The organism is Clostridium thermarum (assembly GCF_006351925.1).
Taxonomy (GTDB): domain Bacteria; phylum Bacillota; class Clostridia; order Clostridiales; family Clostridiaceae; genus Clostridium_AU; species Clostridium_AU thermarum.
Genome location: NZ_CP040924.1, coordinates 3,429,386 through 3,472,500, shown reverse-complemented (window position 1 = coordinate 3,472,500; position 43,115 = coordinate 3,429,386). Strand labels below are relative to the sequence as shown.

The following is a 43,115-nucleotide window of genomic DNA, read 5'->3' as shown; positions in this document are numbered from 1 at the left end:
AAGCTACGGGTTGACGCTTGCGCGTCAGCGGTAGAGGAGCATCCTGTACGGGCTGAAGTCATACCGAAAGGAGTGGTGGACTGTACAGGAGAGAGAATGCTGGAATAAGTAGCGAGAAAAGAGTGAGAATCTCTTTGGTCGAAAACCTAAGGTTTCCTGGGGAAGGCTCGTCCTCCCAGGGTTAGTCGGGACCTAAGCCGAGGCCGAGAGGCGTAGGCGATGGACAATCGGTTGATATTCCGATACCACTATGACGCGTTATTACCGATGGGGTGACGCAGGAGGATAGGATGTGCCCACTATTGGATGTGGGTCTAAGCATCTAGGCAGAACAGATAGGCAAATCCGTCTGTTCAATGCTGAGGTGTGATGGGGAGCGAAATTTAGTAGCGAAGTATCTGATTCCACGCTGCCAAGAAAAGCCTCTAGGGAGTGAAGTAGTGCCCGTACCGCAAACCGACACAGGTAGGTGAGGAGAGAATCCTAAGACCAGCGGAAGAATTGCAGTTAAGGAACTCGGCAAATTGACCCCGTAACTTCGGGAGAAGGGGTGCCTACGCGAGTAGGCCGCAGAGAATAGGCCCAAGCAACTGTTTAGCAAAAACACAGGTCTCTGCTAAAGCGTAAGCTGATGTATAGGGGCTGACGCCTGCCCGGTGCTGGAAGGTTAAGGGGATTGCTTAGCGCAAGCGAAGGCATGAACTTAAGCCCCAGTAAACGGCGGCCGTAACTATAACGGTCCTAAGGTAGCGAAATTCCTTGTCGGGTAAGTTCCGACCCGCACGAATGGCGTAATGATTTGGGCACTGTCTCAACTGCAAATCCGGCGAAATTGTAGTGCAAGTGAAGATGCTTGCTACCCGCGATTGGACGGAAAGACCCCGTAGAGCTTTACTGTAGCTTAGCATTGAGTTTCGGTATTATCTGTACAGGATAGGTGGGAGACTTGGAAGCAAGGGCGTCAGCCTTTGTGGAGTCGACCTTGGGATACCACCCTGATGATACTGAGATTCTAACCGGACACCATGAAGCTGGTGACGGGACATTGTTAGGTGGGCAGTTTGACTGGGGCGGTCGCCTCCTAAAAAGTAACGGAGGCGCTCAAAGGTTCCCTCAGAACGGTTGGAAATCGTTCGTAGAGTGTAAAGGCAGAAGGGAGCCTGACTGCGACACCCACAAGTGGAGCAGGGACGAAAGTCGGACTTAGTGATCCGGTGGTACCTCGTGGGAGGGCCATCGCTCAACGGATAAAAGCTACCTCGGGGATAACAGGCTGATCTCCCCCAAGAGTCCACATCGACGGGGAGGTTTGGCACCTCGATGTCGGCTCGTCGCATCCTGGGGCTGAAGTAGGTCCCAAGGGTTGGGCTGTTCGCCCATTAAAGCGGCACGCGAGCTGGGTTCAGAACGTCGTGAGACAGTTCGGTCCCTATCCGTCGCGGGCGTAGGAAATTTGAGAGGAGCTGTCCTTAGTACGAGAGGACCGGGATGGACTGACCTCTGGTGTACCAGTTGTTCTGCCAGGAGCACCGCTGGGTAGCTATGTCGGGACGGGATAAACGCTGAAAGCATCTAAGCGTGAAGCCCACCTCAAGATAAGATTTCCCATGACGTAAGTCAGTAAGACCCCTTGAAGAACACAAGGTTGATAGGCTAGAGGTGTAAGCACAGTAATGTGTGCAGCTGACTAGTACTAATAGGTCGAGGACTTGACCTAAAACACATTCTTATGTGCAATTTTCAGAGAACAAACTTCTCTGATATCTGGTGATGATAGCGTGAGGGTTACACCCGTTCCCATTCCGAACACGATGGTTAAGACTCACAGCGCCGATGGTACTGCTCGGGAGACTGAGTGGAAGAGTAGGACGTTGCCAGGTTAGCCGAAAGGCTTAATTACATATGTATGGCTAGATAGCTCAGTCGGTAGAGCAGAGGACTGAAAATCCTCGTGTCCCTGGTTCGATTCCTGGTCTAGCCACCAAAAAAGCTTGAGTATTGAACTCAAGCTTTTTCTTTATAGGGAACGAAGATATTCTATAATATGTTCTACATGACCATCAACTTTTACTTTTCTATAAGCCCTCCTCAATACTCCCTCAGTATCTATTATAAAGGTACTTCTCTCTATTCCTATGTGTTTCTTTCCATACAGGGTCTTTTCCTTAAGTACCCCATATAAATTACATACTTCTTCATTATCATCACTGAGTAAAATAAACGGGAGACATTGCTTAGTAATAAACTTTTCGTGAGAGCTTAAAGAATCACGGCTTACGCCTAATACTACAGTATTTAACTCTTTAAATTTCTCAATATTATCTCTAAAATCCTGGGCTTCTAAGGTACAGCCAGGTGTATTGTCCTTGGGATAAAAATATAAAACTATATTTGACCCTCTATAATCTGATAAGGAGTGACTTTTATTATCTGATCCCATGAGAGAAAAATCTGGAGCCATCTGTCCTTCTATTACTTCTATATTGTTCATTAGATCACCTCAATTTATATAAGTATATGAAGCTATTATATAATAACAGTTATTACGAAGCAAGACGTGTAAAGAATAGGGTACAATAGAAGGAAATTGCGTTGATACGTAATTATCTTTTATTATACAACATTCCTTTAATAAATCTCATTATCTTAAATCTATATGATTTCCTTCTTCTTTAATATTATAGAGTTTAATATTGCCAGAGCAACAATATAAATTATAACGATAATTATAGGAAAAGTCATATTGGACACTGTGAAGTTTCCGGCGCTAACCAGTAAATTGTAAGGGATAAAGTCTTCTATTGCTTCTATCTTAGAGGGAAGAACAGAAAAGTATTGTATTGCAGCCACAACTATCCCGGCTAAGATACCTTTTTTAAATATTAGAGAGAAGAACATAGTGAGCATAAAATTGTATATGAAGAATAGGGATATAAGTAAAGCTGAGAATAAAACACCGGAGATAGGAGGAGATATACCCTTATCAAACATTAGCCCAACATAGTAGTAATTTAAAAATAAGCCAAGGCAAACTGCAGCGAGTATTAATAGTGAGTAGTGTAATACCTTAGCAAGTACTATATATTTTGCATCTGCCCCTTTGGAGAAAGGCAAGACAAATTTCTCGCTTCTTAACTCTTCACTTAGGATATTGCAAAAGGTGAATACCATAACAAGTATACCGGTTTGGAAAAAGTCACTTATTACACCTTGCATCACAGAAGTCTTATCAGAGGGGAGGGCGCTTAACAATCCTTCCATACCGCTCATGCCACTGCTTTCCAATATTTTTGGCATAAGCTTCAGCACTATTGGGTTGGATAGGGCAAGGAAAGCAAAAGCCAGAAATACGATAAGATATCTAAATTGTCTCTTGGATTCTAAAATTTCTTTTTTAAAGTAAGCTTTAAATGTTGCCATTATTGTTCACCAACCTTATGAAAATATCTTCTAAATCACTTTTTCTTAAATTATAGCTAATACAGGTATTGTCATATTCCGATAGAATTTGAAACAGGTCTTTCTTTGAATGGTCTAAGCTGGTCACATAAATACTGGCCTTCCGTTCTGCTATTTTAACCCTTTGTATCCAAGGGATGTTGCACAAAATTTCCTTCAGATTACTGCATTCATTTTCAAACTCTATATCAAACACCGGTTGAATATATTGATTCTTTAGGTGGTTAAGGTTATCTGATATTAGAATTTCACCCTTATGAATAATACTTACCTCATCGCATACTCTTTCTACGTCACTCAATATATGAGTAGATAAAAATACTGTTAGGCCTCTCTTTTTTAGGTTACTTATCAGATGTAAGATCTCAGCCCTTCCCTCAGGGTCCAGGGCTGAGGTAGGTTCATCCAAGATTAGCAGTTCTGGGTCATTAAATAAAGATACAGCTAGTCCAAAACGCTGCTTCATACCTCCGGAATAACCACCGATCTTTCTGTGGGCTGCATCTTTTAATCCCATGGTCTCAATTAATTCTGCACTTTTACTCTTAATCTTTGTGGCGGACATACCGCTTAGTTCTCCAATGAAATTTAAGTATTCATAAGCAGTCATATAGCCATAAAATACGGGACTTTGAGGAAGGTAGCCAACCTTCTTTAACAGATGTCTCTTGTTTTTATCAAATTTCTCACCGTCTAAATAAATTTCCCCACCGTCATAGTTTATTAGACCGGTTAATATATTCATGGTTGTAGTCTTTCCAGCACCATTTTGTCCAAGGAAACCATAGACTTTACCTTTTTCAACCTCGAAACTTATATTTTTTAATACATTGAGTTCCCCGTAATTTTTAACTAGATTCTTCACCTTAAGCATATTAATACCTCTTTCTACCGATAAATAAATAGATTATTGGACCAAAGAAATTGAAAGTACAAACAATCAGTATCCAAGCCCATTTGGGAAGATAGTTTACCTCATCTTTTATGATACTTCTGATACACACAAGGACAAGTATCAGCTGCAGTATTATTAGTGGAGCAAGAAACTTTAATAGGTCTGTACCTATGCTAATATCCATATGAGAAACCTCCTATTTAAACTTAATATTTAATTCTATGATTTATATTAATTTAACGATCAGTTAAACAAAAAGTTCATTAAAAAGCATGGAATTTCTATGATTATATACTTTATAACAGATTTATTTCCTTTTATTCCTATCTAATATTATTCTTGTAACTATGAGATATATTATTAAACTTTGAGGAACATTTATAAGGCCAAATAATCCCCAAAGCCAATAATACTTTTCGCGCCGTTTTCTTGCATCTTGAAATATCCAAGAGGCTTGTATGAGCAAAAGTGGGATTACTATTATCAGGACTGTTAATAAAGTTGTCGTAGATACTTCCTTCATTACATATCCTCCTTTACTGTCTTAAAATATGAAAAAGGAATTAAAATAAAGGGGAGAAAAATTGTAATGGCCAACTGCACATAAATAAAAATATCTTTGTTGATGTAAATAAGGGCAAAGAATATAATATTGATAATTAAGAAGGCGGAAAAAATAAATAATAAAAATTCTTTTTTTTGTTTTCTTTTGACTGTTACTTTCTCACCCTCTTGGATTATTCCCATGATATCTATGTTATTATCAAAGTTCAAAATATTAATTGCATCCATATTGTCGAGAGTGGAATAAAGCATGGCATTTTCATGATTAATCTCAGGTTTTGAACTGCTTTCTTTATGGGTATAATATTCATCTATATATCTTTCAAGGTCTTTATCCTTCATTATTCTTCATCCTCCTTCTCAAATTCTGACAGTATATATTTTATACCATTGTGAAGCCTGGATCTGACAGTTCCAACGGGGCATTTCAATACTTCAGCAATTTCTTCATATTTGTATCCATAATAATGTTTTAATATAAAAACAGCTCTTTTTTCATAGGGTAATTCAGATAATATTTTCATTATTCTTTTATACTCCAGTTTTTCTAAAACTAGATTTTCGGGATTGGAATTGTCCCACTGATAATTTTCCTCTAAGGTCTCAAAATGCTTGTTTTTTCTCAAGTAATCCCTGAAGGTATTAGTAGCAATGGTTATCAGCCATGTTGAGAATTTACCTATAGGCTTATATTTGCTTATGTTCACTACGGCCTTGAGTAAAGTCTCCTGAATGATATCCTGTGCCAGGTGAGCATCACAGGTTAGTTTTAGTACGTAACCTGATAGCATGGGATAATTGATTTTTAACAATTCATTCATTGCCCACTTATCACCTTTTTTAGATTGGTCAATTAATGCAAGCTCATCCAAAAAAATCTCCATCCTTATATCGAAGTGCTGTAGGTTATTGATTATAATATAGCATATCCGGATTCACATCTATATAAATTTCTACGGATATAAGGCTATCATTTTTTAAACGCTAAATCCATCAAAAAGTTCAACAAAAGGAGAAAGTAAGAAAATATTTTTTATTCATGGAAAGCTTTACACCTATGTTTGACAGCAAAATAGTGTAATGTTAAAATAAAGTAGTTACTTAATATTATTATGTAAGGAGAATATTTTCATGGATAACGGTAAAATACTTGCGGTAGTTGAGGGCGTTGAGATTACAGAGAGGGATTTATATAATACCTTTGTGAGAATGCCTAAGGAAAGGCAACAAGCCTTTAGTACGGAAGAAGGTAAAAAGCAGCTGCTTGATCAAATTGTTACTTTTGAATTAGTAAATAAAGATGCATTAAAAAATGGTTTGGATAAGGATCCTGTATTTGTTATGCAGTTGGAGAATATAAAAAGAGAGTTGCTTACTCAGTATGCTATACACAAGGTATTATCCCAGACTGTGGTTACTGATGAAGAGGCTGGTAAATTCTATAAGGATAATATGAGTCTGTTTTTACAGCAAGATGGGGTGAGTGCCAGACACATATTGGTTTCGGAATTAGATCAGGCTAATGAGATATTGAGCAAATTGAAAAATGGTATGGATTTTGCTGAAGCAGCAGCTACATACTCAACATGCCCATCAAAGGAAAGAGGCGGTGAATTAGGCTTCTTTACCAAGGGAAGAATGGTACCAGAATTTGAAGAAGCTGCCTTTGGATTAGAGGTTGGAGAGATTAGTGAACCTGTAAAGACACAGTTTGGTTATCATATAATTCAAGTAATGGAGAAAAAGCCAGCATGCCTAAAGAGCTTAGAGGAAGCCAAGCCTGAAATTATTGAGAGATTGAAAAATCAAAAGCAAAATCAAATATATGGAGCATATGTTGAAAGCTTAAAGAAGAAGTATACTGTAGAATATAAATAATAAAAAAACACGGGCAACCGTGTTTTTTATACAGCTAAGTCAAGTTCATTATAGTCTTTAATAGTCTTATCAGCAATACTTAAAATTTCACTCCATTGATGCTGAGCGGCCTTGTCAAAAACCCCCACAACCTTCATGCCAGCAGCCTTGGCTCCCAATACTGCAGGAAGTATGTCTTCAAAAACAATACATTGATGGGGATCTACCTTTAATCTTTCAGCGGTAAGAAGGTATACGTCAGGAAAATCCTTGCCCCTGCTGACTTCGTTTGTTGTTGTTATCACATCGAAAAATTCGTATATGCCATTATTTTTTAAGGCTATTTCCAGCAAGGTGTTAGAATTGCTGGTGGCCAATCCAATTTTGATTTTTTTAGCCTTTAATAGTGCTAGAAATTCTCTTGCACCGGCTTTAAGCTTTACACTGGTACGGTATTCGTCCAGGGCCATATTATGCCAAGTCTCCATTATCTCTTCGATGGATTCCTCTATGTTAAATCTGTTTTTGAAATATATTGCAGTTTCTTCGAAACTGAGATGTGCTATATCATCCCGGATACCTTCCGGTATTTCATGCCCCTTAAGCTGCAGGTAATCTATATCTATCTTTTCCCACACCCACATAGAGTCCACTAGAGTTCCATCTAAATCGAAGATTGCTGCTTTAATATCCTGTAGCATTTAATCACCTCATAAGTATTATAGCACAAAAAAAGTGATATAGGACAAATATCACTTTTTCAGTCTGGGAGAAAATATTATTGTAATTAAAGCACATATACCCATCAAATAGGGATAATATAAATAGCGCATGATGGATAGAGAACTCAAGCCTGCAAGACTGGCAGCTGATAGAAGTTGGGCTCCGTATGGGATTATGCCTTGAAATACACAGGAGAACATATCCAAAATGCTTGCACTTCTTTTTGGTTCAACCCCATACTGGTCTGCAATGTCCTTGGCTATGGGGCCTACAGTAACAATTGCTATGGTATTATTAGCTGTGCAAATATCTACAAGACTAACAAGGGCAGCAATACCCAGCTCCGCACCGGTCTTTGATTTTACACCCCTTGTAACTAAGTTTAGTATAAAGTCTATGCCGCCATTGTATTTCATAAGCTCAACCATACCGCCAATGATTAAAGAGATAATGATTAATTCAGACATTCCACTTATGCCCTTGGCAGCTGCCTGCATTAGACCCACAATATCAAAGGCGCCATATGCCATTCCAATGATCCCTGAAAATACACTGCCCCCAATTAATACGTACAATACATTTACACCGAATAGAGCTGCTATAAGAACAGATATATAGGGAACAACCTTTATTAAATCGTAGCTATAGCTTATATCCATTGCTGAACCTTTGCCTATAGAAATAACACCAAATATTATGGCACTTATAATAGCTGCCGGGAGCACTATAAAGAAGTTCATTCGGAACTTGTCCTTCATTTCGCAACCTTGTGTTTTGGTTGCAGCTATAGTGGTGTCAGATATCATTGATAAGTTATCTCCAAACATTGAGCCACCTACTACGGCGCCTACGATTAAGGCCATGGGTATACCTGTCTTTTGAGAAATCCCTACCGCTATAGGTACCAGTGTTGCGATAGTTCCCATAGAAGTTCCGATAGACAGAGATATGAAACAGGCTATTATGAATATACCGGATACAAGAATATTACTGGGGATATAGGTTAGACCAAGGTTCACAGTGGCCTCAACAGCTCCCATAGCCTTGGCTATTTCAGCAAAGGCACCGGCAAGTATAAATATAAGACACATCAATATAATATTACCTTCACCGGCGCCCTTACAAAAGATATCTAGCTTTTGGTTAATAGAGAGCTTTCTGTTCATAAACAATGCAACAATGGCCGCAATTAGGAAGGGTACAATAACCGGTACAGCATAGAAGTCCCCTGATATAACAGATAAAGCTACAAATATAATAATGAAAACTAATAGAGGAAGTAAAGCGGATAATTTTCCTTTGTTTGTTGTATTCAAGAGCAGTCCCCCTAACAAAAATTCTACATAATTGTATCAAGTAACAGTTAGTATGTCAATGAAGTAAAATATATCGATAATAGGGAGATACAATATAGACAATTTAGAAGACCCTTTCAAACAACTCCATATTTCTTCCTTTCTTTATATCATCTACGGAAGTAATTCCAATTTTCTTTAAAACGTCTTTCATTACATCACTATCTATGGCAACTTTTATTTCTGAATTATCGCACAGGGAATTTAGCCTATCTCTGCCAAGTTCCATGGAAATAATTCGCTTTGGGCCACCTACACAGCCTCCAACACATCCCATACCTTCTATAAAGTTTGCATCAATTTCTCCACGCTGGAGCTTTGATAGAAGTTCTTTGCAATTTGGTACACCATGGGCCTGAACTGTCCTCACTTCTTTATGCTTATCAGGGAACATTCTTTTAATAGCTTCACTTACAGCAGTTGATACACCAGCAGTTCTACCATACAAACGCCCTCCTCTGGAAGCATATTCTACAGTGTAAGTCTCCGGCAGCTCAGCAGGATTTATCTCAAGAGCTTCAAAAATAGTTTTAAGCTCTTCAAAGGTCAGCACATAATCTATGTCACCTAGCAGGTCTTTTTCCTTTGCTTCAGCTTTTTTAGCTATGCAGGGGCCAATAAATACTACTTTTACTTCTGGATTAAGTTTTTTTAGTACTCTACCAGCAGCGATCATTGGAGATACAGAAGGGGATACGTGTTTAACCATTTCATTGTATACTCTTCTAATCATTGCTACCCACATTGGACAGCAGCAAGAAGTGATAAGAAAGTCATCTTTGTGGTGTACATGATGGTCAAATTCAACGGCTTCTTTAAGAGTCAGCATATCTGCAAAGAAGGCTACTTCAACCATATCTGTAAACCCAATTCTTTTAAAGGCGGTTCTAAGCTGGTTTAAAGTTACATTTTCACCAAATTGACCGTATATTGCCGGAGCTACAGCTGCTATCACCGGAACCTTTTCTTTGAGAAGATGAGCAAAAGGAATAAACTCAGTCCTATCCATGATATGACCGTTTTCACAGGCTTCTACGCACACACCGCAGTCCTCGCATCTTTCAGGATCTATGTAGGTTTTACCTGTATTGGGGTCTATCATAACAGCGTCAAAAGGACAGGTACGTTGACAATTGGTGAGACCGGATTCATCTTTACAATGACCATCACAGCTTACCGTCCTATCCACTACTTTGTGCTCTAATTTATAGGCTGAGATTGCCTTTTTAAGGTTCTCTATGTAATTCTCATCATAGTCTAAATCAACACCACATAAATTAGATATTGTCTTAAAGAGTTGAGACTTATTAATCTTTTCTTTCTCCATCAATGCCTTAATACTTTCCTCAAAGTTATCCTCATAGTAAGCCTTTATTATTTTCTTAAACAGCTCTCTATGTTTATCATGCACAGTAATCACTCCTAAAAGTATTTTTATGTAGTATCTCATTAACCTGCATGGGCAAATCTCAAAGATAATACATATATAAGTATATCCATCTAGCTAACTTTAATTAGGCATAAGATAAATTTATTTTCATAATTTTACTCAAACTTTATGCATAAAAAATGCTCTAATTGAAGAAACTATATTGAATATATTTTTACTAAGAAAGTGTGTGGTGATAAAAGATGATTTACGTTATAATCTCAGTTATTTTATTAGGAGTAATTATTACCTTGTCACTCTGCAAGGCGGCAGGCAGGGCAGATCAATGGGAAGAAGAAATGAACTATGAAGAGGGAAATAAGGTTTAATGAGATTAGAATGATAATATAGATTTGAAGGCAATAAAAAAGACCCTTACGGTCCAGAAGTCGGGGTGACAGGACTTGAACCTGCGACCTCTGCGTCCCGAACGCAGCGCGCTACCATCTGCGCTACACCCCGATAAACAATATTATATATAATCAGATTATAAAATTCAATTAATTTTTTGAAATTATAAGCTAATTTTAAGGGATACACCGATGGTGTGTCCTTTTGTTTTTTAAAAATAAAATTGATTAAAAAATTCTTTTTAATTGTTGTATGTCATATACATAAAGTAGCAATAAGATAGGGGGAATTATTGCAGAAGCTAAAGGCTCTTATTACCAATTAAGACCTTTACTATTCTAATGAAGGAGTTGAAATATGTCACGGGAGATAATGATTGATTCTGTAACACAGTTTAGTGGATTATTAAAGGTTGAAGTTATTATTGACAGAAATAGGATTACAGAGGCAAAATGCATGGAGAACACAATCCTAGATCTTGGGATTATTCTTAAGGGCAAGAACCCTTTAGAAGTGGTAGAATTTTCACAGAAAATCTATGGAGTTTGTCCCACTGCCCACAGCTATGTCTCAACAATGGCTGTTGAAAGCGCCTTAGAAATTATTTGTGATCATAATAGTGATGTTATAAGAAGTTTTATTCACGGTTGTGAATTTCTTCAAAGTCATATAAGGCATTTTTACACCTTTGTACTGCCGGATTATATAAAAGGGCCATCAATACTGTCCAATCTTAATGAAGAATTCATTGAATACAGGCTACCCCATTTTGTGAATGAGAGGCTCTCGGGGCATTATGTACAAGGACTCAGATACAGCTGTATGGCACATCAAATGCTTGAAATGTTTAACAATAAAGGGCCTGGAAGTTATGGGATATATTTGGGAGGTAATACAGTTAATTTCGATGTATCTCAATATGTAGAGATTAATTCCTTGTTAAGAAACATAACGGATTTCATTAGAGAGGTTATGCTGGAGGATATGGAAATTATAGCTATGTATTATGATGATTACTTCTCAAAGGGGGATACCGGGGACAACTATTTAAGCTATGGTATAAATGATGCATATTGTAATGGAGAAATTTATTACGTGAAGCCCTCCGTAAAGATAAGAGGCAAGTTTGAAGAATTGGATGAAGAAAAAATCCAAATCTATTCCGGAAGATATGATGGATGTTCCATGGAGGTAGGACCCATGGCCAGAATGAAGCTGGCTGGTGAATATGATGGCGGTAACTCTGTTATGGATAGATTAAAGGCCAGAGTTTTAGAGTGCTATAGGATAGCTGTTACTATGCAAAAACTTATGCCAATGATGGAATTTACACCGAAGCATAAGCAAAGTTACGAAACGCCGAGTAAGGCCTGTGGAAAGGCTTTGAGGGATACTGCAAGTGGTGCTTTAGGGCATTGGATATCTATAGAAAACAAGAAAATAAGAGGTTATGAAATAATGACACCCAATTCATGGAATTTAAGTTCAGGGGATTCTGTAGGAGAAAAAGGAGTTTTAGAAAAGGCACTATTAGGAACAAATATAGAAAATGAACAAATACCAGTGGAAATTGGAAGGATTATAAGAAGCTTTGACCCCTGCATGCCTTGCACTGCACAAGTTACTACTTCAAAAGGTAGCTTTGAATATCAGATTATATGACAAAAAAGCTAATAGCTATAGGAAATAGTTCTATGCAGGATGACGGGGTAGCTTTAGAGGTGGGAGAAAGAATCAGAAGAGTGCTGCTTGAAAAAGAAGTTGAAGTAATAATGGCTGAAACCGATATTGATTCTTGTACTGAAAGAATACAGCCCGGGGATGAAGTGTATATCATGGACTCTACCTATTATGGTATCGCACCGGGCAGTATAACCTTTAGTGAACTTAATGGAAAAAAGGACAGAAAATATATTGCTTATTCCATGCATGGATTTAATCTGATAGATATATTAATGACTTATGGTAAGAAGATTCGTGTGTTTTTAATTGGTATAGAAATTGAAAGTATCGAAATGGAGAGGGGTCTTAGTAAGACTCTATTAAAAAAAATTGATGGTATTTGCAATCATATTATAAAATTAATATTATAAAAATTTTGATGCCTGTTTTAAGTTTGAAAACAAAGGGGCTGTCTTAAATTGACAAAGCCAGTTAAGAAACAGCCTCTTTTTTAATATATTAAGGTTTGATTTTTTCATCTCCGGCACCTTTTACAGGTACAGTTGAAGCAACGAAGCCTACTAATACAGATACTAATGCCGGTGCTACTATATTTATATAGGCCACATAATTTGTTTTATACAGTATTAAAGCTGTTCCACCGGTAATTACAACGGAACCGATAAATATGTAGACAACAAACTTTGCAAAAGAACTCATGAATTTTTCGTATATTCTGTGTCTTGTAGGACCACTGATAACAGCTTTAAACACAAAGAAGAAAATTAGAATAAGAACTGCATTAACAGCAGCAGATATTAAGAAATTTACCATACCAACACCTCCATAAGATATCAATTGTTTTAAATTTTATTCTAAGCTTAGTATTACCAACTTTTTATAATTAATAATGAGTAATTAGTTATTATTGAGAAAATTTAGTAAGGATGAATTTCTACTATTTATAAAATTAAATAGAAAAAGGCTGTTGCGTTATTTTCTGCAACAGCCTTTTATTTCTATTTTGCTAGTTTGTATATGTTGATTATATCTTCACGGCCAAGTTTTACAAAGTTACCGAGTGTCCATTTACCATAGTTAGTACACTTATCAGCCATTTCTTCGAATCTATCTTCTGTAATATTTGCATCTCTTAAGGTTACAGGTAGGCCAATACTTCTGAAGAATTTTGTAATTCTGCGGATTCCCTCTAAAACTACTTCTTCCGGTGAAGTATATGATAAATCAACGTCCCAAACCCTTACAGCAAATTGAACAAAACGGTTTATATCATGCTTGTAAACATACTTCATCCAAGCAGGGAATATGATTGAAAGTCCTGCGCCGTGAGCAATATCATAAATTGCGCTTAATTCATGCTCGATACCGTGGGAAGCCCAGTCACCAATTCTTCCTGGTTCCAACATATTATTATGTGCCACTGTACCGGCCCACATAACTTCAGCCCTTGCAGTGTAATCCTCAGGATTTGCTATGGCTTTAGGAGCATAATTTATAATGGTTCTTAAAGTGGCCTCACAAAGTCTATCAGTAAGATCTACATTTTTAACATTTGTAAAATATCTCTCCATAATATGAGCCATCATGTCAGCTACACCACAAGCTGTTTGATAGGCAGGTAAAGTATATGTAAGTTCAGGATTTAAAATAGAGAATACCGGATATATGTGGTGTGTAGTTAATCCCTTTTTGAACCAGCCTTCTTCGTTAGTGATAACAGAACTGTTGCTGGATTCACTGCCTGCTGCAGGTATTGTCAATACAGTACCAACAGGAAGGGCGGTTTTTACTTGAGCCTTACCAATGTAAAAGTCCCACACGTTGCCTTCGTAGGGAACGCCAACAGCAATTGCCTTAGCAGTATCTATAACACTGCCGCCGCCAACAGCCAAAATAAAGTTAATATTATTTTCACGGCACAGCTTTATTCCTTCCTGAACAAGACTAAGTCTGGGATTCGGCTGCACACCTGAGAGCTCAACATATTCTATGTTGTTTTCCTTTAGTGAAGAAATCACTCTATCATATAAGCCTGTCTTTTTTATACTGCCTCCTCCATAGCACAGCAGTATACGGTCAGTGTAGTTTTTAACTTCCGCACCTACACTACTTTCAGTTCCCTTACCAAAGATTATTTTTGTAGGATTATGAAATACAAAGTTTTCCACAAAATCACCCCTAATTATATATTTAACCTATATACCTATATTATATATATAATTTTATGGATAAAGAATGTATTATTCTATAATTTATCTTGTTGATATGCAGCAAAGAGATAAGATTATCTATATAATGAGTAATTAGTAATGTGTAATGAGTAATTAAGGAAAGCTTTTCTTAGTGTAGGGAAGAAAAGCCATTTTAATTTATATAAAATAAAAGAGATTCGGCCATGGACCGAATCTCAACCATAATTACTAATTATTACTTACTAATTACTAATTTGTCTAAGCACCTTCGTTCAGGAACTTGTATTGAGACATATAGAGATTATAGTAACTGCCTTTTAGCTTCATAAGTTCCTCATGAGTACCGGATTCTTTGATCCTTCCATCGTCCACAACCATAATTCTGTCACAGTCTCTTATGGTGGATAGTCTATGAGCGATTACAAAGGAGGTTCTGCCGTAAAGCAGCTTTTGGATACCCTTTTGCACTAATCTCTCTGTAGCTGTGTCTATGTTTGAAGTTGCTTCGTCTAAGATCAATATTCTTGGGTTAGCCAGCAGTGCTCTGGCGAAGGAGATCAACTGTCTCTGTCCAACAGATAATCTGGAACCTCTTTCGTTTACGTCGGTTTCATAGCCCTTAGGAAGTTTCATAATGAATTCGTGAGCATTAACTGCTTTAGCTGCAGCAATAACTTCTTCATCGGTGGCATCCAGTTTTCCGTATCTTATATTTTCCTTAATAGTAGTAGAGAATAAGAAGGTATCCTGAAGCATAATACCCATCTGACTCCTTAAGGATTCGAGTTCAACGGAACGTACATCGGTACCGTCTATTAGCACTTCACCGGAAGTTACATCGTAGAATCTGCTTATAAGGTTAACTATTGTAGTCTTACCGGCTCCGGTAGCACCTACAAGAGCCACTGTTTCTCCTGCCGGTATTTTAAAGCTTACATCATCTAGAACCTTAACCCCTTCTTCGTAACAGAAGGTTACATTCTTGAATTCTACATTACCCTTAATCTTTGGCATTTTTACATCTGTGGCAGAATCTGTTATATCCGGCTGTATATCCATGATATCAAAGATTCTTTCTGCAGCAGCAAAGTTAGTAATAAGAGTGTTATAGAAATTACTGATATTCATAATTGGTCTCCAGAACATACCAATGTAAGAGGAGAAGGCAATTACGGTTCCTACGGTTATGTTGCCATCATTTAGTCCAAGCAGATAAACACTATACCAGTAAACTATTAAGGATCCGATACCCCAGGATATTTCTACCAGCGGCCAGAACAAATCGTTAAGCTTCACTGCATGCATAAAGGATTCCATCATGGACCTTGACAAGGAGTTAAAGGTTTTTGAAGAGTGCTCTTCAGAAGCGAAACCTTGTACAATTTTTATACCGGAGAAATCCTCATGGGTAAAGGCATTTATATTAGAACGTTTTTTCCTAAACTCCTGCCATCTCTTTCGGCTTCTGGTTTCAATAAGGAACATTGCAACTGACAAAAGAGGAAGTATTGCTACTGATAAAAGCGCCAGTTTATAGTTCATAGTAAACATCATTATTCCAACGCAAATCAGGCTTAATAGCTCAGGAATAAAGCTTGTTACGCTGTTGTTAAATAAGTCCTGCAGAGCACTTACATCCCCAATAACTCTAGCTAGGATCTTTCCAACAGGCCTGTTATCAAAGAAAGAAAAGGACAACTTTTGTATATGGCTGTAAAGTTCATGACGGATGTTTACTAAAATATTGTTAGTAACTGAGGCCATAACCTTTATTCTCACTCTGGAAGCTATGAGAGCCAGATAGTTTAATACCAACATAACTCCGCCGATAATCAACAGCCCACGTAAGTCACTATTTTGTATATTTTCATCAATGGCTATCTTTAAAAGGTAAGGATTAACAATACCAGTAAGCATAACAAAGATCAGAAGGGCTACAACCAAGGTAACCTGTTTTGTATAAGGCCTCAAGTATTTTGAAAGCCTCATGATAATTTCTCTTTTAGAGTGCTTCTGTACGTCTTCATCTTGTTTTACTGTATTTCTGGCCATTATACCACCTCACTTTCTACATCTTCAAAATCTTTAAATTGATCACAATAAATTTCATAGTACTTTCCACGAAGAGCTAACAGTTCTTGATGAGTACCTTTTTCGAGGATTCTACCATTTTCCATATACAGTATGATGTCAGCATTTTTAACTGCTGAAATTCTGTGGGCAATGATAAAGGTAGTGGCTTCTTTATGAAGGGAGTTTAGATTCTTAAGAAGCTGGTACTCTGTTTCCATATCCAAAGCAGAAGTAGCATCGTCTAAAATCATGATGCTGGACTTTCGTACTAAGGCTCTTGCTATGGCAAGTCTTTGCTTCTGACCACCGGATAAGCCTATACCTCTTTCGCCAATGAGAGTGTCGAAGCCGTCTTCTAAGTCATTTATAAATTCCATGGCACAAGCCATTTCACAGGCCTTTATTATCTGTTCCATGGAGGCATTCCTGTTACCCATCCTTATATTTTCTGCTATTGTGTCAGAGAAAAGGAAGGTATCTTGAGGAACTATAGACATATGCTCTCTCAATGTTTTAAGGTCAAGGTCCTTTACGTCTGTGCTGTCAATGGTTAGAGAGCCTTCAGACACATCGTAATATCTTCCAATAAGATTTATGATAGAGGTCTTACCGGAACCGGTAGTTCCCATGATAGCTACAGTACTGCCGGCTTTAATATCAAGGTTGATATTGTCTAATACTTCTTGATTATTGTACTTAAAGCTTACGTTATCAAATGTAATATGACCCTTAATTTCTTCAGGAATAACTGGGTTTTCGCTGTTTTTTATATCAGATTTTGTATCTAATATTGCAAATATCTTCTTGGCTGAAGCACTGTTTTGTGCCAGCATATTTGTGAGCCAACCCAGATTTCTCATAGGCCATATAAGCATCCATATATAGCCGTTAAAGGCTACCAGTGTACCAATGGTGAGACCATCATTTCCCCATATTATTAGAGCTCCTCCAAGAACGACCATTATAACCAGGGATAGGTTTGTTAGAAATTCTATCTGTGGAAAGTACTTACCCACCACAGAGGATTGCTCCATATTAAGCTTATAGTTTTCTTTGTTTAGGTTTAAGAACTTTAGAATTTCATGCTTTTCTCTGGCAAAGGCCTTAACAAGTCTTACACCGGCTATGTTTTCCTGAGCGGCAGTATTAAGCTCTGCCCCCTGATCGCTTAACTTTTCGTAAGTTTCACCAATTTTCTTCTCAAATTTAATTGCTATATAAGCTATTGGAATCATAATTACTAAACAAGCAACTGCCAGCTTCCAACTGTAGTAAAAGAGTATTGATGTAGCTAAAACAAAGTAAATAATATTCTCAACGAATAGTCGAAGGCCAAAGGAGATAGTTCTCCAAATATTTTCTACATCTTCGTTGATTCTGGACATCAGCTCTCCGGTATTCATATTGTCGAAGTAACTGAAGGGAAGACTTTGAATATGATCAAAGAGATCCTGCTTTATATCGATATTGACCTTTGCTGAAAGTGCATCAAAGAGATATTCTTTTACATATCCCAAGATTGCTCTAGCCAGCGTTATTCCGAGTAGGGCAAGCATCACTGATGCTAACAGTTGAGTTTGTCCATCTGTTATGATTTGATCTACAATGACTTTGGAAAGATAAGGATTGAACATGTCAAGTAGTATGCTTACCAACATGGCCAAACTTGGTACGATTATGAGTGCTTTGTACCTCAGCACGTAGTTAAAGAGTCTTTTCATAAATTATTCCCCCCTCTTGTTGATGATACTCTGCTGTCCTATTATTTTCATATATGTATTTGACAGCAGATGGTGTTGAATTAAGAATAGCTTAAATGAAAAAAGCCATGGGTATCCCATGGCAGTATAAGCTCCAGGCAAAAGAAGTCCCTGAAGGATATAAAAAGGCCATGGGTGATAGCCCATGGCCGCAATTTAACAAATCACAGCGTACTCTATAAATAATACCTTTAATGGCTATTTTTTCTAGAGATAGGGCTACCGATATTTCTTGCAAAAGCAAAACTACAGGAATTAAACGCTCTTAAGTTGCCGTTCATTGCAAGTCCAAATTTTACTGTTAACATCGTTCCTACCTCCTTTTTTATTATTATAATACCATTACAGGATACTACTTTTGCCTTAATATGTCAATAGATTTTCTAAAAAGTTATTATTTTTTTATTATACTATTATATTTATAATTGAAGAAACTCTTCACCTACCTTTACTATATCTCCGGCGCCAAGGGTCAGGATAAGGTCCCCCTCACGGGCATTTGCTTCTAAGTAAGCTGCAATATCTTTAAAGCTATGAATATTTGTACATTTTACGGACTTTTCTCTTAGCCTGTCACCAAGTTTATCAGAACTTATAATTCCTGTATCTTTTTCCCTGGCTGCATATATATCGGCCAGAATAACCTCGTCAGCATCATAAAAGCTTTCCACAAAGTCATCTAGCAAGGCAAGAGTTCTGGAATAAGTATGTGGTTGAAATACACACAGAATTCTCTTATGAGGATAGTTTTTTGCTGTACTTAGAGTAGCCTTTATTTCTGTAGGATGATGAGCGTAATCATCGATAACGGTGACACCGTTTTTTACACCCTTCAGCTCAAACCTCTTATGGGTACCTCCATAGGAGAGAAGCCCTTGAATTATATGCTGCTTATCTATATTCAAGGCCAAAGCTGAACCTATAGCTGCCAAGGAATTTAATACATTATGCTTTCCTGGTACGCTGAGAGTTATACGGAAGAGAAATTTCCTCTCATGAATAACATCAAAGGATGGGCAGCCTTTATGGTTAAAGCTTATGTTATGAGCCTGAAGTGTTCCTTTATTGAAGCCATAGCTGACAGTATTACAGCTACATTTATCCATGAGCTCCTTTACTCGCTCATCCTCAGTATTTCCGATGAAATAGCCCTCTTTAGGTATAAGCTTTGTAAATTGTTCAAAGGTATCCTTTATATGATCAATATCTCTGTAATAATCAAGGTGATCAGCATCAATATTTAGTATTATCCCCATATACGGATAGAACTTTAGAAAGGACCCTTTATATTCACAAGCCTCAGTAATAAAATATTCGCTTTTCCCAGTGCGGACATTCCCATCAATTAAATCTAGTTCTCCGCCTACTAATATAGTAGGGTCAACCTGTGCTTCCAATAAAATATGAGATATCATAGATGTGGTGGTGGTTTTACCATGGGTTCCGGTGACAGCAATATTATATCTATGACCTTTCATAATAGCGCCTAAAAACTCCGCCCTGTCCATTATTGGAATATTAAGTTCCGATGCTTTAAGGATTTCCGGATTTTCCATGGAAACTGCTGCGGTATATACTACAAGGTCAGAGGAAAGGACATTGTCAGCATGATGACCTATGTAAATCTCAGCACCTTTATCCTTAAGTTTTTTTATTATATTAGAACTCTTCATATCTGATCCGGAAACTTTATAGCCTCTTTCTAGTAAAATTTGGGCAAGAGCGCTCATGCTTATACCGCCAATGCCGATGAAATGAACCCTTTTATTAATATCTCCGTCTAAGTCGAAAGTCAAAAATATCACTCCTTAAAAATAATAAAAGTTTTATGAAAAATATGGGAAATATATTCCTTAATATTATATACAATTTTTTAATAAAAAAAACATCACTTCAGCAAAATATGGATTTTAATGGTAATACATATATACTTATTATATTCCGCCTATGAAAATATTGTCCCAAAACTATATAAACTTGATAAGTTTGTGCCCATTATTCATAATGTTCGATATGAACATGTAGTATTGTTGAATATGGTTGCAGCAATCAAATATTTTAAAGCCTTTCTATTGATATTGTTCAGAAATTAGAATAAAATATGAATAATAATATTGTAAAAAACAATATAATTCGTGATTGGTGTGGTGATAACGTGGATAAGTTTAGCAGAAATAATAGAATTTCAGCTATAACAAAGATACTTGTAGAAAATCCTAATAAGGTTATTAATTTAAATACTTTTACTGAAATGCTGAATGCTGCAAAGTCAACTATCAGTGAAGACATTGTTATGATAAAACAATCTTTCAGTGCTTTAAATATTGGAAGCGTAGAAACAATAGCCGGTGCTGCCGGAGGAGTAAAATATGTGGTCGGAGTAGGAGAAGAAGAGTGTAAAAAGTTTGCTGCAGAGTTGTGCGAGGCCATGGCAGATAGCAGTAGAATCATACCGGGAAATTTTATCTATATGACAGATATTATGTATAATCCTCAGGTCATACAAAAAGCTGGAGCAATATTGGCATATCAATTTAAAGATCTTCCACTTGATTACGTAGTCACTGTTGAAACAAAAGGTATTCCCTTAGCCTATGAGGTAGCTAAAAATCTTGCGGTACAATTAGTGATTGTCAGAAGGGATAATAAGGTTACTGAGGGGCCTACTGTTACCATAAATTACGTAACCGGAAGCAGCGGAAGAATTCAAAACATGTCTTTGGCAAAGCGGTCAATTAAAAAGGGAAGCAACTGTATATTTATTGATGACTTTATGAAGGCGGGAGGAACCGCTTTAGGTATACTAGAGCTTTTAAAAGAATTCGAAAGCCAGCTTGTGGGGATTGGTGTGCTTGTTGACAATGTTGATACTCCCAAGAAACTTGTACGAGATTACATGTCCATAATAGATTACTGCGGTATAAATAATGAAGGAAAAGCAATATTTTCACCGTCAAAGTTTTACAAATAAAAAAATATTCAAAAAATTTGATATTTTTTTATTAAAAAAAAGAGGAAATTTCAAATCCATAGAGAACTAATATAGACATAAAGCATCACGGAGGTGGATTTTAAATGCAGATAACTGATGTTAGAATTAGAAAAATTGCAGCCGATGGAAAGATGAAGGCTATCGTTTCTGTTACCTTTGACAATGAATTTGTAGTTCATGATATAAAGGTTATAGAAGGACAAAATGGCTTATTCATAGCTATGCCCAGCAGAAAGACTCCGGATGGAGAGTTTAAGGACATAGCACATCCTATCAATACAGATACAAGAGAAAAAATCCAAAATGCAATTTTGGAAGAGTATGCTAAGGTTAAAAATGAAGAACCTGAAGCTGCAGAAAGTGTTGAGGAATAAAAAGGAGTTGTATACTCCTTTTTATTTTTTCAAATTTTCTAAAAACAGTATAAAGGTTGAAAAAGGGAATACTATAAAATATAATATATGAGGATAGTAAGGGGCTTTATGTATAAAGCTGTACAAAAGTGCCGTGGAGAGGTGTTAATATGTATAAATGTGCTGTGATACTTGCAGCAGGGGAAGGTAAAAGGATGAAATCTGAACTTCCGAAAGTGCTTCATAAAGTATGCGGTAAGGAAATGGTTAATCACGTTATCGATACTATGAGGGCTGCAGGTTTAGAGGAAGTCAATGTGATTGTTGGTAAAGGTGCTGATAAGGTTAAGGAAATGACAAGTTCCCGACAGGTTTCCTACAGTTTTCAGGACAAACAATTAGGAACAGGACATGCCGTTATTTGTGCTAAAGATTTTCTGCAGGGGAAAAAGGGGGCTGTGGCCATTTTTACAGGTGATGCTCCACTTATCAAGGTAGAAACAGTACAAAGCTTGATAAAGCACCATGAAGAGGGCGGCTATAGTGCGGTTATATTGACATCAATCATGGAAAATCCTCAAGGTTACGGAAGAATTATCAGGGATGCAGAAGGCGTAGAAAAAATAGTTGAACATAAGGACTGCACTGAGGAACAATTATTGGTTAAGGAAGTTAATGCAGGAATGTATGTTTTTGATATAGAGAGTTTGCTGGAGAGTTTAAATAAGCTTACCAATGACAATGCTCAAGGGGAATACTACCTTACAGATGTCATAGCTATCCTAAAAAGTGAAGGTAAGAGAGTAGGCGCTCTAACCACTGATTTTGAAGAGACTTTAGGCGTTAATTCCAGAGTTGAATTAGCCGTTGCTGAACAGGTTATGCGTGAGAGAATAAATAAAAAACATATGATAAACGGAGTTACTATAATTGATCCGAAAACAACATATATTGATAGTGAAGTTGAGATAGAAAGTGATACCCTTATATATCCCGGAAATGTACTTCAAGGAAAAACAATAATAAAGAGTGGATGTGTAATATATCCTAATAACAGAATACAGGATAGTATTATAGAAAAAGGGGTAACAGTTCAAAGCTCTGTTATACTTGAAAGCTCCATCGGAGAAAATACCACTGTAGGGCCCTATGCATATATAAGGCCTGAAAGTGTTATAGGCAATAATGCCAGAATTGGAGATTTCGTAGAGATTAAGAAATCTACCATTGGTGATAATACTAAAGTGTCCCATCTTACATATATAGGAGATGCTGAGGTCGGAAGAGACTGTAATTTTGGTTGTGGTACAGTGGTAGTAAATTATGATGGAAAGAAAAAACATAAAACTATAATTGGCAACAATGCTTTTATTGGCTGTAACACAAATCTTGTTTCTCCGGTAGAAGTTAAGGATAATTCATATATTGCTGCAGGTTCCACTATAACCAGGGAAGTACCCAGTGGAAGCCTTGCCATTGCCAGAGCAAAGCAGGTAAATATAGAAGGTTGGGTTAATAGGAGAAACTCAAATAAATAGATTAACAAAGGGAGGCTTACTAAATGATAACCCATGGTAAGAACATAAAAATCTTTACAGGGAACTCACATCCACAATTGGCTAAAGACATAGCAGATGCATTAGGAGTAGACCTGGGGAAATCCAAAGTAGGAAAATTCAGTGATGGAGAGATATCTGTTGACATCAATGAAACAGTTAGAGGTGCTGACGTCTTTGTAGTTCAGCCTACCAATGCTCCGGTTAATGATAATCTTATGGAACTTCTAATAATGATGGATGCTTTTAAAAGAGCTTCTGCTGGAAGAATAACTGCTGTTATACCATACTATGGATATGCACGACAGGATAGAAAGACTAAGGCAAGAGATCCGATTACCGCTAAGTTAGTTGCTGATCTTATAGCAACTGCCGGTGCAGACAGAGTATTAACAATGGATTTACATGCGGCACAGATTCAAGGTTACTTCAACATACCACTGGATAATTTAATGGGGGCACCATTACTTTCAAATTACTTTGTGGGAAAAGGCTTCAAGGACAACGATGATGTTGTTGTTATATCACCTGACTTAGGCAGTGTAACAAGAGCTAGAAAATTTGCAGATAAACTTAACGCTCCTATTGCTATTATTGACAAGAGAAGGCCAAGGGCTAACGTGTGTGAAATAATGAACATAATTGGAGAGGTTAAGGGAAAGACTTGCATATTGGTTGATGATATGATAGACACTGCAGGAACTATAACTAATGCTGCAAATGCTCTTTCAGAATTGGGAGCTACAGAAGTTTATGCCTGCTGTTCCCATGGTGTACTTTCCGGACCTGCAATAGATAGAATAAGAGATTCTGCTATAAAAGAATTGGTTATGCTTAATACAATAAATGTGACAGAAGATAGAATGATAGATAAAATAAGGACTCTTTCTGTAGCACCTATATTTGCTGAGGCGATTAAGAGGGTTTATGAAGATCTGCCAATCAGTAAGCTTTTTGAAGATTAATTTACGAACAACCTGGGGCCATAAGTCTCAGGCTGTTTTTTTTTATTTAATAATGAGTAATAAGTGAAAAATATTGATTGATTAAGTTAATAATTTGTAACATTTTTAATATAGTATACTAAATAGGTATGTAAATGTGTTAAATTATATATATGTAGAAGTTAAACGGATTCTTGAATTGTTGCAAAATTTTGATAATAAAAATATAATGTTGTTTGAGACTTAGTTTTTAGAACTTATATTTAAGGAGTGTAAGATATGGATGGGAAAATTGCTAGAGTACTTGTGGTAGATGATGATATTAATATAGCAGAGGTAATTAAAATGTATCTCGAAAACTCCGGTTACTCTACTTTTGTAAGTCATGACGGGAAAAGTGCCCAAGAAGCTTACATAGAATATAAACCGGACCTGGTACTTCTAGATATTATGCTTCCCCATATAGATGGCATAGATGTTCTGAAATGGATTAGAAAAGAACATGAGACTCCCGTTATAATGCTTACCGCTAAGGGGGATACCTTTGATAAAGTTTTAGGATTGGAACTTGGGGCAGACGATTATATCGTCAAGCCTTTTGAACCCAAGGAGTTATTAGCAAGAGTTAAGGCCGTGCTAAGAAGATATAATACAGATAACACAAGTAAGGAGACTTTAGCATTTCAGGAGCTAACTATAGATGTAAACTCCTATAATGTAGTTTATAGGGGGGAGGAGATCAAGATGCCTCCTAAGGAATTTGAATTGCTATATTTCTTGGCCAGTAACAAGAATAGGGTATTTACAAGGGAACAATTACTTTGTGAAGTATGGGGGTACGATTATCCCGGTGACTCCAGAACAGTAGACGTACACGTAAAAAGGCTTAGAGAGAAATTACAAGGAGGCCCTAACTGGCAAATTGAAACAGTTTGGGGTGTTGGATATAAATTCGAGGTGAAGTAAATGCGAAAGAAGGGTCTTGTTTATAAGACGGTATTAGTTTATACCCTGATATCTGCGGTGTGTGTCACCTCAATATGTGTATTGCTTTCTCTGCGGATAGAAAAACATTACTTTGACCAAAAGAGGATTCAAATGAACAATCAGGGAAAAGTGCTGTCAGAAAGAGCTATCAAACACATAAATTTTGATGATGAAGTTCCCCGTGATAGGATAAAAGAAGATATGGCCTTGTTAGCAAGTAACGTGGATGCAGATATTTTTCTGATAAACAAAACCGGCTTTGTTTTAATAGTTTCTGATGATAAATATAGTTATCTGGAATTTAAAAACTTTATGGAAAAGGAACTTACAGAATTAAGACAGGGAAAAACTATAGAAACTACCGGTAGATATCAAAACCTATTTAATGAAGAAATGTATATCTATATGATACCTATTTTTGAAAATGAAGAATTCCTTGGAGCCATAGCTACTTTTACTCCAATTGCCCAAATCTATGAACCCATTAAGAGAGAAAATGTATTTATGTGGTCTATAGCTTTGGGGATGATAGGAGTTGCCGCTGTATGTATATACGCATTGACAAAGAAAATGATAATTCATCCTCTGGCAGAGATAAACAGAGCGGCTCAGAAAATATCCAAGGGTGAAGTTGAGAGAAGGGTACAGTTTAAGTCTAATGATGAAATAGGAGACTTGGCGGAATCCTTTAATACAATGGCCGATTCTCTTGAAAAGGTAGAAAAGAATAGGAGGGACTTTATCTCTAATGTATCTCATGAGTTAAGGACTCCAATTACCTCTATAAAGGGCTTCATAGGAGGAATATTGGATGGAGTTATTCCAAAAGACAAAGAAAACTACTACCTTACCATAACCTATGAAGAAATTCAAAGACTAACAAGACTAGTAAACGATTTACTGGATCTCTCCGTATTAGATTCCGGAAAATTTAAGCTGAATATTAGCGAACTGGATATCAATGAAATAATAAGATTATGTGTAATAAAATCTGAGGCGAAGATTAATTCAAAACAATTGAATGTTGATGTAACACTTCAAGATGAACATCTCTATGTGTTAGGCGATAGGGATAGAGTGATTCAAGTAGTGACAAATCTTTTAGACAATGCTGTAAAATACGTCAATGATGGCGGAAACATCAAAATCGTAACTCGAACTAAGTCTGATAAGGTTCTAGTTTCTCTGTACAATGATGGACCTAAAATATCGGAAGAGGATATAAGGCACATTTGGGAAAGATTTTATAAGTCGGATAAGTCACGTACTTCAAAAGTTAGTACAGGCTTAGGGTTGCCAATTGTGAGAAATATACTTACGCAATTAGGTGAGGACATATGGGTAGAGAATGGAGAAAAAGAAGGCGTAACCTTTTACTTTACCTTGAAAAAAGTATAGTTTATTATTGTTGGGAGGTGCTGCATGAATAGAAAATATACCGAGCACAGAGAAGGTTATATTGATGTTGAAGAAGAGGATAATTTAAGGATGAGCAACTGCAGTGGTGCTATCAAATTTAGAAATAATAAGAGAAAATCCAAGTTAAAAGCCGTACTAAAAGGTATTACCTTTGTTTTTATTGCATCGGTGTCCGGTGGTGTTACTGCTGCCATTATTGTGGATACTAAGGCTGAACCATCGGTTGTAGGACCAACCTATAATTCTCCCGGCAGTATATATCTTGCGGATCCATATCCGGTAAGCAGCGTAATACCTAAGAACAGCGTAAATAATGTGGCAGAAACAGTGACTCCGGCAGTAGTAGGCATAAGCCATAACGCCGATGACTTTTCAGGTAATACTACCAGTAAGTTTTCCGGTTCCGGTGTGGTATTTGACTCCAATGGATATATTGTTACCAATTATCATGTTATACAAGGTGCGGAAAAGATAATGGTTAAACTGCCATTTAACACTGCAACGCCTTACGAAGCCCAAGTGGTTGGTGTGGATAAAACTTGGGATATCGCAGTAATAAAGATAGATGCTAAGGGCTTACCTGCCGCAAGATTTGGCCAATCATCAAAGGTAAGACAGGGGGATATGGCCATAGCTATAGGGAACCCCTTAGGTGAGGAATATGGAGGAACAGTTACTACCGGGGTAGTAAGTGCAACAGGCAGAAAGCTTAAGGTTAAAAATGATGAAACGGGGCAGGAAATGATTTATAAGGTGTTTCAAACCGACGCTCCTATATATCCTGGCAGCAGTGGAGGACCACTTTGTAACGAAGCAGGAGAAGTTATTGGGTTAGTAAGTTTAAATGCCAGCCAATCCTTTGTGAATGGTATGGGCTTTGCTATATCAATAGATGAGGTCAAAAAGGTAATTCAAGCCATACAGGAGAATAGGGAAATAGAGAGACCAAGCTTTGGCATAGAAGGCGGTACTGCTGAAAATGTTGGAGAAAAGGGCGTAAATGGTGTATATGTGACAAATGTACTTGATGGTTCCGGTGCAGATGCAGCAGGAATAAAGTACATGGATATAATATTAGAAGTAAATGGGAAGAAGATCAATACCAAAGAAGATTTCGAAGACCTAGAAGAGAATTTCCAAATTGGAACTATTGTAAAATGTAAGGTATGGAGAGATGGTACTACCTTCGAGGTTGATGTTACAATTACGAAATTGCAATAATTTTCTACAGTATGTGGCCCTAATGGTTGTCACATACTTTGTTTTGCTTTCAGTAATTTTTAGACTAAAGAAAAGAAATCTTTAAATCAAGGACTTGAAGCCGCATTTGCTTTTAAAAAGCTATTATTTGAGGTAAAATAGTATTACTGTGTTTTAAACAGGTACTTGGAGATTTTTTATACGTTAGGGAGGAAAAAAGGTGTATCTAATAGTTGGACTAGGCAATCCTGGAACTCAATATGAAAATACAAGACATAATGTAGGATTTGAAGTTATTGATTTAATGGGTGCTAAGTATAAAATAAGTATAAGCAGGATAAAATTTAAAGGTGTATACGGCGAAGGAAACATAAAGGGTGAGAAGGTCATACTACTTAAACCGCAAACTTATATGAATGCAAGTGGTGAAAGTGTAGGACAGATTAGCAAGTTTTATAAAATTCCAAATGAAAAGATCATAATAATCTATGATGATATGAGTTTGGATATTGGCAGAATAAGAATTAGGGCCAAGGGTAGTGCTGGTGGACACAATGGAATAAAAAATATCATAGCCCATCTCTCCTCTGAGGAATTTCCTAGAATAAAAATTGGTGTAGGTCATCCGAAAGGAGATTGGGTTAATCATGTTCTCGGGAAATTTAGTATTGAGGAACAGGAAAAATTGCAAAAGACCTATGAGGCGGTGTTGTCCACTGTGGAAACAATTATTGAGGATGGAATTGATGCTGCTATGAATAAATTTAACAGCTTTAGAGTATAAAGTATGATTTTAGGATGGTGTAATTTAGTATGAGACTTAAAGGACTTATGGCTCCATTAAAGGAAAGTGCCATTTTTAAAGAGTTTATTTCTGATTTGGCCTTAGAAAAGTATCCAGCGGGTGTATATGGTATATCTGAATCTGCGAGGACATATGTTATCCATGGAGTACATGAGGAATTAAACAGGAATGTTTTTGTAATAACTCACAGTGATGTTGAATGCAGGGCCATTTATGAAGATTTGAGTTTATTTACTCCAAATGTATATTATTTTCCATCAAAAGAAGTGGTTTTTTATAACGTTTATTCATTATCGGGAGACCTAAGATGGGAGAGGCTGAAGGTTATAAAGGAGATGTTATCGCCGGGAAAGAAAATTATTGTTACATCTATCGATGCTCTGGCGCCGGTATATACCCCGGTTGAATTGTATAAAAAGCATACCTTCAGTATAAGCGTGGGTGATACTGTAAGTCTTCAGGATATTGCATATAAGTTAGTTCAATGTGGTTATGAAAGAATGGATATGGTAGATGGGAAAGGACAGTTCTCTATTAGGGGCGGTATTATGGATGTGTTTCCCACCATTTCGTCTGTACCGTACAGAATAGAGCTTTTTGGCGATGAAGTGGATTCTATCCGCAGCTTAAATACAGAGTCACAAAGAAGCATAGATAAGGTGGAAAGTATTGAAATCTTTCCAGCAAAGGAGGTAATCCTTGAGAAGCATAATATTGAATTAGGTTATGCAAGTATTGAAAAGGATTTAGAGGACAGGCTAAGCAAATTTGATAAGAAAAAAGATAAGGATGCCTATGAAAAAATTAATTCCATAACTAGAGCTAACCTAGAGAACCTAAAGGAGAATTACAGTTTTGAGACCATTGACAGCTTTATCCCCTACTTCTATGAAAAGTGCTCTGATTTCTTCGATTATATTGGGGATTCTCTAATTTTCATAGATGATTTTCAGAGATGTAAAGGAAAGCTAGATAGTATTTATTATGAGTTTGAAGAGACCTATACTTCCTTCTTACAGAGGGGGGATGTACTGCCGCAGCAGGGAAAGCTGCTTCTTGAGAAGGAAAGGGTATTAAATAAGCTTCAATACGGTAAGGTTATTGAACTTGCTTCCATAGGCAGAAGCCAGGATGCAATGCAAAAACAAACCACAGTTTCTTTCTCCCAAATTACCTTACATAATTACCATGGTCAGTTGGACTTACTTATTGAAGACATCAAAGAAAAGAAGGCCCGAGGCTTTAAAACGGTTATACTGTCAGGAACTAGGCCAAGAGGAGAAAGATTGGTAGGAACCTTAAGGGAGAGAGGTATTGAGAGTGTTTATAGGGACATAGTGGGCGAAATAAGTGACAGCGAGGTTGTTATAACCTTTGGAAATCAGTTAAAGGGATATGAATATCCGGAACTAAAAATCTGTGTGATATCGGACAAGGAAGTTTTCGGGGAATCAAAGAGGAAGACAAATAAGAAGATTCCTAAGAAAGGTATAAGTAAGATTAAGAGTTTTACAGAGCTAAAACCCGGTGACTATGTAGTTCATGTAAATCATGGAATCGGTGTGTACAAGGGAATAAAGGGACTAGAAGTAGAAGGGCTAAAAAGAGATTTTCTGGAAATTACCTATGATGGTGACGATAAGCTTTATGTACCGGTAGAGCAATTGGACCTGGTACAGAAGTATATTGGAAGCGAGGGAAAGGCACCTAGGATAAACAAACTTGGCAGCAATGAATGGGCAAAAGCAAAGGCAAAGGTTAAAAAGTCCATAAATGAAATAGCACAGGACTTGGTAAAACTCTATGCTGCAAGGTCCATGGTAAAGGGATATAGATACAGCAAGGATACCGTATGGCAAAAACAATTTGAAGATGAATTCCCCTTTGAGGAAACTCCGGATCAGATCACATCTCTTCAGGAAATAAAGGCAGATATGGAATCTGACAAGCCAATGGACAGACTACTTTGTGGAGATGTAGGTTATGGTAAGACAGAGGTTGCCATTAGAGCTGCCTTTAAGGCGGTTATGGATGGCAAGCAAGTAGCCTTTTTAGTTCCTACAACAATATTGGCAGAGCAACATTATAATAACATGAAGAAGAGATTTTCTGATTTTCCTGTTCGGGTAGACATGATAAGCAGGTTTAGAACCCCGGCACAAGTCAAAGAAACGCTAAAGGCAGTAAAAGAAGGCAATGTAGATATTTTAATAGGAACCCATAGAATACTTCAAAAGGACGTTCAGTTTAAGGACCTTGGCATGTTAATAGTAGACGAGGAACAGCGTTTTGGGGTATCACATAAGGAAAAAATGAAGAATCTGAAAAAGAATATAGATGTACTTACTCTTACGGCTACACCTATTCCAAGGACCCTGCATATGTCGCTTTCAGGGGTTAGAGATATCAGTGTAATTGAAACTCCTCCGGAGGAAAGATACCCTATCCAAACTTATGTAGTAGAGTATAATGATCAATTAATACGGGATGCTATACTTAGAGAGATAGGCAGAGGGGGACAGGTATTTTTTGTCTACAATCGAGTTGAAGATATTAATCAGATGGCGGGGTATCTGAAAAACTTAGTTCCTGAAGCCAGAGTTGCCGTAGCTCATGGACAAATGACAGAGCGAGAACTGGAAAAGGTAATGATGGAGTTTATGAATCATGATTCCGACATCTTGGTTGCTACAACAATCATAGAGACTGGTATCGACATTCAAAACGTAAATACCATGATAATCTATGAGGCAGATAGAATGGGATTATCACAATTGTATCAGCTTAGAGGACGAGTTGGCCGTTCTAACAGGATAGCTTATGCATATTTTACTTATAAAAAAGACAAGATACTATCCGAAGTAGCAGAGAAAAGGCTTAAGGCTATAAAAGATTTCACAGAACTTGGCTCAGGCTTCAAAATAGCTATGCGAGACCTGGAGATAAGAGGAGCAGGAAATATGATGGGGTCTGCTCAACATGGCCATATGGCTGTAGTTGGTTATGATCTGTATTGCAGAATGTTAGAAGATACCATAAAACTTATAAAGGGAGAAATAGAACAAGAGCCTGTGGAAACTACTGTTGAAATTAAGATTGATGCCTATATTCCATCAAGTTATATTAAGAACGAAACTCAGAAAATAGAAGTGTACAAGAAAATTGCTGCTATTGATAGCTTTGATGATTTTATGGAAGTAAAGGAAGAGCTGGAGGACAGATTTTCTGATATACCTCAATCCGTTTATAATCTCATGAATATTGCCTATATAAGAAGTCTAGGAAAGAGATTATCCATTGTGGAAATAAAAGAAAGAGGAAATGAAGTTTACTTCTATTTTGAAAATAAAGATAAACTGAATGATAAGATTATAAAGGCTCTAATGCTGAAGTATAGTAAAAAAGTAGTATTCAAGCTTGGAGATAAGCCCGCTATTGCCTACAAGATACAGGAGGCTAAGAAGGAGGATATGGTAGCAGCTTTTAAAGAGCTGCTGCAATATATGCTGAGCGTTACAGAGGATGAGAAAATTAGTAATTGAAATAATTTCAAAAAATGTTTATAATGAAAAAAGACTATAAAGAGTGGGGGAATACACGTGAATAAGGTTAAAAAGGTACTTAGCATAGCCGTTATTGGTATATTTACACTATCTTCTGCAGGATGTATCGTAAAGACTCAGGCAGGTAAGGATAACACTGTTGTTGCCAAGATTGGTAGTGAAAAAATTAAAGTAATTGATGTAAGAAATAAAATGAAGGCTACTGAGGAAATGATAAAGGAACAGTATGGTAGCCTTACAAAAAGTGAAGCCCAAGATCAGCTCAAGTATTATTATGAAAATATGCTCAACGATTTGGCAGAGCAAAAGCTTCTCTACATTAAGGCCAAGGAGAGAAATTTAGTTCCAGATTTGAATAATATAGATGCAGAGGTTCAAAAGGAAATTGACTTAGTTAGGGAAACACAGTTTGATAATGATGAGAAAAAACTTGAAAAAGCTCTTGAAGAAGCTGGTATGACAATGGAAGACCTAAAGCATAATTATAGAGAAAGTATACTTGGAGACCCAGAGTCCATTGCAGCATATAGGGTACAGCATGATGTTGTCAAAGACGAAACAGTATCTGATGAAGAAATAAAAACATATTATGACAATAATATAGCTTATTATACTACCAATCCCGGTGCCAATATGTATCATATAATAGTAAAAACAGAAGAAGAGGCTAAGGCCATAAAGGAAAAGCTTGATAAGGGCGAGAAATTTGAAGACCTTGCTAAAAACAATACAGATTCTACAAAGGATTACGGTGGTTCCTTAGGTTATGTTGAGTATGATAATGCTAACTACGATCCTGCCTTTATGGAGGCAGCAAAGAAGCTGGAGGAGGGTCAAATTTCCGATCCTGTAAAAAGCTCCTTCGGATGGCACATTATTAAAGTAACAGGAGTAGTTAAGGAAAAGCAGGTTAAAGCTCTAGATGAAGTAAAAGACAGCATAAAAACATCACTTTTATCAAGTAAGCAGCAAACTAAGTTTAATGAATTAGTTGAGGAATGGAAGAAAGAAATAGGTTTTAAAGTGTACACTGATAAGTTGCTCAAGAATATATTCTAGTATGAAAAGCGCAGTTTTACTGCGCTTTTTTATTTCATGTATATTGTTGCTAGTTTTGTCTTTTAAGTCTTTATAATTCAAATAATAACCTCTATTAGTGTATAAAATTTCATATTGAGAAAGATAATATTAATGCAAGTAGAATATATAAAATTTAAATAAAGGAGGGTAATAAATGAAGGCCACAGGTATAGTTAGAAGAATAGACGACCTTGGTAGAGTTGTAATACCAAAAGAGATTAGAAGGACATTAAGAATACGGGAAGGAGATCCTTTAGAGATTTTCACTGATAGAGAAGGCGGAGTAATATTAAAGAAATACTCTCCTATTGGTGAGTTAAGTGACTTCTCAAAGGAATATGCTGAATCATTACAGCAGGCAATTGGACATATTGTTCTAATTTCAGATAAAGATGCAATAATATCTGTAAGTGGTGCACCAAAGAAGGAGTACTTAGAAAAGAGAATCAGTGATGAACTTGAAAAGGTTATGGAAGAAAGAAAGACCATAATACTGGGTGAAGAAAATGGTAAGACCATACCATTATATAAAGATGAAGATGCAGAAGGAAAATATTCAACCGCAGTTATTTCACCTATAATTGCAGAAGGAGATGCAATTGGAGCTGTAATCATATTATCCAAACAAAATGGGGAAAAGTTTGGAGAGTTAGAAATGAAGCTTGCTGAAACTGCATCCGCCTTCTTAGGAAAGCAAATGGAACAATAAAAACATATAAAATGGCTATTGTTCAACTTTGCTTCCTTTGAATTATAGCCATTGAAAACTTATCTTATACACATATGATAAATATTTTTTAAAATTGTAATATTGTCTAGGGTATACAAATAAGAATAATTAGAAAAAGATAATTTTTAGAACTATAAGTAAATTTATAGTTCTAAATTTTTATCCCTATAGGATTCAGCTTTAATTATAACTTATACATTTTCCATAGGCGTTGAAAATTCCACATATGGAGTATGTATAAGTTAAGTTTACGTAATAGAGCCTATAAAATGTGGGACAATTTCATGGGTTAGATGGAGGGGTTTTATGAGAAAGCAATCTCTTATAAAAGGAACAATTATTCTTGGAGCAGCCGGGGTATTCGCCAGGTTTCTTGGACTATTTTTTAGGTGGCCGCTTATTATGCTAATCGGGGATGAAGGAATAGGCTACTATCAGATGTCTTATCCACTATACATGTTTTTTATTGGACTTGCTACAGGGGTTCCAGTAGCTATATCAAAGATGGTGTCGGAGAGAAATGCTCTCCACGATGAAGGAACAATGATTCTTATAGTAAGGAAAGCCCTTTTGACTATGCTCATACTAGGTGGCGGCTTTTCTATAATATTTTTAGCCTTCCCCAAAATCCTAATAAACTTTTTTAAGTGGGATAAAAAAGCTCTTTATTCCTTGATGGGCATTGGGGCGGCTCCGCTTTTTATATCACTGATGAGTGTATTTCGGGGTTTTTTCCAAGGTATGCAAAATATGACCCATACAGCTGTTTCACAGATAATTGAGCAGGTAGGAAGAGTAGTCTTTGGAGTAGGATTAGCAATCTTACTGTTGCCAAAAGGGATAGAGTATGCTGCAGGAGGAGCTGCTTTTGGAGCTGCCGCAGGAGGTATTGTAGGCTTCATATATCTTTATATAAAGTACATAAAGGTTCGTAGACGATTTAATGTAAAAAAGTTAACAAAGGATGACAAGATTCTCACTGAACTTTTACATATTGCTGTTCCTGTTTCCCTTGGTGCCGCAGTTGGTACTATCATGAGTTTGTTGGATTCAATTATCGTTCCTCAACAACTCCTTAAGGCAGGATACACCTTTAAGCAGGCTGCGGTCTTATATGGACAGTTAACAGGCAAGGCTATGGTTTTGATAAATGTGCCTTTAACCATATCTATAGCTTTATGTGCGTCACTGGTTCCTATCATTGCTGAGGCACACGTACTTAAGAGAAGGATGGAAGTGATAAATAAGGTTGAAATGGCCATGAAGGTATCTATGGTTATTTCTCTGCCATCAACTTTTGGACTCCTATTTTTAGCAGCACCAATATTAAACTTACTTTTCCCGGGACACGCAGAGGGTTATGACATACTACGCTATGCTTCCTTGAGCATACCTTTTATAATTATAACACAAACCACTACGGCAATCTTGCAGGGATCGGGTTACTATTTCAAACCAATAAAAAATCTTTTAATCGGATGTTTGGGAAAGATAATTATTACAATATTGCTGGTTCCTCTTGCCCTAATAAATATATATGGAGCAATCATAGGTAGCATTACTGCTTATGTGATTACTACGGTACTTAATTTAATTGCACTTTCAAAAAAACTAGGAGTAAGTATCAATTACTATCAAACTACTGTTAAGCCGGCCTATGCGGCAATATTAATGATAATAGGTGTTGTTTTTATTTACCAGTATGTATATAATAGTACAATGAGCAATGAGATAGCTTGCTTAGTATCCATATCCTTAGGTACTCTGATTTACGCAGGCATAATTTTCTTGCTGGGGGTATTTAACTTCAATTATTTTAAAAGTAAATTTATCCGTGGATAAGTTTGCCATGTAAAGGAGAGAATCAAATGATTAAGATAGTAGGTCTAGGCCCTGGAGCTCCGGAGGCGCTGACTATGGGAACCATTGAAGCCCTCAAAAGTGTGAAGAACATCTATTTGAGAACAGAAAGGCATCCCACTGTTGATTATATAAGAACATTAGGGATAAAATTTGAAACTTACGATAGTGCTTACGACAGCTATGACAGCTTTGACGAAGTATACAGATCAATCGCAGAAGACTTAATTGATAAATATAAGCAATTTGGAGAAATTATCTATGCTGTACCCGGACATCCGCTGGTGGCTGAAAAGTCAGTTATGCTTTTAATAGAGCAATGTAAAAACAATAATATCCAGTACGAAATAGTGTCCGCGGTAAGCTTTATTGATGTGGTAATGGAAAGGCTTGAGATAGACCCAATAGAGGGCTTAAAAATAGTTGATGCCTTCGATTGCAAGGAGCATATCTTTGATAAAAGAATTGGTACAATAATAACTCAGGTCTACGATAATTATATTGCTTCTGAAGTAAAATTGGCTCTTTCTGAGTACTATAAAGACGATACTGAGATTTATTATATAAGGGCAGCAGGCATAAAGGGTATGGAGTCTATAAGAAAAATGCCTTTATATGAGATGGACAGACAAGAGGATATAGACTATCTAACATCTGTATACATACCAAGGGTTTTAAACAATAATAAAGACTTTTATGATCTCATCAGCATCATGGAGAAGTTAAGAGGGGAGGATGGATGCCCCTGGGATAAAGAGCAGACTCATGAATCCTTAAAGAAGTATCTGGTGGAGGAATGCTATGAAGTTCTGGAAGCAATAGATGAGCAAGATGATATTAAGATCACAGAAGAACTTGGAGATGTACTCCTACAGATTGTATTTCATGCAGTAATAGGGAAAGAGAGAGGGTATTTTAATATAAATGATGTAATAGAAGGCATATGTGAAAAGATGATATTAAGGCACCCTCATATATTCGGAGATACTTCAGTGAAGAGTTCAGAGGAAGTATTGGCCAACTGGGATGAAATTAAGAAAAAAGAAAAGGGCATGGAGACCTTAACTGATGAGATGCGGCACATAGCTAAAGGCTTGCCTGCACTAATAAGAGCGGAAAAGATTCAGGAGAAGGCGAAAAAGGCAGGATTTGACTGGGACAGGGTAGAAGAAGCATTAAATAAGGTTTTTGAAGAATTAGATGAAGTTAAAGAGGTATATAATGGTACAGATAAGGCAAGAATACTAGAGGAAATCGGTGACCTACTCTTTGCTGTGGTCAACGTAAGTCGCTTTTTACAAGTTAATCCTGAGGAAGCTCTCAATAAAACCAGTGATAAATTTATCAATCGGTTTAGCTTTATTGAAAAAGCTGCAAGGGAAAAAGGCCTTGATTTAAAGGAAATGACCCTTGAACAAATGGATGAAATATGGAATATAGCTAAAACTTTAAAAAAATTATAATTTTCAGCAGGAATTTAGGTAAAAGCGAAGAATATATTACATAAAGTTAATACATAAAATTACTTCCGTTAAATTCAGAACAGCAGATAGTAGCAAAAAATATCTATTTATAGCATATTTTTTAATTAAAGGTATAGACTATCAAGTTAAATAGATATATAATATGGTTTAGATTTATGGAAGTAAGAGTATTACTGATTCCAGCAAGTATGCACAAATTGTGTAACTTGATAATCTATACTGTAATATTAAGGAGGAAATTAAAGTGAACAAGGCAGATTTAATTTCAAGTATGGCTGAAAAAAGCAAGTTAACTAAGAAAGATGCAGAAGCAGCTTTAAAAGCATTTATAGAAAGTGTTGAAGAAGCACTTGCTAAGGGTGAAAAGGTTCAATTAGTTGGATTTGGAACTTTCGAGACAAGAGAAAGAGCAGCAAGAGAAGGAAGAAATCCAAGAACTAAAGAACCAATTTCAATTCCAGCAACTGTTGTTCCTGTATTTAAGGCAGGAAAAGAGTTCAAAGACAAGGTTACAAAGTAATTTAAAGCCCGGCATTGTCCGGGCTTTTTACGTTAATTGCTCATTATTTATTATTCATTACTTATTGTAAGAAAGGGGTTTTATTATGAGATTAGATAAGTATTTAAAGGTATCAAGAATTATTAAGAGAAGAACTGTTGCTAAAGAAGCCTGTGAGGGGGGAAGAGTTTCTATTAACGGTAAGGTGGCTAAGGCCGGTACTGAGGTTAAAGAGGGGGATATAATAGAAATTCAATTTGCAGTCAAGTCGCTGAAAGCTAGAATTACTTCTATCGCAGAACATGTAAGGAAAGAAGAGGCAAAAGGCATGTATGAAATTCTGGAAGGAGTAGAAGACACAGAGGAGTAGGTAAATTTCAGATTTCAAAATTGATTATCTATTTGTAATAACTTCTAGCGCTACCTCATATATTATCATTAGGTAGGAGGGATGTCCTGTGGAAGTGAAAAAAGATCTTAAAGTTGATGAAAAGAAAAGCAATATGACCCTTGAAAATAGAAAGAAACTCTTTTTAACAGGAGTTTTAGAGGTTATAAGCTTTAATGAAGAAAAAATACTATTAAATACGAGTCTTGGTATGCTTACAATAAAGGGTAACGGTCTTAAAATGAATAAGCTTGATGTACATAATGGAGAAGTGATGATAGCAGGGACTGTGGACTCCTTTGTATACAGCGGATCTGAATCGAAGCATGAGAAGGAAAGCATTCTGTCAAAATTATTTAGGTAGAGGTAAGTATATATGGTTATTCCTTTAATGATACAGGCTAAGCTTGTTTTATATAGTATTTTGGCTGGGGTTTTAACTGGCTTTATATTCGATTTTTATCGTACTTTCAGAGGATTTGAAAATGTACATAAGCTGCTGATTATTGTTGAAGATATTCTCTTTTGGATTTTAACTGGTATATTGATATTTATTTTCCTGCTGTATACCAATCAAGCAGTTGTAGGAGTATATGTGTATATTTGGATGACTATTGGTATATATTTTTACATGAAGCTGTTAAGTAAAGCTTTTACAAGAATTCAATACAAATTAATTTGTAACGTTTCTAAGTTTATTAGAATAATTATAAATATAGTCATTTTTCCCTTTAGATATGGATTCTATAAATTAGATTCGAAAAATAAGCGTAAATTTAAAAGAAATAACTTGAATAAAGTATAGAATCTAATTACAATAGATTTATAGAACCTGATATTTCAACTATAAAGGGGATACTACTAAATGAAAAAGAGAAAGGTAAATTTAAAGGCCCTTTTAGTCATATTATCAATTGCTTACTTTTCAATTATTTTTATTAGGCAAGAAATTGCAGCAGCAAGACTAAACAAAGAAATTGTAAAGGCAAACTTGCAACTTGAGGAGATTAAAGAGCAAGGAGAGAGATTAAAGGAGCAATTGGAAATGTCAAGGACTAACCCGGAAGGGTTTAGCGAAAGGCTGGCTAGGGAGAGATTGGGATTAATTAAGGAAAATGAGACTCCTGTTATGCCCATACCTGAGAGGCAATAGTTTGGTTTTAAAATTATTTATATAAACATATTTATTTAAGGAGGAGTCTTTTTAATATGACCTTAAAGGCAGGAAACATTATAGAAGGTACAGTAATTAACATTACTAACTTTGGTGCATTTATCGATGTAGAAGGTAAAACAGGGTTGGTTCACATCTCTGAAGTTGCTGATACATTTGTAAAGGACATCAGAGAGCATCTTAAGGAACAGGATAAGGTAAAGGTCAAGGTAATATCCGTTGACGAAAATGGAAAGATTAGCCTTTCCATTAAGCAGGCTATGCCACCTAAAAGATCCGCAAAACCAATCGAAATTGATTGGTCAGGAGATAGGAATAAAAACAGTTCAGCAAACTTTGAAGATATAATGTCCAAATTCCTGAAAGACAGTGAAGAGAGGCAGCAGGATGTTAAAAGACATCAAGAGTCTAAGGGAAGAGGGTATAGTAGAAGAAGTTAAAGTATAGATAGCAAAACTGCTGGGAGAAATCACAGCAGTTTTTTATTAATCAATGGGAAATGAATGAAAAAGAGTAACGAAAAAAACAAAATAAAAAGTGTTGACAATATTATAAGAGTCAGATATAATAGTCTATGTCGCTAAGGAATTGCAATTCCTGAGACGTGCTAAAGTGGCGGAACAGGCAGACGCACAGGACTTAAAATCCTGCGGTGCTAACACACCGTACCGGTTCGATTCCGGTCTTTAGCACCAAATATCGCGGGGTGGAGCAGTTGGTAGCTCGTCGGGCTCATAACCCGAAGGTCGTAGGTTCAAGTCCTGCCCCCGCAACCATAATGTGGCGGAATAGCTCAGCTGGCTAGAGCATTCGGTTCATACCCGAAGTGTCGTAGGTTCAAGTCCTATTTCCGCTACCATTTTAATTAAATAGTTTATATCATGCTAAAGTGGCGGAACAGGCAGACGCACAGGACTTAAAATCCTGCGGTGCTAACACACCGTACCGGTTCGATTCCGGTCTTTAGCACCAAATATCGCGGGGTGGAGCAGTTGGTAGCTCGTCGGGCTCATAACCCGAAGGTCGTAGGTTCAAGTCCTGCCCCCGCAACCATAATGTGGCGGAATAGCTCAGCTGGCTAGAGCATTCGGTTCATACCCGAAGTGTCGTAGGTTCAAGTCCTATTTCCGCTACCAATAAAAAGAACTCACAGAAATGTGAGTTCTTTTCTTTTAGTTTTATGTAATTAGAAGTAATGTGGATTAGATTATTAGTTTTTGATGAATCTATTAATATCATCCTGTGACAAATTACATTAAATTTATAAGCCCACCTAATAATCTTCATCAAATCCCCTTATGTATATGTAATACACGACAATTTGAATTGTCCTATTTTTTATCAGAAAATATTCCTAAAATAAATTAATCCACAATATATATTGATAATGTGGAAAATGTATCAATATATTGTGGATCTTTTTATATAGGATGAAGAGTACCTTATTCATTTTTGTGAAATAAAAATAGATTGTTGTCCAAAGAAAAAAATATTAGCTCACAGTTTATGACATATAATTCCAAACACCTTTGCTATAATAATACTGCGGCTTAAAGGCATGTTGTATTGCAATGCGATTCACATGACTGACATATATAATTAACGGGAGGGTTATGCTAATGCAGTATGGTGTTGAACTAAAGTCATATAAGAGGGAAAAAAAATTACAAAAGAAAGAAAAAACGATTAATTATAGTTGGTATGCAATCGCTACAATTTACTTTGCGGCTGCCTTCTTAATTAGTAGGGTAATTCTTATAAACAACTCTGCACCTTTTGGAATTGCTTTTATAATATCGGTGGTTCTGAATAAAGAAGATGATATTCCTATAGTAGCAGGTTGCGGTGCCTTATTAGGCTATATCAGTATATTTAATAACTTAGAAAACTTACCAGTATACATATTGGCGGTGGGGACTGTTGTACCAGGAGGCTATTTTGCAAGACACGTTAGTAAAAACATAAAGCTTCTGGTTTTCTTCTTGTTCCTTTTCTTTGAAAACTTAGTCTATATGACTATTCTTGGCAATGATTCAACAGGTTCTAACGCATTGACAGCTTTTTTTGAGGTTGGGTGTACCCTACCCATATACTATATGATAAGTTATGCAATTTCATGTCTAAAGGATATAAAATCCAAGCACACATTTAAGAATGAAGAAATTATTAGTGTGACCATGATCATAGCATTAACGATATCAGGGACTTGGGGAGCTAGCCTATGGGGAATATCTGTAAGAAATATAATCGCTTTTATTTTTATCATAATATGTGCATATATTAACGGTGCTTCTGTAGGAGCAGCGGCAGGTGTGGCTGTTGGATTGATTGTTGGGGTTACAACAGATAATCTCTCACTGTACATTAGCTATTTTGGCCTTTGCGGTCTTACTGTAGGGCTTTTTAAAGAAGGGGGCAAATGGCTTAGCGGGATGGCTTTTGTAGTTTCCTTTTTCATAATTAAGCTTTACTCAGATATAGCGGCAGATTTTAAGCTTCTTGAAGTTCTTATAGCCATGATAACAATGTTAAGTATTCCTGATAAGTTTTACAATATATTAATGCTGGAGTTTAATATGGAGAAAAAGGTAGCGGATATTAACAGCAAATATGTTGATACTATCAGGGATATGTTCTTGAACAAGCTAAGCAATTTTTCAGATATTTTATACAACATGTCACACACGGTTAAGAATTTGGTTAATAATGACAAGCTGTTGTTAAAGAATAAGAGCAGTGCATTGGTTGAGAATTTAGCAGATCGTGTATGTGCAAATTGCAGTATGAATTCAGTGTGCTGGAAGAGGGAGATATATTATACTTTTGCAGCCTTTTCAGAGCTAATACAGAATTATCATGAGAATAATTATACTCTGCCGGAAGAGTTGGAGAAAAAGTGCATAAAAAAGGATGAACTGGCAGCAAACACACAAGATTTGATCAATATATTTATAACCAATGAAATGTGGAGAAGCAGGTTGGTTGAAGGAAGACAGTTAATAGCAGGACATTTAAGTAGTATGGGTGAGACAGTACAAGAGATTGTTGGTGATTTCAATACCAACATTGTGTTTAATGGTGATAAGGAAAGATATATTAAGAGAATGCTGAATAAAAAGGGTATAGGTTACTCTCATGTATTATGTTTTCAAGATAGCAAAGGTAGAAATAATGTGAAGATTGCCGTAACCAATTGCAAAGGTTCCGAATTCTGTGTAAAAGAAATTCTTCCGGTGGTAAACCAAGCCACTGGAGTAAGCATGTGTATATGCGAAGAAGAGTGTTGCGGAAATTCTAATGGCGGAGGTTGTTCCATAAGTTTCGAGGAAACTCCGAAGTACCATATTGTTTCACATGTAATCCGGGAATGTAAAAGTGGTGAAAAATATAATGGGGATAGCTATAGCTTTGGAAAGCTTAAGGACGGTACATATATGATTATTATCAGTGACGGTATGGGTTCAGGACCAGAGGCCGGACAAGAGAGTAGAGCTGCTGTTGAAATGATAGAAAGATTTTCTAAGGCGGGATTTTCTATGTATACAGCAGTGAATACAGTAAACTCGATTATGACTATGAAGTTTTCAGAAGAGGAAAAGTTCTCTACATTGGATATTGCCAACATAGACCTATATACCGGTGATCTAAGGGTAATGAAAATTGGAGCTGTGGCTACCTATATTAAAAGTAAAGAAAAGGTTGAAATTATAAATTCTAAAACCTTGCCCATTGGGGTACTT

At 36.6% G+C, this 43,115-nt stretch carries 39 protein-coding genes, 8 tRNA genes, 2 rRNA genes and 1 pseudogene (2 of these 50 running past the window's edge); 34 read left to right on the top strand and 16 right to left on the bottom strand.

The window, feature by feature from the left end:
• From FHY60_RS16015 to FHY60_RS16005, 3 genes are all read left to right on the top strand, one after another.
• A 23S ribosomal RNA gene (locus tag FHY60_RS16015) occupies positions 1-1,717 on the top strand; it begins 1,234 nt to the left of the window's first position.
• A gap of 46 nt (positions 1,718-1,763) precedes the next feature.
• Positions 1,764-1,880 (top strand): 5S ribosomal RNA (rrf, locus tag FHY60_RS16010).
• Positions 1,881-1,908: 28 nt separating this feature from the next.
• A tRNA-Phe gene (locus tag FHY60_RS16005) sits at positions 1,909-1,984 on the top strand.
• Positions 1,985-2,017: 33 nt separating this feature from the next.
• Here the strand turns inward: FHY60_RS16005 and bcp are convergent.
• The 7 genes from bcp to sigY all read right to left on the bottom strand — a co-directional run bounded on the left by bcp (position 2,018) and on the right by sigY (position 5,790).
• Positions 2,018-2,491, bottom strand: a complete 474-nt coding sequence (gene bcp, locus FHY60_RS16000) for a thioredoxin-dependent thiol peroxidase (RefSeq protein ID WP_139905968.1) — start codon at positions 2,489-2,491, stop codon at positions 2,018-2,020.
• 161 nt (positions 2,492-2,652) lie between these two features.
• Positions 2,653-3,420 (bottom strand): ABC transporter permease, encoded by a 768-nt coding sequence (locus tag FHY60_RS15995; protein WP_139905967.1) that lies wholly within the window; start codon positions 3,418-3,420, stop codon positions 2,653-2,655.
• Positions 3,407-4,333: an ABC transporter ATP-binding protein gene (locus FHY60_RS15990; RefSeq protein WP_139905966.1), complete on the bottom strand. Its 927-nt coding sequence runs from the start codon at positions 4,331-4,333 to the stop codon at positions 3,407-3,409. Before FHY60_RS15990 ends, FHY60_RS15995 begins: the two co-directional genes overlap by 14 nt.
• A gap of 1 nt (position 4,334) precedes the next feature.
• Positions 4,335-4,538 carry a PLD nuclease N-terminal domain-containing protein gene (locus FHY60_RS15985; protein ID WP_139905965.1) on the bottom strand — a complete coding sequence of 68 codons (204 nt, stop codon included), beginning with the start codon at positions 4,536-4,538 and terminating at the stop codon, positions 4,335-4,337.
• A gap of 123 nt (positions 4,539-4,661) precedes the next feature.
• Positions 4,662-4,877, bottom strand: a complete 216-nt coding sequence (locus tag FHY60_RS15980) for a sigmaY antisigma factor component (RefSeq protein ID WP_139905964.1) — start codon at positions 4,875-4,877, stop codon at positions 4,662-4,664.
• Positions 4,877-5,260 carry a DUF5345 family protein gene (locus FHY60_RS15975; RefSeq protein ID WP_139905963.1) on the bottom strand — a complete coding sequence of 128 codons (384 nt, stop codon included), beginning with the start codon at positions 5,258-5,260 and terminating at the stop codon, positions 4,877-4,879. The genes FHY60_RS15980 and FHY60_RS15975 overlap by 1 nt, the downstream gene beginning before the upstream one ends.
• Positions 5,260-5,790 carry an RNA polymerase sigma factor SigY gene (gene sigY, locus FHY60_RS15970; protein ID WP_139905962.1) on the bottom strand — a complete coding sequence of 177 codons (531 nt, stop codon included), beginning with the start codon at positions 5,788-5,790 and terminating at the stop codon, positions 5,260-5,262. Before sigY ends, FHY60_RS15975 begins: the two co-directional genes overlap by 1 nt.
• 259 nt (positions 5,791-6,049) lie before the next feature.
• On the opposite strand from sigY, the gene FHY60_RS15965 reads away from it, so the two are divergent.
• Positions 6,050-6,796: a peptidylprolyl isomerase gene (locus FHY60_RS15965; protein WP_139905961.1), complete on the top strand. Its 747-nt coding sequence runs from the start codon at positions 6,050-6,052 to the stop codon at positions 6,794-6,796.
• 26 nt (positions 6,797-6,822) lie between these two features.
• On the opposite strand, the gene FHY60_RS15960 is transcribed toward FHY60_RS15965, so the two are convergent.
• The 3 genes from FHY60_RS15960 to FHY60_RS15950 form a co-directional block, all read right to left on the bottom strand.
• Entirely contained in the window at positions 6,823-7,476 is a 654-nt protein-coding gene (locus tag FHY60_RS15960; protein ID WP_139905960.1) for an HAD family hydrolase, read from the bottom strand.
• Positions 7,477-7,527: 51 nt separating this feature from the next.
• Positions 7,528-8,814, bottom strand: coding sequence for a Na+/H+ antiporter NhaC family protein (locus FHY60_RS15955; protein ID WP_243122165.1), 1,287 nt, complete (start codon positions 8,812-8,814; stop codon positions 7,528-7,530).
• 103 nt (positions 8,815-8,917) lie between these two features.
• On the bottom strand, positions 8,918-10,264 hold the full coding sequence (locus FHY60_RS15950) for a [Fe-Fe] hydrogenase large subunit C-terminal domain-containing protein (protein ID WP_139905959.1): 1,347 nt from the start codon (positions 10,262-10,264) through the stop codon (positions 8,918-8,920).
• A 221-nt stretch (positions 10,265-10,485) separates the two neighbouring features.
• On the opposite strand from FHY60_RS15950, the gene FHY60_RS18555 reads away from it, so the two are divergent.
• On the top strand, positions 10,486-10,611 hold the full coding sequence (locus FHY60_RS18555; RefSeq protein ID WP_279230418.1) for a hypothetical protein: 126 nt from the start codon (positions 10,486-10,488) through the stop codon (positions 10,609-10,611).
• 60 nt (positions 10,612-10,671) lie between these two features.
• On the opposite strand, the gene FHY60_RS15945 is transcribed toward FHY60_RS18555, so the two are convergent.
• Positions 10,672-10,744 (bottom strand) — tRNA-Pro (locus tag FHY60_RS15945).
• Between the two features lie 246 nt (positions 10,745-10,990).
• On the opposite strand from FHY60_RS15945, the gene FHY60_RS15940 reads away from it, so the two are divergent.
• The gene (locus tag FHY60_RS15940; RefSeq protein ID WP_139905958.1) at positions 10,991-12,295 is read left to right on the top strand and encodes a nickel-dependent hydrogenase large subunit; all 1,305 of its coding nucleotides are present in this window, start codon (positions 10,991-10,993) and stop codon (positions 12,293-12,295) included.
• Entirely contained in the window at positions 12,292-12,726 is a 435-nt protein-coding gene (locus FHY60_RS15935) for a hydrogenase maturation protease (RefSeq protein ID WP_139905957.1), read from the top strand. The genes FHY60_RS15940 and FHY60_RS15935 overlap by 4 nt, the downstream gene beginning before the upstream one ends.
• A gap of 88 nt (positions 12,727-12,814) precedes the next feature.
• Here the strand turns inward: FHY60_RS15935 and FHY60_RS15930 are convergent, their stop codons facing one another.
• From FHY60_RS15930 to FHY60_RS15915, 4 genes are all read right to left on the bottom strand, one after another.
• Positions 12,815-13,129 (bottom strand): hypothetical protein, encoded by a 315-nt coding sequence (locus FHY60_RS15930; protein WP_139905956.1) that lies wholly within the window; start codon positions 13,127-13,129, stop codon positions 12,815-12,817.
• A 185-nt stretch (positions 13,130-13,314) separates the two neighbouring features.
• Entirely contained in the window at positions 13,315-14,484 is a 1,170-nt protein-coding gene (locus FHY60_RS15925) for an iron-containing alcohol dehydrogenase (RefSeq protein WP_139905955.1), read from the bottom strand.
• Between the two features lie 282 nt (positions 14,485-14,766).
• On the bottom strand, positions 14,767-16,560 hold the full coding sequence (locus FHY60_RS15920) for an ABC transporter ATP-binding protein (RefSeq protein ID WP_139905954.1): 1,794 nt from the start codon (positions 16,558-16,560) through the stop codon (positions 14,767-14,769).
• Positions 16,560-18,302, bottom strand: coding sequence for an ABC transporter ATP-binding protein (locus FHY60_RS15915; protein ID WP_139905953.1), 1,743 nt, complete (start codon positions 18,300-18,302; stop codon positions 16,560-16,562). Before FHY60_RS15915 ends, FHY60_RS15920 begins: the two co-directional genes overlap by 1 nt.
• A gap of 95 nt (positions 18,303-18,397) precedes the next feature.
• Here FHY60_RS15915 and FHY60_RS18550 point away from each other — a divergent pair, with 95 nt between their 5' ends.
• Entirely contained in the window at positions 18,398-18,523 is a 126-nt protein-coding gene (locus tag FHY60_RS18550) for a hypothetical protein (RefSeq protein ID WP_279230417.1), read from the top strand.
• 237 nt (positions 18,524-18,760) lie between these two features.
• Here FHY60_RS18550 and murC read toward each other — a convergent pair whose 3' ends face one another.
• Positions 18,761-20,137, bottom strand: coding sequence for a UDP-N-acetylmuramate--L-alanine ligase (gene murC / locus FHY60_RS15910; protein ID WP_139905952.1), 1,377 nt, complete (start codon positions 20,135-20,137; stop codon positions 18,761-18,763).
• A 359-nt stretch (positions 20,138-20,496) separates the two neighbouring features.
• Between murC and purR the strand changes: the two genes are divergently transcribed.
• From purR to spoIIE, 26 genes and pseudogenes are all read left to right on the top strand, one after another.
• The gene (purR, locus tag FHY60_RS15905) at positions 20,497-21,312 is read left to right on the top strand and encodes a pur operon repressor (protein WP_139905951.1); all 816 of its coding nucleotides are present in this window, start codon (positions 20,497-20,499) and stop codon (positions 21,310-21,312) included.
• A 104-nt stretch (positions 21,313-21,416) separates the two neighbouring features.
• Positions 21,417-21,707: a septation regulator SpoVG gene (gene spoVG / locus FHY60_RS15900; RefSeq protein ID WP_139905950.1), complete on the top strand. Its 291-nt coding sequence runs from the start codon at positions 21,417-21,419 to the stop codon at positions 21,705-21,707.
• 149 nt (positions 21,708-21,856) lie between these two features.
• Positions 21,857-23,224 carry a bifunctional UDP-N-acetylglucosamine diphosphorylase/glucosamine-1-phosphate N-acetyltransferase GlmU gene (gene glmU, locus FHY60_RS15895; protein WP_139905949.1) on the top strand — a complete coding sequence of 456 codons (1,368 nt, stop codon included), beginning with the start codon at positions 21,857-21,859 and terminating at the stop codon, positions 23,222-23,224.
• A gap of 23 nt (positions 23,225-23,247) precedes the next feature.
• Entirely contained in the window at positions 23,248-24,207 is a 960-nt protein-coding gene (locus FHY60_RS15890; RefSeq protein ID WP_139905948.1) for a ribose-phosphate diphosphokinase, read from the top strand.
• Between the two features lie 258 nt (positions 24,208-24,465).
• Positions 24,466-25,152 carry a response regulator transcription factor gene (locus FHY60_RS15885; RefSeq protein ID WP_139905947.1) on the top strand — a complete coding sequence of 229 codons (687 nt, stop codon included), beginning with the start codon at positions 24,466-24,468 and terminating at the stop codon, positions 25,150-25,152.
• Complete coding sequence (locus tag FHY60_RS15880; RefSeq protein WP_139905946.1) at positions 25,153-26,571, top strand: sensor histidine kinase; 1,419 nt, start codon at positions 25,153-25,155, stop codon at positions 26,569-26,571.
• Positions 26,572-26,595: 24 nt separating this feature from the next.
• A complete protein-coding gene (locus tag FHY60_RS15875) occupies positions 26,596-27,813 on the top strand; it encodes a S1C family serine protease (protein WP_139905945.1) in 1,218 nt (405 codons plus the stop codon).
• 199 nt (positions 27,814-28,012) lie between these two features.
• Positions 28,013-28,576, top strand: coding sequence for an aminoacyl-tRNA hydrolase (gene pth, locus FHY60_RS15870; RefSeq protein WP_139905944.1), 564 nt, complete (start codon positions 28,013-28,015; stop codon positions 28,574-28,576).
• Positions 28,577-28,605: 29 nt separating this feature from the next.
• Positions 28,606-32,139, top strand: a complete 3,534-nt coding sequence (gene mfd / locus FHY60_RS15865) for a transcription-repair coupling factor (RefSeq protein WP_139905943.1) — start codon at positions 28,606-28,608, stop codon at positions 32,137-32,139.
• Positions 32,140-32,196: 57 nt separating this feature from the next.
• Positions 32,197-33,219, top strand: a complete 1,023-nt coding sequence (locus tag FHY60_RS15860) for a peptidyl-prolyl cis-trans isomerase (RefSeq protein ID WP_139905942.1) — start codon at positions 32,197-32,199, stop codon at positions 33,217-33,219.
• Positions 33,220-33,394: 175 nt separating this feature from the next.
• Positions 33,395-33,949 (top strand): stage V sporulation protein T, encoded by a 555-nt coding sequence (spoVT, locus tag FHY60_RS15855; RefSeq protein ID WP_139905941.1) that lies wholly within the window; start codon positions 33,395-33,397, stop codon positions 33,947-33,949.
• Between the two features lie 327 nt (positions 33,950-34,276).
• A complete protein-coding gene (locus tag FHY60_RS15850) occupies positions 34,277-35,812 on the top strand; it encodes a putative polysaccharide biosynthesis protein (protein WP_139905940.1) in 1,536 nt (511 codons plus the stop codon).
• Between the two features lie 26 nt (positions 35,813-35,838).
• Positions 35,839-37,293, top strand: a complete 1,455-nt coding sequence (yabN, locus tag FHY60_RS15845) for a bifunctional methyltransferase/pyrophosphohydrolase YabN (protein WP_139905939.1) — start codon at positions 35,839-35,841, stop codon at positions 37,291-37,293.
• A gap of 244 nt (positions 37,294-37,537) precedes the next feature.
• Positions 37,538-37,834, top strand: a pseudogene (locus FHY60_RS15840) (HU family DNA-binding protein); the annotation flags it as partial.
• Between the two features lie 85 nt (positions 37,835-37,919).
• Positions 37,920-38,183 carry an RNA-binding S4 domain-containing protein gene (locus FHY60_RS15835; protein WP_139905937.1) on the top strand — a complete coding sequence of 88 codons (264 nt, stop codon included), beginning with the start codon at positions 37,920-37,922 and terminating at the stop codon, positions 38,181-38,183.
• An 88-nt stretch (positions 38,184-38,271) separates the two neighbouring features.
• Entirely contained in the window at positions 38,272-38,565 is a 294-nt protein-coding gene (gene yabP, locus FHY60_RS15830; RefSeq protein ID WP_139905936.1) for a sporulation protein YabP, read from the top strand.
• 12 nt (positions 38,566-38,577) lie between these two features.
• Positions 38,578-39,006, top strand: coding sequence for a spore cortex biosynthesis protein YabQ (gene yabQ / locus FHY60_RS15825; protein ID WP_139905935.1), 429 nt, complete (start codon positions 38,578-38,580; stop codon positions 39,004-39,006).
• Between the two features lie 60 nt (positions 39,007-39,066).
• A complete protein-coding gene (locus FHY60_RS15820) occupies positions 39,067-39,354 on the top strand; it encodes an FtsB family cell division protein (protein WP_139905934.1) in 288 nt (95 codons plus the stop codon).
• A gap of 56 nt (positions 39,355-39,410) precedes the next feature.
• Positions 39,411-39,815, top strand: a complete 405-nt coding sequence (locus FHY60_RS15815) for a S1 domain-containing RNA-binding protein (RefSeq protein WP_139905933.1) — start codon at positions 39,411-39,413, stop codon at positions 39,813-39,815.
• Between the two features lie 166 nt (positions 39,816-39,981).
• Positions 39,982-40,070 (top strand) — tRNA-Leu (locus tag FHY60_RS15810).
• A 5-nt stretch (positions 40,071-40,075) separates the two neighbouring features.
• A tRNA-Met gene (locus tag FHY60_RS15805) sits at positions 40,076-40,151 on the top strand.
• Between the two features lie 6 nt (positions 40,152-40,157).
• Positions 40,158-40,234: transfer RNA gene (locus tag FHY60_RS15800), tRNA-Met, on the top strand.
• Between the two features lie 24 nt (positions 40,235-40,258).
• A tRNA-Leu gene (locus FHY60_RS15795) sits at positions 40,259-40,347 on the top strand.
• Between the two features lie 5 nt (positions 40,348-40,352).
• Positions 40,353-40,428, top strand: a tRNA-Met gene (locus tag FHY60_RS15790).
• 6 nt (positions 40,429-40,434) lie between these two features.
• Positions 40,435-40,511: transfer RNA gene (locus FHY60_RS15785), tRNA-Met, on the top strand.
• Positions 40,512-40,994: 483 nt separating this feature from the next.
• Positions 40,995-43,115: the 5' portion of a stage II sporulation protein E gene (gene spoIIE / locus FHY60_RS15780; protein ID WP_163216046.1), read on the top strand. Its footprint extends 258 nt past the window's final position; only the first 2,121 of its 2,379 coding nucleotides appear in the window; its start codon is at positions 40,995-40,997; the stop codon falls past the right edge of the window.

What these genes read in the sequence shown, in the direction of transcription:
- FHY60_RS15820 (WP_139905934.1), top strand. Translation starts at nt 39,067, where the DNA reads ATGAAAAAGAGAAAGGTAAATTTAAAGGCCCTTTTAGTCATATTATCA.
- mfd (WP_139905943.1), top strand. Translation starts at nt 28,606, where the DNA reads ATGAGACTTAAAGGACTTATGGCTCCATTAAAGGAAAGTGCCATTTTT.
- FHY60_RS15995 (WP_139905967.1), bottom strand. Translation starts at nt 3,420, where the DNA reads ATGGCAACATTTAAAGCTTACTTTAAAAAAGAAATTTTAGAATCCAAG.
- FHY60_RS15930 (WP_139905956.1), bottom strand. Translation starts at nt 13,129, where the DNA reads ATGGTAAATTTCTTAATATCTGCTGCTGTTAATGCAGTTCTTATTCTA.
- spoVG (WP_139905950.1), top strand. Translation starts at nt 21,417, where the DNA reads ATGCAGATAACTGATGTTAGAATTAGAAAAATTGCAGCCGATGGAAAG.
- FHY60_RS15940 (WP_139905958.1), top strand. Translation starts at nt 10,991, where the DNA reads ATGTCACGGGAGATAATGATTGATTCTGTAACACAGTTTAGTGGATTA.
- FHY60_RS15835 (WP_139905937.1), top strand. Translation starts at nt 37,920, where the DNA reads ATGAGATTAGATAAGTATTTAAAGGTATCAAGAATTATTAAGAGAAGA.
- FHY60_RS15920 (WP_139905954.1), bottom strand. Translation starts at nt 16,560, where the DNA reads ATGGCCAGAAATACAGTAAAACAAGATGAAGACGTACAGAAGCACTCT.
- FHY60_RS15850 (WP_139905940.1), top strand. Translation starts at nt 34,277, where the DNA reads ATGAGAAAGCAATCTCTTATAAAAGGAACAATTATTCTTGGAGCAGCC.
- FHY60_RS15965 (WP_139905961.1), top strand. Translation starts at nt 6,050, where the DNA reads ATGGATAACGGTAAAATACTTGCGGTAGTTGAGGGCGTTGAGATTACA.
- FHY60_RS18555 (WP_279230418.1), top strand. Translation starts at nt 10,486, where the DNA reads ATGATTTACGTTATAATCTCAGTTATTTTATTAGGAGTAATTATTACC.
- FHY60_RS15975 (WP_139905963.1), bottom strand. Translation starts at nt 5,260, where the DNA reads ATGAAGGATAAAGACCTTGAAAGATATATAGATGAATATTATACCCAT.
- FHY60_RS15875 (WP_139905945.1), top strand. Translation starts at nt 26,596, where the DNA reads ATGAATAGAAAATATACCGAGCACAGAGAAGGTTATATTGATGTTGAA.
- FHY60_RS15985 (WP_139905965.1), bottom strand. Translation starts at nt 4,538, where the DNA reads ATGGATATTAGCATAGGTACAGACCTATTAAAGTTTCTTGCTCCACTA.
- FHY60_RS15815 (WP_139905933.1), top strand. Translation starts at nt 39,411, where the DNA reads ATGACCTTAAAGGCAGGAAACATTATAGAAGGTACAGTAATTAACATT.
- spoVT (WP_139905941.1), top strand. Translation starts at nt 33,395, where the DNA reads ATGAAGGCCACAGGTATAGTTAGAAGAATAGACGACCTTGGTAGAGTT.
- FHY60_RS15890 (WP_139905948.1), top strand. Translation starts at nt 23,248, where the DNA reads ATGATAACCCATGGTAAGAACATAAAAATCTTTACAGGGAACTCACAT.
- FHY60_RS15980 (WP_139905964.1), bottom strand. Translation starts at nt 4,877, where the DNA reads ATGAAGGAAGTATCTACGACAACTTTATTAACAGTCCTGATAATAGTA.
- glmU (WP_139905949.1), top strand. Translation starts at nt 21,857, where the DNA reads ATGTATAAATGTGCTGTGATACTTGCAGCAGGGGAAGGTAAAAGGATG.
- FHY60_RS15885 (WP_139905947.1), top strand. Translation starts at nt 24,466, where the DNA reads ATGGATGGGAAAATTGCTAGAGTACTTGTGGTAGATGATGATATTAAT.
- yabQ (WP_139905935.1), top strand. Translation starts at nt 38,578, where the DNA reads ATGGTTATTCCTTTAATGATACAGGCTAAGCTTGTTTTATATAGTATT.
- FHY60_RS15990 (WP_139905966.1), bottom strand. Translation starts at nt 4,333, where the DNA reads ATGCTTAAGGTGAAGAATCTAGTTAAAAATTACGGGGAACTCAATGTA.
- bcp (WP_139905968.1), bottom strand. Translation starts at nt 2,491, where the DNA reads ATGAACAATATAGAAGTAATAGAAGGACAGATGGCTCCAGATTTTTCT.
- FHY60_RS15960 (WP_139905960.1), bottom strand. Translation starts at nt 7,476, where the DNA reads ATGCTACAGGATATTAAAGCAGCAATCTTCGATTTAGATGGAACTCTA.
- yabN (WP_139905939.1), top strand. Translation starts at nt 35,839, where the DNA reads ATGATTAAGATAGTAGGTCTAGGCCCTGGAGCTCCGGAGGCGCTGACT.
- FHY60_RS15880 (WP_139905946.1), top strand. Translation starts at nt 25,153, where the DNA reads ATGCGAAAGAAGGGTCTTGTTTATAAGACGGTATTAGTTTATACCCTG.
- FHY60_RS15935 (WP_139905957.1), top strand. Translation starts at nt 12,292, where the DNA reads ATGACAAAAAAGCTAATAGCTATAGGAAATAGTTCTATGCAGGATGAC.
- FHY60_RS15915 (WP_139905953.1), bottom strand. Translation starts at nt 18,302, where the DNA reads ATGAAAAGACTCTTTAACTACGTGCTGAGGTACAAAGCACTCATAATC.
- FHY60_RS18550 (WP_279230417.1), top strand. Translation starts at nt 18,398, where the DNA reads ATGAAAAAAGCCATGGGTATCCCATGGCAGTATAAGCTCCAGGCAAAA.